This window comes from Undibacterium sp. WLX3042, from assembly GCF_049544825.1.
In the GTDB taxonomy this organism is placed as follows: domain Bacteria; phylum Pseudomonadota; class Gammaproteobacteria; order Burkholderiales; family Burkholderiaceae_D; genus Undibacterium.
Window position 1 is genome coordinate 3,111,941 of record NZ_CP186698.1, and the last position, 57,671, is coordinate 3,169,611.

Annotated in this window: 53 protein-coding genes and 1 CRISPR repeat array (1 of these 54 cut by a window edge); of the genes, 21 read left to right on the top strand and 32 right to left on the bottom strand. The window is 50.1% G+C overall.

Translation table 11 applies throughout. The features are described 5' to 3' along the window. Positions 1–16 precede the first annotated feature (16 nt). From ACPAOP_RS14060 to ACPAOP_RS14090, 7 genes are all read right to left on the bottom strand, one after another. A complete protein-coding gene (locus ACPAOP_RS14060) occupies positions 17–601 on the bottom strand; it encodes a transglutaminase-like domain-containing protein (protein ID WP_423708435.1) in 585 nt (194 codons plus the stop codon). 93 nt (positions 602–694) lie between these two features. Next, positions 695–943 (bottom strand): hypothetical protein, encoded by a 249-nt coding sequence (locus tag ACPAOP_RS14065; protein WP_423708436.1) that lies wholly within the window; start codon positions 941–943, stop codon positions 695–697. A 197-nt stretch (positions 944–1,140) separates the two neighbouring features. Continuing rightward, the gene (locus ACPAOP_RS14070) at positions 1,141–1,608 is read right to left on the bottom strand and encodes a hypothetical protein (protein WP_423708437.1); all 468 of its coding nucleotides are present in this window, start codon (positions 1,606–1,608) and stop codon (positions 1,141–1,143) included. A 298-nt stretch (positions 1,609–1,906) separates the two neighbouring features. Further along, positions 1,907–2,401 carry a GNAT family N-acetyltransferase gene (locus ACPAOP_RS14075; RefSeq protein ID WP_423708438.1) on the bottom strand — a complete coding sequence of 165 codons (495 nt, stop codon included), beginning with the start codon at positions 2,399–2,401 and terminating at the stop codon, positions 1,907–1,909. Positions 2,402–2,587: 186 nt separating this feature from the next. Further along, the gene (locus ACPAOP_RS14080) at positions 2,588–3,805 is read right to left on the bottom strand and encodes a YbfB/YjiJ family MFS transporter (RefSeq protein ID WP_423708439.1); all 1,218 of its coding nucleotides are present in this window, start codon (positions 3,803–3,805) and stop codon (positions 2,588–2,590) included. Between the two features lie 118 nt (positions 3,806–3,923). After that, positions 3,924–4,301 (bottom strand): DUF779 domain-containing protein, encoded by a 378-nt coding sequence (locus ACPAOP_RS14085; protein WP_423680502.1) that lies wholly within the window; start codon positions 4,299–4,301, stop codon positions 3,924–3,926. Positions 4,302–4,388: 87 nt separating this feature from the next. Beyond that, positions 4,389–5,909: an aldehyde dehydrogenase family protein gene (locus ACPAOP_RS14090; RefSeq protein ID WP_423708440.1), complete on the bottom strand. Its 1,521-nt coding sequence runs from the start codon at positions 5,907–5,909 to the stop codon at positions 4,389–4,391. Positions 5,910–6,253: 344 nt separating this feature from the next. On the opposite strand from ACPAOP_RS14090, the gene ACPAOP_RS14095 reads away from it, so the two are divergent. From ACPAOP_RS14095 to map, 5 genes are all read left to right on the top strand, one after another. Further along, positions 6,254–8,185: a sigma-54-dependent Fis family transcriptional regulator gene (locus tag ACPAOP_RS14095; RefSeq protein WP_423708441.1), complete on the top strand. Its 1,932-nt coding sequence runs from the start codon at positions 6,254–6,256 to the stop codon at positions 8,183–8,185. Positions 8,186–8,518: 333 nt separating this feature from the next. After that, complete coding sequence (locus ACPAOP_RS14100; RefSeq protein ID WP_423680499.1) at positions 8,519–8,806, top strand: metal/formaldehyde-sensitive transcriptional repressor; 288 nt, start codon at positions 8,519–8,521, stop codon at positions 8,804–8,806. Positions 8,807–8,816: 10 nt separating this feature from the next. Then, the gene (locus ACPAOP_RS14105) at positions 8,817–9,923 is read left to right on the top strand and encodes a nickel/cobalt efflux transporter (RefSeq protein ID WP_423680498.1); all 1,107 of its coding nucleotides are present in this window, start codon (positions 8,817–8,819) and stop codon (positions 9,921–9,923) included. Between the two features lie 366 nt (positions 9,924–10,289). Continuing rightward, the gene (locus ACPAOP_RS14110) at positions 10,290–10,448 is read left to right on the top strand and encodes a TA system antitoxin ParD family protein (RefSeq protein WP_423680497.1); all 159 of its coding nucleotides are present in this window, start codon (positions 10,290–10,292) and stop codon (positions 10,446–10,448) included. Next, positions 10,445–11,215 carry a type I methionyl aminopeptidase gene (map, locus tag ACPAOP_RS14115; protein WP_423708442.1) on the top strand — a complete coding sequence of 257 codons (771 nt, stop codon included), beginning with the start codon at positions 10,445–10,447 and terminating at the stop codon, positions 11,213–11,215. Before ACPAOP_RS14110 ends, map begins: the two co-directional genes overlap by 4 nt. A gap of 69 nt (positions 11,216–11,284) precedes the next feature. On the opposite strand, the gene ACPAOP_RS14120 is transcribed toward map, so the two are convergent. Continuing rightward, complete coding sequence (locus tag ACPAOP_RS14120; RefSeq protein ID WP_423680495.1) at positions 11,285–12,226, bottom strand: alpha/beta fold hydrolase; 942 nt, start codon at positions 12,224–12,226, stop codon at positions 11,285–11,287. Positions 12,227–12,340: 114 nt separating this feature from the next. Between ACPAOP_RS14120 and ACPAOP_RS14125 the strand changes: the two genes are divergently transcribed. After that, a complete protein-coding gene (locus ACPAOP_RS14125) occupies positions 12,341–13,174 on the top strand; it encodes a cupin domain-containing protein (RefSeq protein ID WP_423708443.1) in 834 nt (277 codons plus the stop codon). A 306-nt stretch (positions 13,175–13,480) separates the two neighbouring features. Here ACPAOP_RS14125 and glmS read toward each other — a convergent pair whose 3' ends face one another. Further along, complete coding sequence (glmS, locus tag ACPAOP_RS14130) at positions 13,481–15,298, bottom strand: glutamine--fructose-6-phosphate transaminase (isomerizing) (RefSeq protein WP_423708444.1); 1,818 nt, start codon at positions 15,296–15,298, stop codon at positions 13,481–13,483. A gap of 159 nt (positions 15,299–15,457) precedes the next feature. Here glmS and ACPAOP_RS14135 point away from each other — a divergent pair, with 159 nt between their 5' ends. After that, a complete protein-coding gene (locus ACPAOP_RS14135) occupies positions 15,458–15,919 on the top strand; it encodes an Lrp/AsnC family transcriptional regulator (protein WP_423708445.1) in 462 nt (153 codons plus the stop codon). Between the two features lie 17 nt (positions 15,920–15,936). Here the strand turns inward: ACPAOP_RS14135 and ACPAOP_RS14140 are convergent, their stop codons facing one another. After that, complete coding sequence (locus ACPAOP_RS14140) at positions 15,937–16,677, bottom strand: substrate-binding periplasmic protein (protein WP_423708446.1); 741 nt, start codon at positions 16,675–16,677, stop codon at positions 15,937–15,939. Positions 16,678–16,941: 264 nt separating this feature from the next. Beyond that, on the bottom strand, positions 16,942–17,631 hold the full coding sequence (locus tag ACPAOP_RS14145; protein WP_423708447.1) for a Crp/Fnr family transcriptional regulator: 690 nt from the start codon (positions 17,629–17,631) through the stop codon (positions 16,942–16,944). Positions 17,632–17,748: 117 nt separating this feature from the next. On the opposite strand from ACPAOP_RS14145, the gene ACPAOP_RS14150 reads away from it, so the two are divergent. From ACPAOP_RS14150 to ACPAOP_RS14160, 3 genes are read left to right on the top strand one after another with little or no spacing between them, the layout of a single operon-like run. Then, positions 17,749–18,330 (top strand): HD domain-containing protein, encoded by a 582-nt coding sequence (locus tag ACPAOP_RS14150; RefSeq protein ID WP_423708448.1) that lies wholly within the window; start codon positions 17,749–17,751, stop codon positions 18,328–18,330. Between the two features lie 45 nt (positions 18,331–18,375). Beyond that, positions 18,376–19,131, top strand: coding sequence for a class II aldolase/adducin family protein (locus ACPAOP_RS14155; protein WP_423680444.1), 756 nt, complete (start codon positions 18,376–18,378; stop codon positions 19,129–19,131). Then, entirely contained in the window at positions 19,128–19,949 is an 822-nt protein-coding gene (locus ACPAOP_RS14160; RefSeq protein ID WP_423708449.1) for an SDR family oxidoreductase, read from the top strand. Before ACPAOP_RS14155 ends, ACPAOP_RS14160 begins: the two co-directional genes overlap by 4 nt. 108 nt (positions 19,950–20,057) lie before the next feature. Here ACPAOP_RS14160 and ACPAOP_RS14165 read toward each other — a convergent pair whose 3' ends face one another. From ACPAOP_RS14165 to glmU, 3 genes are all read right to left on the bottom strand, one after another. Next, the gene (locus tag ACPAOP_RS14165; RefSeq protein WP_423708450.1) at positions 20,058–20,381 is read right to left on the bottom strand and encodes an AzlD domain-containing protein; all 324 of its coding nucleotides are present in this window, start codon (positions 20,379–20,381) and stop codon (positions 20,058–20,060) included. Beyond that, entirely contained in the window at positions 20,378–21,121 is a 744-nt protein-coding gene (locus tag ACPAOP_RS14170) for an AzlC family ABC transporter permease (RefSeq protein ID WP_423710027.1), read from the bottom strand. The genes ACPAOP_RS14165 and ACPAOP_RS14170 overlap by 4 nt, the downstream gene beginning before the upstream one ends. A 180-nt stretch (positions 21,122–21,301) precedes the next feature. Further along, a complete protein-coding gene (gene glmU / locus ACPAOP_RS14175; protein WP_423708451.1) occupies positions 21,302–22,660 on the bottom strand; it encodes a bifunctional UDP-N-acetylglucosamine diphosphorylase/glucosamine-1-phosphate N-acetyltransferase GlmU in 1,359 nt (452 codons plus the stop codon). Between the two features lie 198 nt (positions 22,661–22,858). Here glmU and ACPAOP_RS14180 point away from each other — a divergent pair, with 198 nt between their 5' ends. After that, positions 22,859–24,241, top strand: coding sequence for a tetratricopeptide repeat protein (locus tag ACPAOP_RS14180; protein WP_423708452.1), 1,383 nt, complete (start codon positions 22,859–22,861; stop codon positions 24,239–24,241). Between the two features lie 37 nt (positions 24,242–24,278). On the opposite strand, the gene ACPAOP_RS14185 is transcribed toward ACPAOP_RS14180, so the two are convergent. From ACPAOP_RS14185 to ACPAOP_RS14210, 6 genes are all read right to left on the bottom strand, one after another. Continuing rightward, the gene (locus ACPAOP_RS14185; protein WP_186883899.1) at positions 24,279–24,620 is read right to left on the bottom strand and encodes a zinc ribbon domain-containing protein YjdM; all 342 of its coding nucleotides are present in this window, start codon (positions 24,618–24,620) and stop codon (positions 24,279–24,281) included. Between the two features lie 64 nt (positions 24,621–24,684). Continuing rightward, positions 24,685–25,653, bottom strand: a complete 969-nt coding sequence (locus ACPAOP_RS14190; protein WP_423680438.1) for a hypothetical protein — start codon at positions 25,651–25,653, stop codon at positions 24,685–24,687. A gap of 80 nt (positions 25,654–25,733) precedes the next feature. Then, positions 25,734–26,606 (bottom strand): DUF4062 domain-containing protein, encoded by an 873-nt coding sequence (locus ACPAOP_RS14195; protein WP_423708453.1) that lies wholly within the window; start codon positions 26,604–26,606, stop codon positions 25,734–25,736. Between the two features lie 458 nt (positions 26,607–27,064). Then, on the bottom strand, positions 27,065–28,108 hold the full coding sequence (pstS, locus tag ACPAOP_RS14200; RefSeq protein WP_423708454.1) for a phosphate ABC transporter substrate-binding protein PstS: 1,044 nt from the start codon (positions 28,106–28,108) through the stop codon (positions 27,065–27,067). A 297-nt stretch (positions 28,109–28,405) separates the two neighbouring features. Continuing rightward, positions 28,406–28,639: a hypothetical protein gene (locus ACPAOP_RS14205; RefSeq protein WP_423680435.1), complete on the bottom strand. Its 234-nt coding sequence runs from the start codon at positions 28,637–28,639 to the stop codon at positions 28,406–28,408. A 54-nt stretch (positions 28,640–28,693) separates the two neighbouring features. After that, the gene (locus tag ACPAOP_RS14210) at positions 28,694–29,266 is read right to left on the bottom strand and encodes a DUF7010 family protein (protein WP_423708455.1); all 573 of its coding nucleotides are present in this window, start codon (positions 29,264–29,266) and stop codon (positions 28,694–28,696) included. A gap of 597 nt (positions 29,267–29,863) precedes the next feature. Here ACPAOP_RS14210 and ACPAOP_RS14215 point away from each other — a divergent pair. Continuing rightward, positions 29,864–30,460, top strand: a complete 597-nt coding sequence (locus ACPAOP_RS14215; RefSeq protein ID WP_423708456.1) for a hypothetical protein — start codon at positions 29,864–29,866, stop codon at positions 30,458–30,460. 221 nt (positions 30,461–30,681) lie between these two features. Here ACPAOP_RS14215 and ACPAOP_RS14220 read toward each other — a convergent pair whose 3' ends face one another. Next, positions 30,682–30,966: a type II toxin-antitoxin system RelE/ParE family toxin gene (locus ACPAOP_RS14220; RefSeq protein ID WP_423708457.1), complete on the bottom strand. Its 285-nt coding sequence runs from the start codon at positions 30,964–30,966 to the stop codon at positions 30,682–30,684. 6 nt (positions 30,967–30,972) lie between these two features. After that, positions 30,973–31,194, bottom strand: coding sequence for a TA system antitoxin ParD family protein (locus ACPAOP_RS14225; RefSeq protein WP_423708458.1), 222 nt, complete (start codon positions 31,192–31,194; stop codon positions 30,973–30,975). A gap of 525 nt (positions 31,195–31,719) precedes the next feature. Here ACPAOP_RS14225 and ACPAOP_RS14230 point away from each other — a divergent pair. After that, positions 31,720–32,058 (top strand): hypothetical protein, encoded by a 339-nt coding sequence (locus tag ACPAOP_RS14230; RefSeq protein WP_423681799.1) that lies wholly within the window; start codon positions 31,720–31,722, stop codon positions 32,056–32,058. Beyond that, positions 32,042–33,289 (top strand): type II toxin-antitoxin system HipA family toxin, encoded by a 1,248-nt coding sequence (locus ACPAOP_RS14235; RefSeq protein ID WP_423708459.1) that lies wholly within the window; start codon positions 32,042–32,044, stop codon positions 33,287–33,289. The genes ACPAOP_RS14230 and ACPAOP_RS14235 overlap by 17 nt, the downstream gene beginning before the upstream one ends. Positions 33,290–33,403: 114 nt before the next feature. On the opposite strand, the gene ACPAOP_RS14240 is transcribed toward ACPAOP_RS14235, so the two are convergent. The 9 genes from ACPAOP_RS14240 to cas3 all read right to left on the bottom strand — a co-directional run bounded on the left by ACPAOP_RS14240 (position 33,404) and on the right by cas3 (position 46,685). After that, positions 33,404–33,700 carry a recombinase family protein gene (locus tag ACPAOP_RS14240; protein WP_423681796.1) on the bottom strand — a complete coding sequence of 99 codons (297 nt, stop codon included), beginning with the start codon at positions 33,698–33,700 and terminating at the stop codon, positions 33,404–33,406. Between the two features lie 368 nt (positions 33,701–34,068). Beyond that, positions 34,069–37,700: direct repeats of the CRISPR family, unit length 29 nt; unit sequence CGGTTCATCCCCATGGGCATGGGGAACAC. A 100-nt stretch (positions 37,701–37,800) separates the two neighbouring features. Next, complete coding sequence (gene cas2e / locus ACPAOP_RS14245) at positions 37,801–38,103, bottom strand: type I-E CRISPR-associated endoribonuclease Cas2e (RefSeq protein WP_423681795.1); 303 nt, start codon at positions 38,101–38,103, stop codon at positions 37,801–37,803. Next, the gene (cas1e, locus tag ACPAOP_RS14250) at positions 38,084–38,995 is read right to left on the bottom strand and encodes a type I-E CRISPR-associated endonuclease Cas1e (protein WP_423681793.1); all 912 of its coding nucleotides are present in this window, start codon (positions 38,993–38,995) and stop codon (positions 38,084–38,086) included. Before cas1e ends, cas2e begins: the two co-directional genes overlap by 20 nt. Before the next feature lie 3 nt (positions 38,996–38,998). Beyond that, entirely contained in the window at positions 38,999–39,745 is a 747-nt protein-coding gene (gene cas6e, locus ACPAOP_RS14255; RefSeq protein WP_423708460.1) for a type I-E CRISPR-associated protein Cas6/Cse3/CasE, read from the bottom strand. A gap of 5 nt (positions 39,746–39,750) precedes the next feature. Continuing rightward, on the bottom strand, positions 39,751–40,512 hold the full coding sequence (gene cas5e, locus ACPAOP_RS14260) for a type I-E CRISPR-associated protein Cas5/CasD (protein WP_423708461.1): 762 nt from the start codon (positions 40,510–40,512) through the stop codon (positions 39,751–39,753). Between the two features lie 3 nt (positions 40,513–40,515). Continuing rightward, positions 40,516–41,571 carry a type I-E CRISPR-associated protein Cas7/Cse4/CasC gene (gene cas7e / locus ACPAOP_RS14265; protein ID WP_423708462.1) on the bottom strand — a complete coding sequence of 352 codons (1,056 nt, stop codon included), beginning with the start codon at positions 41,569–41,571 and terminating at the stop codon, positions 40,516–40,518. 46 nt (positions 41,572–41,617) lie between these two features. Continuing rightward, positions 41,618–42,127, bottom strand: a complete 510-nt coding sequence (gene casB, locus ACPAOP_RS14270; protein WP_423681788.1) for a type I-E CRISPR-associated protein Cse2/CasB — start codon at positions 42,125–42,127, stop codon at positions 41,618–41,620. A gap of 137 nt (positions 42,128–42,264) precedes the next feature. Then, the gene (gene casA, locus ACPAOP_RS14275) at positions 42,265–43,920 is read right to left on the bottom strand and encodes a type I-E CRISPR-associated protein Cse1/CasA (RefSeq protein WP_423681786.1); all 1,656 of its coding nucleotides are present in this window, start codon (positions 43,918–43,920) and stop codon (positions 42,265–42,267) included. Continuing rightward, positions 43,917–46,685: a CRISPR-associated helicase Cas3' gene (gene cas3, locus ACPAOP_RS14280; protein WP_423681785.1), complete on the bottom strand. Its 2,769-nt coding sequence runs from the start codon at positions 46,683–46,685 to the stop codon at positions 43,917–43,919. Before cas3 ends, casA begins: the two co-directional genes overlap by 4 nt. A 437-nt stretch (positions 46,686–47,122) precedes the next feature. On the opposite strand from cas3, the gene ACPAOP_RS14285 reads away from it, so the two are divergent. Next, complete coding sequence (locus tag ACPAOP_RS14285) at positions 47,123–47,395, top strand: DUF1778 domain-containing protein (RefSeq protein WP_423681784.1); 273 nt, start codon at positions 47,123–47,125, stop codon at positions 47,393–47,395. Positions 47,396–47,691: 296 nt separating this feature from the next. On the opposite strand, the gene ACPAOP_RS14290 is transcribed toward ACPAOP_RS14285, so the two are convergent. Next, the gene (locus ACPAOP_RS14290) at positions 47,692–49,200 is read right to left on the bottom strand and encodes a tyrosine-type recombinase/integrase (RefSeq protein ID WP_423681782.1); all 1,509 of its coding nucleotides are present in this window, start codon (positions 49,198–49,200) and stop codon (positions 47,692–47,694) included. A gap of 655 nt (positions 49,201–49,855) precedes the next feature. Here ACPAOP_RS14290 and ACPAOP_RS14295 point away from each other — a divergent pair. The 6 genes from ACPAOP_RS14295 to ACPAOP_RS14320 all read left to right on the top strand — a co-directional run. Further along, on the top strand, positions 49,856–50,278 hold the full coding sequence (locus tag ACPAOP_RS14295) for a hypothetical protein (protein ID WP_423708463.1): 423 nt from the start codon (positions 49,856–49,858) through the stop codon (positions 50,276–50,278). Between the two features lie 416 nt (positions 50,279–50,694). Then, entirely contained in the window at positions 50,695–51,363 is a 669-nt protein-coding gene (locus ACPAOP_RS14300; protein ID WP_423681779.1) for a response regulator transcription factor, read from the top strand. Between the two features lie 5 nt (positions 51,364–51,368). Next, positions 51,369–52,757 (top strand): sensor histidine kinase, encoded by a 1,389-nt coding sequence (locus tag ACPAOP_RS14305; RefSeq protein WP_423708464.1) that lies wholly within the window; start codon positions 51,369–51,371, stop codon positions 52,755–52,757. A gap of 106 nt (positions 52,758–52,863) precedes the next feature. After that, positions 52,864–54,246, top strand: a complete 1,383-nt coding sequence (locus tag ACPAOP_RS14310; RefSeq protein WP_423708465.1) for a TolC family protein — start codon at positions 52,864–52,866, stop codon at positions 54,244–54,246. Continuing rightward, positions 54,243–55,406 (top strand): efflux RND transporter periplasmic adaptor subunit, encoded by a 1,164-nt coding sequence (locus ACPAOP_RS14315; protein ID WP_423708466.1) that lies wholly within the window; start codon positions 54,243–54,245, stop codon positions 55,404–55,406. The genes ACPAOP_RS14310 and ACPAOP_RS14315 overlap by 4 nt, the downstream gene beginning before the upstream one ends. Beyond that, positions 55,396–57,671 carry the 5' portion of an efflux RND transporter permease subunit gene (locus tag ACPAOP_RS14320; RefSeq protein ID WP_423708467.1) on the top strand. 811 nt of this gene lie beyond the right edge of the window, so the window shows 2,276 of its 3,087 coding nt (coding positions 1–2,276); it begins with the start codon at positions 55,396–55,398; its stop codon lies beyond the right edge, outside the window. The genes ACPAOP_RS14315 and ACPAOP_RS14320 overlap by 11 nt, the downstream gene beginning before the upstream one ends.

A 57,671-nucleotide genomic window follows, 5' to 3' on the forward strand; every position in this document is an offset into this window, starting at 1 on the left:
TGCGCTTTGCGGCGGGTCAGGCGTATAGCTGAACATCGGGCAGATTTGCCAGCACCTGATCGTAAGTATCGTAGCTGCTCAGCGCGGTGACGATGACGGGTAAAGGCTCGCTCCAGACTTCGGGCAGATCGCGTTCATGCGGTGCGATGACGGGAAATGCGAGCGCTTCCTGCGGCGGATGAAACTCTGCTGCCACGCCGGGTTTGTTGCCGCGCGCATCGATCCGGTACCAGCCATGTTCCGGCAGATAAACGGCGTTGAGGCCGTGCAGGCAATACGGCGCGCCGTCGCCGGTGACGGATAAGCGTTGGTAGCACAGCCCGGTCGGAATGCCGTTCGCGCGCAGCAGCGCAGCGAGCAGGTGGCTTTTGGCGTAGCAGTAACCGGTGCCGTGCAGCAGCACGTCTGACGCTTTGCAAGTCACGGGGTTGAGCTTGTAATCGGAGCTGTGTTTGATCTGGTCACGCACAAAATGAAAGATGTGGCGTGTCAACTCGTGCGTGTTGGTCGCGTCAGCGGATGCCGCGAGTTCCTGCGCTTTTTGCCGGACGGCGGGATGGTCAAAATCGATGTATTCGCTTGCGCTTAAAAATTGCTTCATGAAAAATTCTGATGATAAATGAGAACCATGCCGCCTTGTTGGTATGCATCGCTGAAGATGTCCGCCTGACGGCACAAATACTGCACGAAAGTGTTAACGTTCACCCCAGCGCCAGCGCGGCGGCTCACCTTTGAGCAGACAAACTGCGATCAGCGCGGCGCAGATGATTCCGAGGTAGAGATTAAATATCAATTGCCCCTGCGCTGGCAGCAAAACGACAGCACCAGCGACGACCAGCAAAAGAAACACGAGCAACACCAGCCAGCCTTGCCACACGTTGGGAATACCCCAGCCCCAGCCGTAACGCTTTGCGGGAAACCAGTATTTCTTTTCGACGGACATGGCGCCTCCTTGTAAGTGTGTTGCGTACTGAAGTGTAGCATCCGGGCGGCGGCACTGATCTCGCACAAATGAGAAAACATACACGGCATCGTGATCGCTTCAACCTCAGATGCTGGATAGCCGGTTGCTGGCTTATTCCTGATGCCAGCAATATGGCTTAGCTTTTTGTACTCAGAGATGCGGCCTGACAGGAACGCTTAGCCAACATGGGATATCTCCCTGATTCGTACATTAACTCGCCAATAGAATATGAACGAAAAAAGTGCTCCGGTTGCGACCACGCCGACTGCGCCCGCCTTCTCGTTGAGATCAAGAAGATAGGTCGAGCCCACGATTGCCACCAAAGGAACACCGACGACAAAAATGAGCGCAAAGAACCGTAAGCCAATGGGCACATGTAGCGCAAGGAAACGTGCGACAAAGTCTCTGTTATCACCAGCAGCGTTGGATCGGAAGCACCAAATGATACCAAGCATCACAAACGAAACCTCAGTCACGACGGCAGCCCATGCTGGAAGGAAGGTCGGTTGCGTTGCATCGGAAGGCATAGCGGCACTCATCGCAGCAAGAGCCGATGAGAAAAGAAAATACTTGAGTTGCTCCAGCTCCGGCAATGGGCCACGTTTGAGGTCTTCGACAAGGGAGCGTGTATTCCATAGGTACATGATGTTGCCTTGCGTAATTTAATTTGACAGAAATGCAGCTTAATTCGAAGTGTTAAAAAAGACAATTTTTAACATACCATTAAAACAAACTGCAACAACCAAAAATTACCGCTTAAAAATCCTCATTTTTATAAAATGAGGGGAGTATGTGCCAAAAACACCTTATTCTCAGCATAAAACAAGGGGCTTTAAATATACACCCCCCAGTATATTTAGCCCTTCCACAGGCTAAAATTGAGCAGATTGGTACGCTCTGAGTGCGCCTGGCAACAGGTGTGATTTGTGTGAACCCGGCCTATCAGGCATGTTGCTCTGTCCACATGGCGTTGATGATCGCCCAGCGTTCATGGTCTTTCCACTCCAGCCCGCCGATTCTCAAATAGTTTTTAGAAAATCCTTCTTTCACAAAACCGGCGTTTGACACGAGGCGGATGGATGCCAGATTTTCGGGTTGTATGTTGGCTTCGAGCCGATGCAGATGTAATTCTTCGAACGCTTCTTTCAGGAGCAGTGTCATGCCCTTACGCATGTAGCCCTTCCCCTGATAAGGGTAAAAAACTTCGTAGCCTAAATACGCCGATTGAAAATAGCCACGCACGATGCCGGAGATATGGAAGGTGCCGAGAATATTGCCGTTCGTCGCTGAGCAAACAAAATACCGGTTCTCCTGGCTGATATAGGCTTCGTAATCACGCGGCGCATAAGTCCACGGCTGATGAAAAGAAGTGCTTTGTTCGTATAATTTTTTGACTTCAGCAATATCACTGAATTCTGGTTTTCTTAAAATGACCATTTTTTTCTCGTTGCGGTGATGTCTTCAGAGATGCGATGCGCAGCACCATCTGCATCAGTAAATGCGAATAAGTGGCGCGCGAATGTCGTTCGCAGTTTATTCGCTTTCATTCTAACTTTTACCTGCAAGTCGTCAGGAATTTTGCGGGGTCGAGCAATTTTCCAGTGTTATCGAACCGTATTACCGTCAAAGACGTTGTGCCGATTCAGCTCTGCGCCATAAGTAAATGGCGCTTGCCACCAGGCAGGCGGTTGCGAGTTGCAATGCGTAGCGGAGTGCGCTTGCGTGATCGGCGGCAAATGTATTCATCAAGGCCACGACGACGGGGCCGAGCAATTGACCAAACGCAAAGCTGGCGGTCATACGTGCCAGAACGGCGGTCGGGTTGGCGGTGGCGCGGGCGCGGGCTTCCTGCATTCCCAGCATGGTGATGACCATGAAATTGCCGCCGACGAACAAGGCGGCCAACACGATGCTGGTCATGGAAAGCCAAAGGCAGGGCAAGATCACGCCGACTGCCATCAGCGCATGGGACGTTGCCCACACATGCAGGCGATTGCATTTGCCAAGCACGCCTGCAACGATCAGGGTCGATGCGGCAGCCGCCATACCAAATACGGGCCATGCCCAGCCGAATACCTGCGGGTCATCCAGTAATTGTCTTGCCTGTGCGGGCAGATACGTCGCCGGCAAAATGTAGCCGAAACCAAACATGCCGTAGCAGATAATCAGCCCCATCACACCGGATGCTGAAGTTGATGTTGACGCTTGCGCGGGATTCACAGGTGCAGCGACGCTGTTTGCAACTGGCGGTAAAGGAAAATAAAAGCTGACGATCAGTGGCAATAGGGCAAGCAACACCGCCAGACAAGCTAAGACTATCCACATCATACGGGCGGGCATTGTTGCTGCCGCCCACAAACAAAAAATACCCGCCGCGACGATACCCAGCCCAACGCCTGCATAGATAAGACCCGCCAGGCTGGGCCTGGCCAGATTCGCCATCCAGCCCAGACCCCACGCGCTGGTCGCAATCAAAGCCCATGCACTGCACAGACCAGCCAGAAAACGCAAGATCAGCCAGATCCACTCAGACGAGGTAAGACCTATCGCTGCGGTGACGATCACGATACAAATCAGGCTGAGCGCCAACAATTTGGCGGGCGGCAAGCGCACCTGGCTGGCGCACAGCGCGCCGATCAGATAGCCCAGATAATTACTGGCGGCAAGCCACGCACCGGCATCGCTGCGCAACATACCATCCCGCAGCATCAAGGGAAACAGGGGCGTGAATGCAAAGCGACCGATACCCATCGCCAGTGCTAAAGACAGCATGGCGGCGATAGCAATGATCACTGCAAGGTGTTTTGGATGCTGAACAGGAAACAATGCGGAAGTATTCATGCGCTGATTAAAATGGAATTCCGCATTTCTGACAAATGAATTATTTGAAATCTGCTTCTTGAACACCCAAACATCAAGTCACGGCTGCCTGATCGCCTTAGAAAAAAGGCGCGCAAACTCAGGCCAGATCCTGAGCGACCTGGTCTGCGATCTGCGCCCATTCCTCGTCGGTGAATAAACGGGAACGGGTATGAAATGCCTTGCCGCTTGCGCCTTCGAGTGAAAAAGTACCGCCGTGGCCGTCGATCACATCCAGAATCAGCTGGGTGTGTTTCCAGTAATCGTATTGCAGCTTGCCGATATAAAACGGCACGCCGCCAACTTCACCTAGCTTGATGTCGTAAGGGCCTATCGTCAGATCGGTGGGCAGATAACAATTCGCAGCGCTGTTATCACAGCAGCCGCCGGACTGGTGAAACATAATGCTGCCGTGTTCTGCCTGCAACTGCTGTATGAGTTCCAGCGCTGCAGGTGTGGCGATGACGCGCTCTACCATGTGGGCCTCCTTGATATGTGACTCGTCCGCATAAAAAAGGGCAGATCATTCTGCCCCTTTTTATCTAGGTTACAGATACAGCGAGGATCAGAAGAAGCCGAGTTTATTTTCACTATAACTGACCAGCAGATTTTTGGTTTGCTGGTAATGATCAAGCATCATTTTGTGCGTTTCACGTCCGATACCGGATTCTTTATAACCACCGAACGCCGCATGTGCCGGATAAGCGTGGTAGCAGTTAGTCCAGACGCGGCCCGCTTTGATCGCGCGCCCCATGCGATAGGCGACGTTACCATTGCGGCTCCATACACCGGCGCCGAGTCCGTACAAGGTATCGTTAGCAATTGCGAGGGCTTCAGCTTCATCTTTGAAAGTGGTCACCGCCAGCACAGGACCAAAAATTTCTTCCTGGAAGATACGCATCTTGTTGTGGCCTTTAAACAGCGTCGGCTGCACATAGTAGCCGCCTTCCAGATCGCCACCCAGATGCGCCTGACCACCACCCGCCAGCACTTCGGCTCCTTCTTGTTTGCCGAGATCCAGATAAGAGAGGATTTTTGTCAGTTGTTCTTTGGAAGCCTGCGCGCCCATCATGCTGTCGGTATCCAGCGGATTTTTATGCTGGATCGCAGCGACACGTTTCAATACGCGTTCCATGAATTTATCGTAAATCGATTCCTGAATCAGCGCACGTGATGGGCAGGTGCAGACTTCACCCTGATTGAAGGCGAACAAGACCAGACCTTCGATGGCTTTATCGAGGAATTCGTCGTCTTTGTCCATGATGTCGGCAAAGAAGACGTTAGGCGATTTACCGCCCAGTTCCAGCGTGGCCGGAATCAGATTATTGGCGGCGGCCTGCGCAATCACGCGACCTGTGCTGGTGGAACCGGTGAATGCAATCTTGGCGATACGCTTACTGGTCGCCAGTGGCATACCGGCTTCGCGGCCGAAACCGTTGACGATATTGAGCACGCCGGGTGGTAACAGATCGGCAATCAGATCGACCAGAATCAGAATCGAGATTGGTGTGGATTCGGCTGGTTTCAGCACAACACAGTTACCTGCGCCCAGCGCCGGCGCCAGTTTCCATGCGGCCATCAGGATAGGGAAATTCCACGGAATGATTTGTCCGACGACGCCCAGCGGTTCCTGAATATGATAAGCGACGGTATTCTCATCGATGTTCGACAAAGCACCTTCCTGCGCCCGCACGCAACCGGCGAAATAGCGGAAATGATCGACGGTCAGCGGAATATCGGCATTCAGCGTCTCGCGGATCGCTTTACCGTTATCCACGGTTTCGGCATAGGCCAGCAATTCCAGGTTCGCCTCAACACGGTCAGCAATTTTCAGCAGGATATTCGAACGCGTCGCAGCATCGGTCTTACCCCATGCATCAGCTGCTGCATGAGCGGCATCCAGCGCCAGCTCAATATCTTCTGCGGTCGAGCGCGCTGCCTGTGTGTACACCTTGCCGGTAATCGGGGTGACGACATCAAAGTACTCGCCTTTCACCGGGGCAGTCCATTTGCCGCCGATAAAATTGTCGTAACGGGATTTGTATTGGATTTTGGCGCCTGCAGCACCAGGGGCTTCGTAGATCAAGGTTGTCTCCTTCGGTTATATATTATTTATCGACAGACACAAAGCTGTTTTGCGCTGGTCAGTCGTACTTTCTGCAAAAGCCATGCCAACCTCGGAACAGCAAATGAACCAGTCTGTATTTCCGTCTGAGATGGCAAATATCAGAGCAGCTGGCAACGCCGTACATGCACTTTTGCAGACAGAATCCTGCTAAGATAGTTGGCAACTGTCCGCAGATGTCTGTGACACCTGACACAAAATGAGACAGATTGACGCCATTGCTGAAAATAAAAAAATTAAACAAAGAACTCAGCAGGCAGATCAATAAAACGTAGGCAAATCCAAACGCCACAGGAGACAAGTTCATGCGTAACCACGCCATTCTGCCCTCATCACATCTGAAGCAGGCCCGCTTACAGCTGGTCGAATATGGCATAAGCCCAAGCCCTGGGATCAATGATCGTATTGCGCAATCTTGGCAGCGCAGCCTGTCGGCCGGACTCTCACCCGTTGGCAGGGTCGAATGTGAAGACAATCTCAGCAGCAGCAACTTACAACATGCGCGTCATTTCAATCATGAGCTGATCAGCCATTCAGAACCGGTGATCGAATATCTGTTTGAACAAGTGCGACATAGCCATAGCATGGTGATACTGGCGGATGCGCAAGGTGTACTGATGCATACGCTGGGTGATCTGGATTTTCTGGACAAAGCAGATCGTGTCGCATTGAAATGCGGTGCCACATGGGCGGAAAGCCAGCGCGGAACAAATGCAATAGGCACAGCCGTGGCGGAGGCAAACGAGATAGAGATACATGGTGCAGAACATTATCTCGAGCATCATGAATTTCTGACCTGTGCTGCCGCGCCTATCTTGTCCGCACAGGGTAAGCTGATGGGCATACTCGATATCTCCGGCGACCATCGCAGCCGTCATCCGCATACACTGGGGCTGGTATCCACTGCCGCACAAATCATAGAAAACAGCATGGTGCTGAGCGCCAGCCAGCATCAGATTATTGTGCAATTACATCCGCGTGCCGAAGGCCTGGGCTCAGTGGCACAAGGGGTACTGGTGTTCTCAGAAGACGGCTGGCTGACAGGCGCCAACCGCAAGGGCCTGGCACTAATGAAATTGCAGTACAGCGATATAGCTGCGACCTGCTGGTCAGATTTATTTGATAAAGAATTTCAGCACATACTGTCATTTCAGCAGCGCACAGTCATGCGACCTGACGTACTGCGAACCAGGGATGGCAGCGTTTTATTTGCACAGGTGCATAGTCATAGCCTGGCACGTCAGGCCCTGAGCGTACAGACGAAATCTGCCCCTGCAACGTTGACATCAGCAACAGCAAATGAAGACAGCCTGTGGCTGGCCGCCAGTGAGAGAGCGCGCAAGGTCATCGACAAGGCGATTCCTTTGCTGGTAACGGGTGAATCCGGCGTTGGTAAAGAATTATTTGCGCAGGCGACGCACCGCGCTTCCCTGCGCAGGAATAAGCCCTTCGTGGCGGTGAATTGTGCCGCAATTCCAGAACATCTGATCGAAGCAGAATTATTCGGTTACGTCGCCGGCGCTTTTACAGGTGCGTCTAAGCAAGGAGCGCAGGGACGTCTGCGCGAAGCCCACGGCGGCACCTTATTTCTGGATGAAATTGGCGATATGCCTTTAAGTTTACAAACAAGATTACTGCGGGTTTTGCAGGAACGTCAGGTTACGCCACTGGGCAGCAGCACGCCGGTTAACGTCGATTTCAATCTGATTTGCGCTACGCACCAGAATTTAAAAAACAGCATTGTTGCCGGCCGTTTCCGCGAAGATCTGTATTACCGCATCAATGGCTTGACCGTCTGCCTGCCTGCGTTACGGATGCGGACGGATTTCGCCTTTTTATGCGGACGACTATTGCAGGAATTTGCGCCGGACAGCGATCTTCACATTGAACCTGATCTGCTGGCAGCAATGAAAACTTATCACTGGCCCGGCAATCTGCGTCAACTCAGCCATGTACTACGTGCCGCGGTCGCTTTACGGGAAGATGATCAGCACTGTATCAGCTGGGAACACCTGGCAGACGATTTGGCCGCAGAGTTGCGATCTCAGACTGGTACTGAAACCATCACGACCTCAGCCGGCGGCGACACCGTAGAACCAAGAGAACGCAGTCTGCATGCGCGTTCTATGCAGGCGATACGGCAGGCACTCACCAACGCGAATGGCAACGTCTCTGCGGCGGCACGCGAATTAGGCATCAGCCGGCAAACCTTGTACCGCAAGTTGCAAGAGAACTGAATTGCACTGATGCCGCGATTGTTTGTTGACATCGTTTGTTCACCTTTAAACATCATTCCGCACCTCAGCAATTTTATTTCGCTTACCAGCGTTGATGATCATGTCCGGTGTCGCCGACTCCGATGTCTCTTCCTGCCGCGCTCACGCAGATACCGCTTTCCTGATTATCCGGAATCGTCAGTGCTTTCAGGATAAGTGCAGACCCGCCTGCGACACCCTTAATCCGCTGCCATTTGTGCAGCTGAAAAATAGTTCAAGTCAGAGGGAAAACGAAATTTCATCGCTATTTTCTTCTTGGTATATAGTATACCCCCCTACCCTATTTTATTTAATATGAGTCACACAATTAAAGATAAGCAAAAGTTGCTGAACCGGGTACGTCGTATCCGTGGCCAGCTCGACAGCATAGAGCGGGCGCTGGAGGACGAAAAAGGCTGCATGGACATACTGCACCAGATCACCAGTTGCCGCGGCGCGATGAATGGCCTGCTGGCGACGGTGCTGGAAGATCATATACGCACGCATCTGATCGACGCACCGCATGATGGTGCTGAACACGATGAAGACCACACCGATGCACGCGAACAGCTGATTGACGTGGTGAAAAGTTACTTAAAATAAAGCGCTTAATATGATTGAATTCTCAACTCTGCTGCAACAAGGCGCAACGAACGCGTGGCTGTTTATTCCCAGCGCCATCCTGCTTGGTGCTTTACACGGACTGGAACCCGGCCATTCAAAAACCATGATGGCGGCATTTATTATCGCCGTGCGCGGAACACTGACGCAGGCCGTCTTGCTGGGGCTGTCGGCGACCCTGTCGCATACCGTGATCGTCTGGATCATCGCACTGGCCGGTATGTATTTCGGTCAGCAATGGAATGCTGAAGCCAGTGAACCTTACTTACAGGTGGTGTCAGCAATTTTGATTATCAGTATCGCCATCTGGATGATGTGGCGTACCTGGCACGATCAGCATCATGCTCACCACCATCATCATGACGATATGCAAGAGATTGATACCGGGCATGGCATTGTGCGGCTGGAGATATTTGAAGACGGCGTACCACCACGGTTCCGGCTCTATCAAGACAATCAGGACAAACAGCACAATCACGTCTGGACAGCAGAACAGCTGACGCTGGAAACCGTACGCCATCAGAAAGAGCGCCAAACGTTCAGGTTTGTGCAACGGGATGGCTTCATAGAATCGGAACAGACGATTCCTGAGCCACACGAATTCTCTGCCCATTTGCTCTTAGGTCATGGTAGCCACTCGCATGAATATGTCGTGCATTTCACAGAGCATGAACATCATCATGCGGAGTCGGACAGCCTGAACGTGGCCGGTGACGAGTATCAGGATGCACATGAACTTGCCCATGCGAACGACATACGCCGTCGCTTCACCAACCGCGAAGTGACGACCGGACAAATTGTCATGTTCGGTTTAACCGGCGGCCTGATTCCCTGCCCGGCGTCGATCACGGTCTTGCTGCTCTGCCTGCAACTGAAAAAAATCGCACTGGGGGCGACACTGGTACTGAGTTTCAGCATTGGTCTGGCACTGACCATGGTCATGTCCGGCGTGTTGGCGGCATTGAGTATCAGACACATCTCGAAACGCTGGAGCGGCTTCGGCACATTTGCCCGCAAAGCACCGTATTTTTCCGGCATCCTGATTTTATTAGTCGGTTTCTATCTGGCTTACGAAGGCTTGCACAACTTACTGAAGTAAAAAAAAGGTCCGGTTTTCCAAGCTTTATATGCATCCACAACAAGCGTATTTCCGGTTATTCAAGCTGTCAATCTGCTCCCGAATTCTCCGCTGTATTAGTGCCTCCCGGACCAGAAACGTGACGTCGCCAACCAGCTGCACGCAGCTGAACTGAGCCAGCGTCAATCTCGCATGCAATGCAGCTCGCAGGCTTAAGCCCGCGGCTTCAGATCAGAGACATTTTGATCTTCCCTTGAGTTGTGATGTAAAAAATTACCGGGTGGCTCCGTATCAGGATTCCGGATTGACAATCTGGATCTGATCAAGTGTTGCTGCTTGAAAAAAATATTGATATGATTCGTATATTATTCATATACGAATCATATAATGATTATCGAAAATTTGAGTGACCACCTTCACGATCAACTTCGTCAGGCGAGCACAGTTCTACCTCACCTCATACATGCTCAGACAACGTTTTGGATCAAAGCTGGCATATTGTGTGAAACGGACATGAAACACAGTTTCAGCGAGATGGATACATGATCAAACGACCCGAGGAAATCGGCCTGATGTCGGAATCCGGCAAATTACTGGCCGCAGTATTTGCTCATCTGAATCAATTAAATCTCATCAACATGTCCACCATGCAAATTAACGATATGGTGGATAACTACATCGTTAATCACCTCAAGGCGCGACCGGCAAGTAAAGGACAGTATGGTTATTGCTATTCGCTGAACGCCTCACGAAACAACGTTGTATGTCACGGCGTTTCATCCAGCAATGAAATTTTACAGAGTGGCGATATCGTCAATTTTGATATCACCCTGGAGAAAAATGGTTATATGGCGGACTCTAGTAAAACCTACCTTGTCGGCGAGGTATCACCATTGGCAAAACGGCTTGTTCAAGTGGCTTATGAAGCGATGTGGAAGGGAATCAATGCTGTTCGCCCGGGCGCCCGGCTTGGTGATGTCGGTCATGCTATTGAGCGCCATGCAACTAGAAATGGTTATTCGGTTGTTAAAGAATATTGTGGCCATGGCATAGGCAGGGAAATGCATGAAGAGCCGCAAGTATTGCACTGGGGAAGGCCAAAAACCGGCATGGTTTTAAGAGAAGGCATGGTATTCACCATAGAGCCGATGATAAACCAAGGGCGATCTGCGGTTTTTACTGCACAAGATGGCTGGTCGGTGATGACGCAAGACGGCCAGTTATCGGCGCAATTTGAACATACCGTAGCAGTTACCCGAAATGGCGTTAAGGTCCTGACTCTGCGAGCGGAGGAAAAAGGTAAATGTGATTAAGAAGGGCAGTCATCATGACTGCCCTTTTTTTTCGTCAGATCCGGCACCAACCGGGTTCTGACAGTCATCTTATTGACTGATAAAGTCCAACAAATCCTGATTCAAGCGGTCTTTGTGCGTGTCTGTGATACCGTGAGGCGCACCTGGATACTCGATGAGTTTTGCGCCTTTGACTAATTTAACGGTCGCTCGTCCTGAGGTTTGAATCGGCACGATTTGGTCGTCGTCACCATGAATGACCAGGGTCGGCACATCAATGCGTTTCAAGTCTTCTACAAAATTGGTCTCGGAGAACGCCTTGATCGAGTCAAAAGTCCCTTTGTGTGAAGCGGTCATACCTTGCAGCCAGAACGCGTCGATCAAACCAGCGGAGGGACTCGCGCCAGGGCGATTGAAGCCGAAAAATGGACCACTGGCCACGTCTTTGTAGAGTTGTGAGCGGTTCGTGATCGATCCTTTACGCAGGCCATCAAACACCTCCAGCGGAACGCCATCGGGGTTCGTCTCAGTTTTCAGCATCAACGGCGTCACTGCGCTCACCAGAACAATTTTACTGACGCGCTTGCTGCCGTGGCGGCCGACATAGCGTGCCACCTCGCCGCCTCCAGTTGAGAAGCCCACCAGTGTCACGTCTTTCACATTTAAAGTCTCCAGTACGACGCCCAGGTCATCCGCATACTGGTCCATATTGTTACCATTCCATGATTGTCCCGAGCGACCATGGCCGCGGCGGTCATGTGCAATCACCCGGTAGCCTTTCTCTGCCAGGAACAGCATTTGGGCTTCCCAGCTATCAGAGTTCAGCGGCCATCCATGGCTGAAGACAACGACTTTGCCATCCTTCGGACCCCAGTCTTTGTAATACAGCGGCGTGCCGTCTTTGGCCGTAATGAACATGGAAGACGGCTGACTCACAGTTGGTGCCGCAATGGCGGTGTGAGGTGCGGATATTGCAGTCAGGCTGGCTGCTGCAATGCTTGAGGCGAGGAAAATATTTTTGAAGGCTTTCATGATGGTGACTTTCTAATCTGTAAGTTTGTTTGCCAATCGGCAGAACAAAGTTTGCCTGTGTTTAATGTATTATATGCACCAATAAGTACACATTATTTAGCAAATAGTTCAAATATGACAGATCGTCTGGCTTCACTACTCGCGCATTTCAGTATCAGCGCCAAAACCTTTCATGCCGGTGCCTTATGCGGCATCAACTCATTGACCGGTAGTGACGGGCTGGGCCAGTTGCACTTGATCCGGCAAGGTGAAGTCAAGGTCATGCATGGCACTGAACTCGTTGCCCACATCAATGAGCCCAGTCTGCTGCTGTATGCGCAACCGCTCACCCGACGTTTTTTGACCGATAAAGCAAAAGGGGCAGAGTTCGTCTGTGCTGACCTCAGTTTCGAAGGTGGGAAGGCCAATCCTGTAAGGGCCGCACTACCTGCTTTTGTCTGCTTGCCCTTATCAGGTTTGCGCGATAGTAAGCCCGTGCTGGATTTACTTTTTGCCGAAGCGGCAGGAACTAACTGTGGACGACAAAAGATGCTCGACAGCCTGTTTGAAGTGCTACTGATACAAATTCTCCGCGAACTCATGGAACACCACCTTGTTCAATCCGGCATGCTGGCCGGGATGGGGCATCCGCGTTTACGCCGGGCTTTGGTCGCTATGCATGACCAGCCAAAACGCGACTGGTCTTTGCCTGATTTAGCAGCCGAGGCCGGGATGTCAAGGACTTCGTTCGCCAATACTTTCCGCGATATCGTCGGCATAACGCCGGTACAATATCTGCAAAATTGGCGCGTCGGCCTGGTACAAAAACTACTGTCAGAGGGACATTCAATGCGTCAGATTGCCTACAACGTTGGCTACTCCAGCGAGGCAGCCTTATCACGCGCATTTCGTACACAAACGGGGAGTTCACCGAGTGAGTGGCGCAAGAATCATGAGGGCGCCGGATAGATATCTATCCAATGCAAGGCAATGCCGACAAGACCATTATTATGCTGCGTCAGTCCGCCCCCAAGAAATGCTCTGATCTTTATCAAAATTAAACAGCATCTGCCTATCCGGTGGCTTCAAACAGTTGGTGTCACAGCAGAAGGTCTGCGATAAATCAAGAGTCCCATCGTAGTCGAATTCAGATACAAAAATGCCCAAGCCTGATATTCCAGGTTTGGGCATTTTTTTGGATTTTTAGTTTATGACTTTAATAGCTAGTTTACGACTTTCATTGTCGGGAACAAGTCAAAAACCGCTGATTCATTTTTATTCGACTGTGACACTTTTTGCTAAATTTCTAGGCTTATCTACGTCGGTGCCGCGGGCAAGCGCCGTGTGGTAGGCGAGTAATTGCAGTGGTACAACGTGCAGAATGGCGGATAGCTGGCCGTAATGTTCAGGCAGGCGAATCACATGCACGCCTTCGCTGGAGGTGATGTGCGAATCGGCATCAGCGAATACAAACAGTTCGCCGCCACGGGCACGGACTTCCTGCAGATTAGATTTGAGTTTTTCAATCAGTGCATCGTTCGGTGCGACTGTTACCACCGGCATTTCTTTAGTCACCAGCGCCAGCGGACCGTGTTTCAGTTCACCGGCAGGATACGCTTCTGCATGAATATAAGAAATTTCCTTGAGCTTGAGTGCGCCTTCAAGCGCGATCGGATAATGCAAACCGCGACCGAGGAAAAGTGCGTTTTCTTTTCTGGCGAATTCTTCTGACCAGGCAATGATTTGCGGTTCCAGCGCGAGGACCGCACTGATTGCCAGCGGCAGGTGGCGCAGGGCTTTGATGTGTTCAGCTTCTTCGGCATCACTAAGGCGGCCTTTGCTTTGTGCGAGTGTCAGCGTCAGTAAAAAAAGCGCGACCAGTTGGGTAGTAAATGCTTTGGTCGATGCAACGCCGACCTCGATACCAGCACGGGTGATATACGACAAAACACACTCTCTGACCATCGCACTGGTGGAGACATTGCAGATCGTCAGCGTGTGCTGCATACCCAACGAACGGGCATGTTTTAACGCAGCCAGCGTGTCGGCAGTCTCACCGCTTTGCGAGATGGTAACGACCAGAGAATTCGGATTCGGCACGCTGTCGCGGTAACGGTATTCACTCGCGATTTCCACATTGACGGGGATTTTTGCAATCGACTCCAGCCAGTATTTGGCGGTGAGCCCCGCGTAATAACTGGTGCCGCAGGCGAGTATCAGTACCGAATCAATCTGCTTGAAAACACCGTAGGCTTTATCGCCGAATAATTCCGGCATGATGCTGGTGACGCCCTCTAGGGTGTCACCGATGGCGCGTGGCTGTTCAAAAATTTCTTTTTGCATGTAATGACGATACGGGCCGAGTTCAGCCGCACCGCTGTGGGCGTGAACGGTGCGCACTTCGCGTTCCACTGCTTTACCATGCACATCAACAATCCAGCAGCGTTGCAATTGCAGATCAACGACATCGCCTTCTTCGAGATAAATGATCTGGTCGGTAGTACCTGCCAGCGCCATCGCATCAGATGCGAGAAAATTCTCACCTTTGCCGACACCAACGATTAACGGCGACCCCTGACGTGCGCCGATCACACGATGCGGCTCGTCCCGGCAAAATACTGCAATCGCATAAGCGCCCGTCAGGCGTTTCACCGCTTGCTGCACTGTTTCAAATAAATCGCCCTGATATAAATGATCAACTAAATGAGCAATGACTTCGGTATCGGTCTGACTTTCAAAAACGTAGCCGAGCGCTTTTAATTCGGTACGCAATTCTTCGTGATTTTCGATAATGCCGTTATGCACGAGTGCGATCCGGTCGCGCGAAAAATGCGGATGTGCATTAGCCGAAGACGGAACGCCGTGGGTCGCCCAGCGCGTATGTGCGATACCGGTAAAGCCGGATAAGCCACTCTGCTCGACTTGTGCCTGCAATTCAGCAACACGGGAGGTACTGCGCGAACGCTGCAACTGACCATCGACATGCAAGGCGATACCGCAGGAGTCATAACCACGGTATTCAAGACGCTTGAGCCCTTCAAGCAGGATGGGCGTAATGTTACGCTGAGCAACTGCACCGACAATACCGCACATAATGACCTCGTCAATAAGAAAAGAGAATGTGGTTATGCTAATGTAGTTTGAATGATTATTTATTTCAAAATTTCGTGTAATATGAAATTTATATAAAAATTAATTTCATCTTGATTTTTTATTTCAAAAATAAATAAAAATTAGTAATTTATTTCATTCATGACGATATTAGATGAACTCGATAAACGCATCTTGCAGCAAATGCAGCAAGATGCGTCACTGACCAATCACGAACTGGCTCAGCGCGTACATGCGTCGGCGCCGACTTGCATGCGGCGGGTGAAACGTCTGATGGAGGAAGGTGTGATTGCGCGTCAAGTGGTGATTCTGTCACCTGAAAAAGTCGGCGCCGGGTTAACTGCTATTGTAGAAATCACGCTGGATCAGCAGGCGACGGAGAGACTGACGGAATTTGAACAGCGTATCGCCGCCGAGCCCGCAGTCCAACAGTGTTACCGGGTGTCTCCCGGACCGGATTTCGTGCTGATTATTCAGGTCGCGGATATGACGGCATATCATGCGCTCGCACACCGCCTGTTTGCGACTCAGAGCAATATCAGGAACGTCAGAAGTTTCTTTTCAATTCTGCGCAGCAAATTTGAAACCGGCATTGCGGTCTAGCCGCTTGTCTGCTCTGATCAGCGCGTCGTATCCCGCGGACGGATACTGTCTTTCAGGAATTCTTTTTTGTAGTAACGCTGAAAGCCTTTCCAGATCAGGCCGTCATTCGCCGCACGTTCAAAAATATCCTGCAAGACCTGCAAATCGGCAGCATTCAATGATTTCTTAGAAAAATAAACGCCACTCTCACCCCAGGTTAATTCTTGCAGCGGCTGATATTGCAATTTATCTTCAAGATCAGTAACGCGTTCATCAATCTGCACTGAGCCGGCAAAAATGGATGGTGCCATCAGGGTGTAATCAGCTGCTCCTGATTTCAATAAACGGGCGACTGATACAGGATCTGCTTCAAGGCGTAGCCGGTTCCGCTTTTGTAACTCTTTGAGAAACGCCTGATACTTTTCGCCATAATCAAAACCGCGTACCACGGCTATTTTTGTGTCTCTCTGCTCAAGCAAGTCTTTGAAATTTCTGACTGGAGTCGTTTTTTCCTGGACGGAAATCAACATCGCCCTGTTAGAAATCAGCGGGACAAAAAACCCCAGCCGGTCTCGTCGGGGTGTGCGGGTTGCTGGAATAAGAATATCTGCCTGACCGTTTTCAAACATCATTTCCAGTCGTGCGCGCGGCACGATGCTCAGCTCGAAACTGCATTTTTCTTTGGCGGATAAATCGCTCAGTATTTCAGGGTACACACCGGAAATAATCTCGCCGCTCACGATGACACTTAAGCCTGTCATCGCCAGTGGAACTTTCATGGAACGAGAACAGTTACCGTGAGCTGAAACAGCGCCGGCAAACATCGTCATTAAACAAAAGCACACTGTTTTGCGCAAAATTCGCATAGAGAGACCTGAGGAAAATCGGGATGGACAATCAATATAAAGCTATTTCCTGTAGTGGGTAAAACTATAGTGCTGGATTTTACAAAAGATAACAAGGAAAACAAAACAAGCGGAACAGGGTATCCATTGATACATGAACAAGTCCTTCACCGCATCGTCTGGCACTGCGGTCTGGCTTTAATCTTTCTCACACAAGGCCGCAAGTTTTTCCAGAGATAGTATTCTGACCGAGCGATACCCGAGCCGCAGTAATCCTGCTTGTTCGAAAAATTTCAACTCCTTGGAAAGGCTCTGGCGGCTCATCCCCAGCATCATCGCCAGCGACTCCTGCGATACAGGAATATCCAATTTTTCTGAACCAGCCTGCTCTTTCTCACTATCAACCAACAATACAAGGCGTCTGGCGACGCGCGCTCTCGCCGAACGCAAATGTGCGTCTTCAACGATCCCGTATAACAAACGAATACGCTTCGCCAGCATCTGCGCGACCGCCAGCGCAAAGTCTGCGCTTTGCATCAGATGATCAAAACATGCGGGAGTCATCATCAGCACTTCAGCACGCCCGATCGCCGTAGCATCGTGCGTTCTGGGTTCACCATCAATCAGGGAAATTTCACCGAACCAGGTACCAGGCTCGAGTATGGTCAGGATCGCCTCGCGCCCTTCTTCACTCAATGTCGACATTTTCAGTTTGCCGCTCAGCAAAGCATAAAACCCGGCTGGCGGATCGCCCTGCCGGAATAACATTTCACCTGGTTGCAGATATTGTTTTTCACTGCAATCCAGCATTTCCTTACGTGTCGCTGCTGGCAATGCCGCAAACCAGTCATCGCCGGCGAGCGAGTTGAGTACAGAAGATGGCGACATAAGCGGGGGTCGTGTTTGGTGATGACAAAATCGATACAGTCAATTGTAAAATATTTGACAGTTTGCTGCCGGGTGCGCCTGTATGGTGAGAGTACAAAAATTAAACAGGAGACAAAAATGCCTCATCGCGCCCATTTCCTGCGTATGGAAGACAGTACGCAACAAGACTGGCAACTGATCGGCGCTGAATTCATGCAATTCGCGCAAAAATTACCTGATCGCGTCATCCAGCATCTGCAGTTGCTCGAAGGAGATTACGGCGGCTTCCCGATTGATCGTTACGCGCACTCGTTACAAACCGCCACCCGCGCCATGCGCGATGGTCGTGACGAGGAGTATATCTGCTGCGCTTTGCTGCACGACATCGGCGACACGCTGGGCAGTTTTAATCATCCGGATATCGCAGCGGCAATTCTGAAACCGTTTGTCAGCGAAGAAAATCTGTGGATGGTGCAACATCACGGTATTTTTCAGGGACATTATTTCTTTCACCATCTGGGTATGGACAGAGATATGCGCGAACAATTCCGCGCTCATCCGCACTTTGAACGCACTGCTGAATTCTGCGCGCTGTATGACAATCCTTCGTTTGACCCGCACGCAGAAACTTTTCCATTGATAGAGTTTGAGCCCATGCTGAAGCGCTTATTATCTCAGCCAAAAAATACGATTTATAAAGCCGCCGTTACAGAAAAATAGAGAAACTCAAAACAACCATATCAATAACAGTGAACAGGAGACACCATGCAAATTCCTTCCCTCAAAGATAAAGTCAGCCCTGAAGAATGGCAGTTACGGGTGGATCTGGCGGCCTGTTACCGCCTCGTCGCCGCTTACGGCTGGAGCGATCTGGTGTTTACGCACATCAGCGCCCGCATTCCGGGACCGGAGCATCATTTTCTGATCAATCCGTATGGCCTGATGTTCGATGAAATCACTGCGTCCTCGCTGGTGAAAGTCGATCAGCAATGCAACAAGGTGATTGATTCGCCTTTCCCGGTAAATCCCGCCGGTTTTGTGATTCACAGCGCAGTGCATGCCGCGCGCGAAGATGTGCAATGCGTGCTGCATACCCACACCAAAGCAGGTGTTGCGGTTAGTGCCCAGCGTTGCGGCATTTTGCCGCTGTCGCAGCAATCAACATTCGTCCTCGCTTCGCTCGCGTATCATGATTACGAAGGCGTGGCTTTCCGCGATGATGAAAAGCCGCGTCTGCAAGCGGACATGGGGAACGCGAATTTCCTGGTACTGCGCAATCACGGCCTGCTCACTGTTGGTAAAAGTATTGCCGACGCATTTTTGTCGATGTACACGTTTGAAGCCACTTGCCAGATACAACTGGCGGCGCAGGCCGGTGGCGAACTGATTCATGTCAACCCGCAGATCGTGCAAGGTGTTGCGGAATCAATGCGGGTGCAGACCAGCGGCCTCGGCGGCGCATTCGTCTGGCCATCACTGATACGCAAGCTCAACCGCATGGATGAAAGTTATCAGTCATGAGCGGACAAAATAAAGTCATCATCATTACCGGTGCGTCTGACGGCATCGGCGCAGAAATCGCCCGGCAACTGGCAAAATCTGGCGGTCGTCAGACTTCGCTAGTACTGGCTGCACGTAATGAAGAAGCATTGAAAAAAGTCGCCGCAGAATGCCAGACCTATGGCAGCGTCTGCCTGGTCGTGAAAACCGATGTCTGTGTCGAAAGCGAGTGCCGCCAACTGATCACGAAGGCAGCGGAAAAGTTCGGCAGGATAGATGTGCTCATTAACAATGCCGGTAAATCTGCGCAAGCCTTATTCAGCGAGGTCGCGGATCTTGGCTGGTATCAGGAATTAATGCGGATTAATTTCTGGGGCAGTGTCTGGTGCACACATGCTGCGCTGCCTTACCTGAAACAAACCAGCGGGCACATCGTTGCGGTTTCATCGCTGGCCGGACTCATAGGCGTGCCGGGTCGTACTGCCTACAGTGCCAGTAAATTCGCGATGAATGGCTTCTTCGAAAGTCTGCGCAGCGAAGTCAAAGAAGCGGGCATCAGAATTACGCTTGCCTATCCCGGAGTGGTGGCCACCCGCATCCGCTATCACGGCTATAACGCGGCCGGAAACGCGGCAGGCAGCAGCGGTCTGAAAGAAGACGATGCGATGTCGATAGAAGAATGCGCACGCCTGATCATTCAGGGCATGGAACAAGGCAAACGTGAAGTCGTCATGACAGGTAAAGGAAAACTCGGTCGCTGGCTGAAACTGATCGCACCCGGTCTGGTGGAAAAGCTGGCTATGGCTGCGCTAAAAAAAGAAGTACGTCCGCCGCAATGAAATAGCTTTCAACCGTCTCGCAACACCATAAAAAATGCCGGACAATATTCCGGCATTTTTTATGTCTGATTTCTGCATCGGATTTCAACATCAATCAGGCAGCGCGAATTACATCGAAAATTGCCACTGCAAAAAGAAAAAACTCAGCAGACCAACGACGATCGTCAGTAACTGTCTGCGGCTCAGCACACAAACAATTACGGCAATCAGCGATGCCAGTAATTGCGGATTCCGCCAGTGTAGCTCCAGCCCGTTGCCATGCGGCGCCAGTATCATCGGCGTAATAATTGCCGTCAGCACTGTTACCGGTACAAAGCTCAGTGCCAGATTCAGCCACGGTGGAAAAACCAGCCTGTCACCAAGAATAAAAAACAGGGCTTTAATCAGCACCGTCACTACCGCCATACCTCCTATCATCAGCACGTAATTCATACTGACTCCTCTGACCGGACAGCTAAGCGCGTCAATGCCATGCCGACAGCGACACCGATCATGACCGCACTCAGCAAACCCAGCTTATACGGCAATCCCTGCAACAGATAAGCACAACTGCCGGCGGCCAGTGCAGCGGAAAATTGCGGAAACCGGTTCAGCTGCGGCACGATAATCGCAATGAAGGTTGCCACCATCGCATAGTCCAGCCCCAGGGTCTGTAAAGCAGGGAACAAAGTACCGAACAGCAAACCGACCAGCGTCCACAGCTGCCAGTTTGCATACATCGCCAGACCAGAGCCAAGAAAATACCAGTGCGAATAGCGGCGTTCTTCGCTACTCAATGCTTGCTGATGGTAACCAGCGACGACGGCAAATGTTTCGTCCGTCAGCAAAAATCCCAGACACCAGCGCCAGCGTGCCGACAAATGAGCAACATGCGGCAGCAGCGTCGCCGCATACAACATGTGACGCAGATTGACGATCAATGTCGTCAGCCAGATCACCAGCATACCGGTGTGACTGGCAACCAGCCCGGTCGCGATGAACTGGCTGGAACCGGCAAACACGGACATCGACATCAGTTGCCCATGCCACGGCAGCATAGGGCTGGTGGAAATCAGTGCGCCAAAAATCATGCCAAACGGTGCGGCACCGATCAGCATAGGTATCGTATCGCGCGCACCGCGTATCAGGCTGCGGCGCTTCTGGTCGCGTATATCGGGTACATCAAACTGCATATCAGACATCGTCATGCTTACTCCTTTTCGACGAAGTATACATGGCGAGTACAGGGTTCCGGTTTGAAATAAGGTGACGTGACATCCATGCGGATGAAATTCTGCCGATAAAAAAACCAGCCCTGCTAACAGGGCGGGCTGCATATTCAAGGCTTGTAACTCTTGCGGTGACAGCGCGGATTATTTCTTTTGCTTCACAGGCCGCTGCCAGTTGTCTATCGTGATTTGTTTCGCTCTTGAGACGGTCAGCTTTCCTTCCGGCGCATCTTTCGTCAGCGTGGTACCGGCGCCCAGCGTTGCGCCTTTGCCTACGCGCACCGGTGCCACTAATTGCGTATCGCTGCCGATGAAGGCATCGTCTTCAATCACTGTGCGGAATTTATTAGCACCATCGTAATTGCAGGTGATCGTACCGGCACCGATATTCACGCGGCTGCCAACGGTCGCATCACCAACATACGCCAGATGATTGGCTTTGCTATGCGCCGCGATCTGACTATTTTTGATTTCAACAAAATTCCCCACATGCACGTCTTCTGCCAGCTCAGTTCCGGGACGTAGACGCGCATACGGGCCGATCTGAGATTGCGCTCCGACTTTTGCTTCTTCGATATGGCAAAACGCCTTAATCGTTGCGCCAGCGCCGATATGCGCATCTTTGATCACGCAATTCGCAGCAATCGTCACGCCGTCTTCCAACGTGACATTACCCTCAAACACACAACCGACATCAATGCTGACGTCGCGCCCGCAGACCAGCTTGCCACGTACATCGATACGTGCCGGATCAAGCAGGGTTACACCTTGTTCCAGCAACTGCCGTGCGATATTCGCCTGATGTACACGCTCAAGTTCCGCCAGTTGCACTTTGCTGTTCACGCCCAGCGTTTCCCAGATCGCATCAGGCTGCGCCGATACTACCGGCACACCGTCTTCCACTGCACGCGCAACGATGTCGGTCAGATAGTATTCGCCCTGCGCATTGTTATTCGACAGAGTCGCGAGCCATTCCTTCAGCTTCACAGTCGGAACGATCATGATGCCGGTATTAATTTCAGTAATCTGGCGTTCTGCTTCGGTCGCATCTTTTTGTTCAACGATACGACGGATCGCGCCATTTTCACGGACAATACGCCCGAGACCAGTAGGATCGCTCATTTCTGCGGTCAGTATCGCCAGCTTATCGTTACCGGCAACGCTGATCAGACGTTGCAGGGTGGCCGCCGTCGTCAGCGGTACATCACCATACAGCACCAGCGTCGGCTGACTATCATCGAGCACAGGAATTGCCTGCGCCACCGCATGACCGGTGCCGAGTTGCGGCTCTTGTCTGGCAAAACGTAAATCGTCGGCAGCGACTGCTGTCAATACCTGATCACCACCGTGGCCGTATATAACGCAGATAGACGCCGCGTTCAGACTGCGCGCCGTATCAATCACATGCTTCAGCAGGGGCTTTCCGGCAACAGAGTGCAATACTTTAGGCAAGGACGATTGCATGCGTTTGCCCATACCGGCAGCGAGAATAACGACGTTCATAAGTAAGCGTGTTTGAAAAAAAGGTGAATGAAGAGTTCGCGCCAGGGACGCATTAAAGCGGCGAAATTTTAACATGCGTATGATCCTGCATTCGTTGAAAACGGGCGACACCGGCAAACAGACAGGCCGAGAATTCATCCGCAACAGACCGCGCGCAGCGCTATGATGTCGGTTATCGATGCTCATTACTCTGCACTTATGTCTGCTGACTATCTTTCCGCCGAACAGTATTTCGTGGCAGCCAATCAGGCGATGGCGGCCAGTGAGCTAACACTGGCAGAGCAGTTGTTTCAGCAAGCGTTGCAAGCCGATCCTGCTTGTGCCGAAGCGATGGCGAATCTCGCTTATCTGAAAACGCAGCTCCGACAATACGATCTCGCTGACCAATACTACCGACAGGCGCTCAGTTTATTGCCGGAGAATGTACAAATCCACCTGAACTATGGCGCTTTGCTGATGTTGCAGTATCGCCTTGATGAAGCCGAAACACATTACCGGCAAGCCTTACAAATCGCTCCGGCATCAGCGGCAGCCTGGTCAAATCTCGGCGTGCTCCTGGCCAGCACACAGCGTGAGGCCGAGGCCGAAGAATGTTATCGCAATGCATTACTCTGCGATCCGGCGTATCAGAAAGCCAGCTTTAACCTGAGTTATATCCTGCTGAAACAAGGACGTTATGAAGAAGGCTGGCAAAGGCAGGAAGCGCGTGCGCAGGATGCGGTGCTGAATGCCTATTTTCATTTTCCACGCTGGCAGGGAGAGGCGCTCAGTGGTAAGCGCATACTGATTGTCTATGAAGGCGGCTTTGGCGACATGATGCAATTCTGCCGCTATGCCAGTCTGCTCAAAGCAGCCGGTGCTGCCAGTGTCAGTCTGGTTTGCCACCCTCCGCTAACGCGCCTGATGCGCAGCCTGCACGATATCGATGAAATTTATTCGTATGAAGATGACGTGCCTCACAGCGGCTGGGATTATTGGGTGCTGCCCATGAGTCTGCCGTTTTTGTGTCAGACCCGTTTGCATAATATTCCCGCCAGTCTGCCGTATCTTTATGCCGATCCTACATGCTCAGTGTCATTACCCGGGCTTGCGACTGATGGTCGTTTGCGTGTGGGTCTGGTGTGGCAGGGAAATCATTTATTCGATAACGATGCGGCTCGCTCCATCGTCACGCCAGACATATTGCATCCACTGTCCGCGGTCGGCCATGTGCAATTTATCAGCCTGCAGAAAGGCGCAAGGGATGAGCAACTCCTCGCGTTGCAAGCGCAACTGCCTGTCGTTGATGCAGCACCTTTACTGCATGATTTTGCTGATACGGCATCACTGATACAGCAGCTTGATCTGGTCATCAGCGTCGATACGGCAGTGGCTCATCTGACTGCCGCAATGGCGAAACCCTGCTGGGTGCTGCTGCCTTATTATCAGCCGGACTGGCGCTGGCTCAGTCAACGCATTGACAGCCCTTGGTATCCGGGCGTGATGCGTTTATTTCGCCAGCCAGCGATGCATGACTGGGAATCGGTGATTGCGGAAGTAGTTACCGCGCTCAGGCACTTACAAAAACAAAACCCGGCGTGATGTGATCTGCGCCGGGTTGTTTTGCGTCTGAAAAAAATCAGACTTTTTTCAGATAACAGGCTTTTAGCATATAGCTGCCGCTGTCTGTTTTGCAATCGACTTCATGGTCGCCGCCAACGATGCGTATGCTCTTGATTTTGGTTCCCATTTTCAGTGTTGTGGAAGACCCCTTCACTTTCAGATCCTTGATCACGACGACGGCGTCGCCATCAGACAAGACATTACCGTTTGAATCTTTGACGATACGTTCATCATTATCATCGGCGCTGGCTGCGGCGACCATAGGCCATTCGTGACCGCAATCGGCGCACACATAGTTTTCGCCGTCAGGGTAGGTATTTTCCATGCCACATTGCGGGCAGGCGGGTAAGCTGGACATAATTTCTTTCAACAATTGCGGATAAGTACCGCGTATTATATCCGATCAACCCGTAAAATCGGCGTTATTGAGGTACAACAATCTCTCGCACCGACGGATAAGCAAAGTCCACATCATGAAAACCATCGGTGCGGAAGGTCGTTTCCCAACCGCCCCAGTTCACCAGTTTGCTGTACTGACCCGTGCGTTTTCCTTCCACATCAATGTATTCGCTGAATAAGCGCCAGTTGTTTTTGGGCAAGCCGGTGCTGAGATCGAAAGGGTCGGTATCGAGATACAAACGGTGTATCACGCGCTGAGTATCGTGCGGATCATTCCAGCTAATCAGCTTCATGCCTATCCAGACATTCTCCTGCAAGGCAGCGGTAAATTCAGGTTTGAGCGTCACGTAATCGTAGCGCGGATGCCGCAGCTCCTTACCGAAACGCGTCACGCTGCCGTGTCCCTCTGGTGATAATGTCAGCATGACACAGGAAGCTGCATCCGGATTTTTATCGCTATGTGCGCCGCCCCTGATTTTCAGCGAAATCTGCGCGCGTGCCGGATCAAGTATCTGATGCACCCGCATAAAAATTGTCATTTCCTGATTTTTCAGCTCCGCCGGATGACTCAGAAAACCGCGCTGGTTTTTCCAGTTAAATTTTTGCTGACCACCGCTGGCGTAAATGTGCAAACGGCTGCTCCAGCCATCTCCGCCACTCGCGTAACTCAGCGGGTGCGACGGCAGATTCCAGAATTCAAGCGCACCATCCTTGCCTGCGGTTGCTTTGGTTTTCTTTTCAATCACGAAACCGCGTGTACTGTTAGGATTCCGTTTACCCAGCCGGAATTGCGCGCCCGGTGCCGACGGATACAACATCAGCACATGGTCTTCATCAAATAATTCAGCAATCGACGGAACCTGCGCACCATCCGTTTTTTTATCTTCAGCCTGCACTGCCAGCGGCAAAGCGCAGGCTGCTGCCAGTAATAAAGACAAATAACGACGACGTTGCTGTTGTGATCGACGTTGCGGTTGATGCAGCAGAGACATGTCTTTTCCTTGTGTCGGTAATGCCCTTACGGCGGCAGAATAAACGGCAGCTGAAACGAAGGCGAACGTTGTAGCAGAACCTATTTAACAGCGCCGGTCTGCGCCTGATGGCGCTGTACCGTGTCGATAATCACGAGTTCGGTTTTCCTGACTTCTTCAATCGCATCTTCGAGTGAAATACCGGCACCACGGCGCAGCGCCGATGCGGCCGACATCGTGTTTCCGGCCAGCAGATATTCAATCACATCCTGCAGCACCGCGTCCGGCATTTCCCGGTCGAACAGATGAACAACTTTCTCTTTGAAAAAGGCAAACCGGGGTGGCGTCAGCGCATAACGTTTCGATGCTATCGTGCCTGCCAGTATCGTTGTACCAGATCCGGTACCCTGTACTGCCGCCGTCTCTGCCGCTGTGCTTTCAACAGCCGCCGCAGGCGTTGTGACGGCTGGCACTGACGCAGGTGTTGTCACAAGTGATGCTGGTTCCGGCAACGCAAAAATCCTTAATAAATCATTCTTCAGTCTGGCGACCAGATCGTCTGCCGACGCGTAAAAACGCACGGACTGGGTCTGGCTCAGATGTGATTTCAATTCACTCAAATGCAGTGCCGGTGCGCCCGTATCGACATGTTTAGGCAAGACCAGATGCTCATCCTCATCCATGATATAAATCAGTACCGGCAGACCGGCAGCCAGCGCCGCTTCGTATTCCAGCTGCACCAGCGACTTGCCACTGGCCATATCCACATTGCCATACACCATACCGAACACGCCCACATATGCAGACGCCTGACGCACCAGACGCAGTCGTTCAGTCAGTCCGGTTTCCGGTTCTGCCTGTACGACACTGAACTCGGGCAGACCTGGTTGCACCTGTGACAGTGCCTCCGCTATTTTATGTCTGTGCAACGCCAGATCGAAGGGCGTCGAGCTGATATACAGAGATGCGCGCATACAATTTCTCACCAAAAAATTAGCCATCACGAAGGCAGATCCGGGCTGATAAAAGTGGCGGCAACAGCCGGCAACAATCAGCGGTATCTGCGCCTGATACTAGCATGAAGGCTCAATTGAAAAAAGAACGCCGGCTTGAAATCCGCCTGCAACAACGTCGGTGCAAGCAACAGCCGGACAGACAGCCGCTCTGATAGCCGGAGCGGGACAACCGCGGAGGCGCCGCACGGTTAGCACAAATGAACTTCGGAATAGATAAATCGGGGGAGTATGCCGATTTTTACGCTGAAAGTCCTTATAAACAAAGGCTATTAAAAAATACTCCCCCCAGTATTTTTAAGCTTTAAAACCTGCCGGATCAGACTGACCGGAGCCGTCAGGCGACGATGACGGACGATGGAATAATGTATTCCTGTTAGCTGATCCGTCGGCTGCTGCAGGAAAACATCAGTCTGACATCAGGGAAAATTCATCCATTGCAGGGGCTTGCCGCTTGCATCCGTCACGGTCGTCATTTCTTTGAAAATTCTGGCCTGAATACTGTCCGGCAGACGAACCATATCCACCGTACGGACTAAATGATCACCGTTCATGAAACTCCAGGTGAAAAACTTCAGGACGGCGATCGATTTTTCTGCATTGGTAGCGGTTTTCTGGAGAATCACAAAAGTACCCATAGCGATAGGCCAGCTATTGGCGCCGAGTTTATCAGTCAGCATTTCTTCAAACCGGCCATTGGATTTCCAGCCACTGTTATTCATGCTGGCAGCGAAGGCTGCCGCAGACGGCAACACAAAACGGCCTTCACGATTTTTGAGAGTGACGTAGTCCAGATTATCCTGAAGCACATAGTTGTAATCAATAAAACTGATCGCATACGGCGTGCTTTTCACCGCAGCAGAAACGCCGCTGCTGCCCTTCACCTGCGTCAGTTCTGCGTGCCATTTGATGGTGAAATTTTTGCCGTATTGATTTTGCCAGTCGGCATTCACTTTGGACAGGTAATCCGTAAAATTATAAGTCGTTCCGGAACCTTCCTGACGCACGATCACCTCGATCGTTTTCTTCGGCAGTTTCAAATCCGGATTCAGAGCCGCGATAGCAGGATCATTCCATTGCGATATTTTTCGGGAAAAAATATCGGCCAGTAACTCACCGGTCAGCTTCAGTTTGCCGGTGGCGATCCCCGGCAGATTCACCACCGGCACGACACCGGAAATCGCAGATGGAAACTGGATCAGATCATCGCGTTTTAAATCAGCAACGCTCATCGCCACATCGCTGCCGGCAAAATCGACGGCCTTCGCTCTGATTTGCTTAATCCCAGCGGAAGAGCCGACTGGCTGATACGCCATGCCGATTTTTGTTTTTTTGTTATACGCATCGGCCCACTTTGCATATAAAGGCGCGGCGGCTGACGACCCGGCACCACTGATGGTATTTTGCGCGAGGGCTGACAACTGGAAAGAAAGAAGAAGGCACAACGATAAAAATTTAAACATGATGCTTAATTGAAAACGAAGTTGGGAATCTGGTGATGTCTGATCTGCAGCTGACAATGCCGGCCGCCAACGATAACCGAGTCACCACGCGGTCATGTGATGAGCACACAAGGTGCAGCCGGATATTCTGATCTTATGTTTTTTTCCAGCGCTCTCGGCGGGTGGCGAAGGCACACGCTGACTCTGGAATGAGTGATGAAGGGCGCCATTATAAAGCACTTCCTTCATCGGGGTTGGTCACTGCTCACTTCATCAGACAGGCATCAGATAAGCAACATGTATTGCCCGGAAAATTCCTCATTCAAAAAAATGGCGGATCAGGCGCTTGATCACACCGATGGCGACGACCATCATCCCCAGCATCATTCCCATCACCATCAGCAATCCCAGACCAACCGGATTACCATCAGCCGGCCCGAAAATAATATACAACTGCAGCGGCAGATAGCCCGCCACCGCAATAAGAATGCCGACGATCAGAAATTTCGATAAAGGCCAGCGTCCGTCATCGGTCGTTTTGTTGTCCCTCATTTCTGATCCTCACTAAGTCAGTTTATGGCAGACAGCCAATCTGCCTTTCGAGCATTACTGTCCGGCTACGGCATCTGGCTGCGCAGAAGAATGCAATAACAAAGCAGAAATAGCGCTTGCCCAAAGAATCAGACCCGCTCCCAGACAGCCGACAGGATCAGCAGCACCAGCCTGCGCGAACTGCGGATACGCCAGTGCCCAAACCATCATCGCAACACCAGTCACCGTATGTCGCCTGCTGTGAAACACTTTGGCCAGCGGGATAAAATGCGCACCGACAATAAAAATAAAGGCAGGTACAAACCATTCAGGGTGGCCGATATTATTCACAATATTCACCGCCAGAAAAATGGCCACGCCCTGACCAATATTGACGATATTGAAAATACGCTTCCCTTTTTTGCTTTCAGGCGTCTCAACAACAGCCGCATGCGCCTCACGATTGCGCCGGTACTGCCGGAAAGCCGTGATAAACAAAGCCAGCCCCAGGCCGCTAATCAAAGCACACATCCAAGCAGCCTGTGCAAAACTTCTGATAGCCCAGGCGAGCAGCCAGCCGGACCCGAAGACCGAAAAAATCATGGCACCGACAGCAGCGCCAGCGCGGGATGCAGATTGTTTTTCCATTATTTTTATCCTGTTAAAGAGACAGCGAATGCCGGCATGATTTCCTTCCGAAGTTTGCCACAATGCCATCTTTTATTAGTAGGATCAAGCCATACACGGTGCGCCATGCCCAACGCAATTTTCAGACATTGCTATTTTGAGTTCTTCGCATTTAGCCATAGGCTCGCAAGGCGCAGACGCGTGCATGCGGCACTTGCTGTGGCGCGACGTGGGGCTCGTTAACAGTTCAGGCCATGAAAATGGAAGAATAAAGACCGGACTTTACAAACGCTCGCAGTGTTGATGGCTCGACATCAACTTCTCCGAGAGTAAAGATGGGAATAATCAGGCATGCGGGTCCGTAGCAGATCAACTGCATTGCCGCTTCGACTATTGTTTCAGCTGTGACACTTAATGACACGCGTAGCCTGACTTTGAGGTGCCGGGATCGCCCACAACAAAAAATTAAGGACGTGTAAGAAATTCTGTGTGTGCGGGGCCGGGTTTTAGTTAATCGCGTTGGTGAAGCGTTCGCCAAACATGATGGCAAACTGATTGGCCGCCAGCTTCCAAGTGCGCTCAATTGGCGTATGGCCTTAAATCGTTTTATGATTGAGTTTGGTGATCGCATTCAAAAATACGATCACTGACTTGTTCCGTGGCATTTACACAGAAATTCTTACAGGCTCGAAATTTACCAACATCATCCAGTCTCCATTTATGCCCTTTACTCCCTTTCATTTAGGCGCAGGAATTCTCGCCAAATCAGTACTACGGAAGCGTTTTTCTCTGATGGTATTTACCCTATCTCAGGTGCTCATCGACATTGAGCCTGGATATAAAATGTTCATGCAGTCAAAAGAGGACTTGCACGAGTTAACTCACAATCTCCCCTCGGCAATCACCATTGCATTACTCTCTGTTGGACTATGGATTGCGTGGGAGCGTATTCGCCCTGCCAGATATACGCAGGCAGAGGTCAGTCTTCCAGTCTTATTGTTTTCCGCGTTTTTCGGCACACTATCTCACTTATTCCTTGATGGCATGTACCACCTCGATATGAGATTGCCGCAATCCCAATGGCAAATTGCACAGACAACTTACGGCGCATTGAGCGGTACTGAAGCTATATGTCTGATGATGACAGCGTCAGGCTTGATCATATTTAGCGTTACAACTCTCGCCAAGTCGCTGTCTATGAAAAAAATGATGTAGCTCTACACAGAATCAAGGTCAGAAACCACGTTGCACATGACGAAGTAATGTAGTTTTCCGTTTTCAACTTATTTTTTGTTGACAGCATCATTCTATTTACATAAATTTAACAACCTCTGCAAATGATTGCCTATGGTCGCTTCGGGCGTTAGCTGATACGACGTATTGACGGGCATGTCGGCGTCATGGTGCGTCATCTGCAGAGTTTCTGACTTCTTGAATTATTGCTTTAACTCCCGATAGAAATTCTCATGCGTACCAAGTAGAACCAACACAAGCACTTCCGGATTATCTCGACTTGGCTCTAACTTCTTATATACAAGCAAAACTTCTTGCTTGTTTATCTTAAACTTGTGAACCAGGATTTTTGATAAATCCCCCTTCTTCTGCGATCCGATATAAGGATTTTTCACAATATCGTTAATCGCATCATCAAGTGTCAGCTTATCCCGTTCGTGTAACTTCTTAATTGATCGAGTGAATGACGGCGTTACTTTAATTTCCATCGTCCATCACACCCGGAATTTATAATCAGTAAGCTGTCCGGCATTAGCTTCCGCTTCAGAAAGCATCACATCACGGATAAATGCAGCCGGAAGGTCTGGATTGTCCTCTGCGGCCTTTCCAAGTCTTGCCCAATGCTCTATTTGTTTCGGGATAGAGCGATGCCCAACAGTTGCGTATGGTTGTGCCAATAAAATTAACTCGTCAGATAGTTTTACGACAACACCCATGGTTTTCCCCTTTTATTTACGATAATCACATCATCATTTAAAAGGTTACCGATTACAACCATTGGCATCTTTTAACAACCCGATCATCAGAAAAAATCATACGTCAGTGTGTTGACGCTCACCGAATATTGACCACATAAGTGCAGCTACTGCCAAGGCGCATTGGATATGTAAGCTTAAGAGCTTTCAGCGGAATTGTGGATGAACGACTACAAAGGCCAATGCCCACACAATTCACTCAACTGGATGGCACCAACTGAATATTGATTATTTCATTATCTCAAAACGCAAATAATACGCGGCTCGATTTTATGGGAGGGTTACAGGAACCTCAGTCTTTATTGTATAGCCCGCCCTGAATGACGCGCTCAGTTCCGAAAACGAATGTGGCTATTCTTTTTGGTGCCCCTGTATACGAGGGGTTATCCTGCATTACCAGTCATTCGTAATTGTCGCCCACATCGAAAACCCCTCATAAAAATCATATTATGATCTACAATACACTTTTTATGAGGGGTTTTATATATGCCTAAAAAGCTCTTGAACACGGATACGGTGCCAACTTTGGTACGGGAACGCCTGAGTACTTGGGGGCGCTGTATCCATACGCAACGCTTGCGCCAGCGCATCACGGCTGCCGACTTGTGCGCGCGCATGAGCATTTCAGAGGCTACCTTACGCCGCATGGAACGAGGCGACCCAGGCACCGCTGCTGGCGCATACCTCTCTGCACTACTGATTCTGGGCGTGATGGACGAAACAACACCTGCGCTGGCATCAACCCTGTGGTCCGACACGCCACATCGTAGAGTAAAGCTGAGCCGACAAGAACAAGGAGGCGAAGAAGATGCTGAATACTTCTAAGCCTTTGTATATTTATTTGCAGCGTCCGGACAATGAAGAATGGGTCACGGTCGGACGCTACCTTGCAGGACCCGCGGCAGGTGCTGGTAGGTTCAAGTACGCCCCAAGTTATGTCGATGCAGGCCTCACTTGGGCGATTGACCCAGTCAACTTACCGTTTCGTCCGGAGGATGATCGGCCAGCGCCCCGCTACAATGGTCTGCACGATGTACTGCGAGACGCTTGTCCTGATTCCTGGGGCCAAGCGCTACTCAGGCAAGAACACAATCTATCAGAAGGCACGCCTCTGGAACGATATCTGATTCTGGCCAACAACGCTGACCGCTGGGGCGCACTCGCTGTAGGTACAAAACCCACTCCTTCGGTGGCGCAGTTGTCCCATCCGAAGTTACTCCAGCTACCGCTATTGGTGCAAGAATTGGCCGCCATGAGCGCGCAACGCCCGGCGGTCGACGCTCGACTTCGCCGACGTCTGGTACAAACTGCCAGCGTGGGCGGAGCCCGACCGAAGGCGACTGTGCAAGACGATGAGGGACAGTACTGGCTAGTCAAGCCTAGGATAGCCAGCGATATTGCTGATATTCCTTCCCTTGAGCATGTCGGCCAGCAATGGGGAGTGGCAAGCGGTTTGGATTTCGCAGCAACTGTTCTGCATCCTGCGACGGAGGGTCACAGTGCAGTGCGCGTACTTCGCTATGACCGAATCGGAAGCCGTCGCTTGATGTGTGTCAGTGCAGCCTCCCTGCTGCAGGCAGAGTATCCGGACAAGCTCACGCAAACCGCCCTCTGGAGCTATCCGCGCTTGGCGGAGGAGCTGCGCATCATAGGTGCTCCGGTTGAGGATAGGCGCGAGCTGTTTGGCCGCATGGTTTTCAACGCCGTGTGCGGAAATGACGATGACCATGTTCGAAATCATGCGGTTGTGTACAAACACGAGCAGCGGCGCTGGCGCTTGGCACCCGCTTTCGATGTCGTACCTAATCCGGTTGAGACACCACGCACGTTGACACTACAACTGTCAACCGGGCGTTTCGATATTTCCCGCTCAGCAGTGTTGGCCGATGCCCATCGTTTTGGTTTCGACAACAGTGACGAGGCTAGCGCCTATCTTGATGCGCTACTGATGCGCATCTTCAACGGTTTCGACCAAGTTGTACACTGGCTGGAGCCAGAGTGGCAAGAGTTGCTCCGTGCGCGTATGCGGGAGAATATTGCCATCCTAAAAGCATAAGATCGCTTCGCAAACCATCGAGAAAGGAAACAGGCAAGGCACTCGCAAGAAAACTACTTGGTTCAGTTTGCACCAAAATAAAGCCGCCGATAGTGCTAATCGAATTGGTCAGGATCAAGATAAAGCTCCTGTAATTCTCATTACGCTCGCTCGCGAAATACCGTAATTTCGCGCTAACGAGCTGATTGACGCTCCCTGCTTATGAAGACTAATTATTTGCTCTCGTTGTTCATCATTGGTTTTCGTTGGCCGACCAAGCACCTTACCCTCAGCTTTTGCACGTGCCAGCCCAGCTTGAGTGCGTTCAACTAATAAGTCCCGCTCCATTTCAGCAACGGCGGCCAACATATTCAGCATCAATTTTCCGGCTGGAGAAGTCAGGTCAAGTTTTCCAAGCTGAAGAACGATCACTGTTGGCGCGCACTCAATATTGCTCCATCAGAAAACACCGACCCCTATGTCTCTGTAGGGTTTCCACTTTCTGACGCTGTTCTTTTACCTGAATCTGGACCTATCCAAAGCGCAGATTTATCTATTCACCGTGAATATATAGCGCCACTCAATATTGAAGACGAGCCAGCTCAAGAAATTTATCAACTGGAATCAACTAAACAGGTGATTGATCTCATTTGCAGGCAACCTCAGTTATTGCAGATTCCAAATTTGCAGACCCTTTTTGCAAATGCCATTGCCGGTGAGATAGACGTGGTGAAAAACATACTTTCAGCCACACGTTACAGGGAACACATTAGCCCTGATTTGTGTACAGATCCGGATTGAGGTTCATCCCCATGGGCATGGGGAACACTGGACAGCAGCACAGCGTATCGAGTCCGTTTGCGGTTCATCCCCATGGGCATGGGGAACACGATACCTGAACGCCGACGAATGCGGATCGAGGCGGTTCATCCCCATGGGCATGGGGAACACGACATCGTAATGTGCGATTGGGCGACATTATGCGGTTCATCCCCATGGGCATGGGGAACACATCACTCACCTTCCTTTACTGGAAAAAAATCACGGTTCATCCCCATGGGCATGGGGAACACTAGGATGGACTCTGTTAGGCTGGGTGGGTTCTCGGTTCATCCCCATGGGCATGGGGAACACCTTAACTCCAATTTGACGCCCAATTAAATCGGCGGTTCATCCCCATGGGCATGGGGAACACCACGCCCGCCGTGTCCGAACGTACGACGACAACGGTTCATCCCCATGGGCATGGGGAACACATGCCACGGCGATCAATGAAACTCTCGCGCAGCGGTTCATCCCCATGGGCATGGGGAACACGGTTTCGCCTTTGCCGCTTCAGTAACGATGTCCGGTTCATCCCCATGGGCATGGGGAACACGGTTTCGCCTTTGCCGCTTCAGTAACGATGTCCGGTTCATCCCCATGGGCATGGGGAACACTCATGCTCAGGGGAATATCCTTGCCGTGCTGCCGGTTCATCCCCATGGGCATGGGGAACACTTTTGGGACTGTTACCGCGGAAAAACGGGACTCGGTTCATCCCCATGGGCATGGGGAACACTACATCCTGTTTTGTCGAATTTGTACTCACCCCGGTTCATCCCCATGGGCATGGGGAACACTATATTTCATGCGGTTTGCAGCGCAGTTTAGGCGGTTCATCCCCATGGGCATGGGGAACACTTTTCTGATCCCGATTCGTGACAGCCGAATGTCGGTTCATCCCCATGGGCATGGGGAACACTCGCCACACCCATCTACTCGCCGCATCAGGCGCGGTTCATCCCCATGGGCATGGGGAACACATGAGGGGCTGACGTCTGGCGCCTTGCCCTGACGGTTCATCCCCATGGGCATGGGGAACACCGTTACCGAAGCGGCAAAGGCGAAGCCGTTACCGGTTCATCCCCATGGGCATGGGGAACACTAGCTTTTCATAAAACTCCCGCAACCCTAATGCGGTTCATCCCCATGGGCATGGGGAACACGGCCTGATTGCCGACGCGCCGAAGGTTAAAGGCGGTTCATCCCCATGGGCATGGGGAACACCTGTACAAGTTGGAGGAAATTCATAATTAATGGCGGTTCATCCCCATGGGCATGGGGAACACGGAGACACTGCGTTCAAGACTGAATGAACAATCGGTTCATCCCCATGGGCATGGGGAACACTTTGTTTGATAGTCCTCTTTCGAGAGTTCAGGCGGTTCATCCCCATGGGCATGGGGAACACCCAGCATCAGAAAGAGATTTAGCAAAATCAAACGGTTCATCCCCATGGGCATGGGGAACACCATTGCCTGCTCTGGCGTAGTCCCTTCTGGGACGGTTCATCCCCATGGGCATGGGGAACACGTACTTTGGTGCCATTTTTGCGATGAGGATAGCGGTTCATCCCCATGGGCATGGGGAACACAGCAGGCAAACGGGAACCGGTTGCGCTCTCTGCGGTTCATCCCCATGGGCATGGGGAACACTCGCACCAATCGCTGCAAATCAAGGTGCAATGCGGTTCATCCCCATGGGCATGGGGAACACTTGACTGGAGAGAACGACTGATTGCGCAGATGCGGTTCATCCCCATGGGCATGGGGAACACATTGATGGCACTGAGAAAAATATCAGTTTCATCGGTTCATCCCCATGGGCATGGGGAACACTTGATGAGCTGAAAGACAAAATTGATGAGTGCCGGTTCATCCCCATGGGCATGGGGAACACCTCAGCAATTAATCTTCCCCCAGCTCGGCCACCGGTTCATCCCCATGGGCATGGGGAACACCGCTGCGAGTCGCCATGGAGACACCATATTGCCGGTTCATCCCCATGGGCATGGGGAACACTGAGTCATTAACCAGCGTGACAATCGCAAAGACGGTTCATCCCCATGGGCATGGGGAACACATAACAACGCAAACACGTTGTTACGCAGCATTGCGGTTCATCCCCATGGGCATGGGGAACACCTGATATGCGCCGGTTTGGGGATCGCTCCACACGGTTCATCCCCATGGGCATGGGGAACACGCTTACACGGTAGGCAATCCACTCAGGGGAGCCGGTTCATCCCCATGGGCATGGGGAACACTTATGGCATCGGAGTGGGACGAGGACGGGAATCGGTTCATCCCCATGGGCATGGGGAACACTGTGGTGCCCGATGGTGCGGCTTGCTGGTTGCCGGTTCATCCCCATGGGCATGGGGAACACAGCTGACTTCCAGAGAGAAAATCCATGTCCATCGGTTCATCCCCATGGGCATGGGGAACACGAAAGGAAATTGAAATGCGCCCACTGCAAACACGGTTCATCCCCATGGGCATGGGGAACACCTATCCAGAGTCAATTTCTGATCCTCGGTCAGCGGTTCATCCCCATGGGCATGGGGAACACTGGTTGGATTAGAACCTGGCGGCATGATTGAACGGTTCATCCCCATGGGCATGGGGAACACGCAGTTGACGTACAGGGCGGTAGCAATGCGTCCGGTTCATCCCCATGGGCATGGGGAACACTACGTTAGAGGATGTAAACATTGCCGGTGATACGGTTCATCCCCATGGGCATGGGGAACACACCGGTGAAGGCAGCATCTATCACTACTCCAACGGTTCATCCCCATGGGCATGGGGAACACTCCATGGTCGCGTGACAGAATCAGCCGTGCTGCGGTTCATCCCCATGGGCATGGGGAACACATCAGATGGGTTTCTGATGCAAATTGCCCATGTGGTTCATCCCCATGGGCATGGGGAACACAGCACAAGATACGTCATCGTCAAGCACATGGGCGGTTCATCCCCATGGGCATGGGGAACACTGCCTCTCTGGCCTGATCAGCCATTGCGACTGCGGTTCATCCCCATGGGCATGGGGAACACCTGGTAGAGCATCGGTCTCCAAAACCGAGGGTCGGTTCATCCCCATGGGCATGGGGAACACATGACTGCCTGTATCAATGTGATACGCGATGGCGGTTCATCCCCATGGGCATGGGGAACACATGTCGATGGTCGTATTGTTTTCTGCTTCTACCGGTTCATCCCCATGGGCATGGGGAACACTTCACGCAACTTCTCGTTCTCTTTGCGCAGGGCGGTTCATCCCCATGGGCATGGGGAACACGACGATCGCGCAAAAAGAAAAAAACATCATGGCGGTTCATCCCCATGGGCATGGGGAACACGTGTGATCAGATCCGCGACGGCATCCGTCAGCACGGTTCATCCCCATGGGCATGGGGAACACGGCATCGGCCCCGGCCAGTGACGTTCCCACGGCGGTTCATCCCCATGGGCATGGGGAACACCTGATAAGCATGGGTTCCCAAAGGTGGCAAGGCGGTTCATCCCCATGGGCATGGGGAACACTATCACTTTTGAATTTTGACACGGACAGTTCTGCGGTTCATCCCCATGGGCATGGGGAACACACCAAATATAATCGATTGATTATTAAGGACAAAAAAGAGCTCCGCAATTCTACCGAATTTTTTCTGCGTTTTTCTGAATTTTTAAAGATCGCTGACTTACTTAATTTTGACGATTTACGTCACTTAGTTCAGGTAAAAATGACACGAGTTTTGTACCATCCATTTCAACAGGGATTCGTCTATTGCTGCCTGTTGTGACAAAATCGAATCCTGCTTCATTGTTGGTGCGCCAAGCCATGACTGCATTCCCTTCTTCGATTCCTTCGGTGACCTGATCCCAGATGTGTTCGCGAAGACGTCGGGAATAATTGCCAATATAGACACCGGCACGAATTTCCAGCAACCAGATAGCAAGCCTGCCACGCAAACGTGGTGGCGCATTTTCAAGAACGATGACCAACATCGCCGATACTCTCTGGGTTAGGGATTGTAGGAGGAATGGATTCTTCGGGTAATTCTGGTGGAGTAAGCCCACCCGCAGAAAGAATGGTTTCTATATCAGGAATAATGCGTTCGAGCAGCCTGCTTTGTCGAAATGCGTCGCGGCAGCGTATCCTCACCTCACGCTCAAGATTCTGACTGGGCTTGGCAGCGACGCTAAATGCGATCGGAACTACCGTATCAAATTTATATAAGTCAGCAATATCGTAGACAAAAGAGAGTGGTTTTCCGCTATGGATAAAACCAATTGCCGGTGCATAACCGGCAGCAAGAACCGCTGCTTCTGTCACGCCATACAAACACGAAGTCGCAGCAGAAAGACAGCGATTGGGTATATCTGCCGCATCCCAATCCTGACGGTCATAATTGCGTGCTTTCCAATCTACCCCATACTGCTGGGCAAGCAGCTGATACGATGCCCTGACTCTGGCGCCTTCGATGCCACGCAGTTGTTCTACGCTGCGTCGTTGTGGGGGGGCTTCACCAAAACGTAATTTGTACATCGCTCTGACTACTTTCAGGCGCGCATCGTCATCGAGCGCTAATTTCGCCTGATACAGCAAACGATCGGCACGTGCACCACCCGGCTGCCCCGATGAATAGACCCTGACGCCCCCTTCCCCTATCCATACCAGCAAGGTGCCAACACGCGCAGCCAGCGCACAAGCTGAGTGGGAGACGCGGACACCAGGCTCCAGCATCAGGCAGGCAACGCCACCAACTGGAATGTGCATACGTACACCTGTAACGTCTACGGCAACAAAGGCTCCGTCGAGTACGTCGAGCTGACATTTTTCGACGTACAGTACAGATAGCCGCTCTTTAATCGGAATGGGCTTTAAAGGCGGAAGCATCAATCAGCTTTCAGATTTTTTCACGAGTAGCAAACCACAGCCAAATGCTTTGGCATGCCCTATACCGTGAAAAAGCGTGTGATGAAATAGTTCATGGTCAGTAACGATCAATTCCCCGGAAAAATCCACGGTGCTAAAAAGGATCTCTGGCTTATCCGCCCTGCGCTGCTTATGCTGCTTATCCGCCCTGTGCTGCTTATGCTGCTTATCCGCCCTGTGCTGCTGGTAGGCATCAACATTCGCCGCAACGATGCTAAAGCCAAGGCGATCTGAACGACTTTGCAACCAGTCGAGACAAGTCTGTTGTGTCAAATCGTAAAGCAGAGGTTTGTCGTCTCGCTTCCAATCCCGCCACGTCGCGTCTTCAGTCAGTCCGTGCTCAAGCAAAAGACGCTTCTTGGCGTCCATGACAACATCATGTCGCTGAGGTTTGCCTTTGTCGTTTGTTTTGGTGATAACAGGATTAGCACGCAATTGAAACGATAAATGCTGGCCATCTGATAATTGCGGAGCGTAAGGTCGGCTCTGTACCTGCCATACTTCACTAAACGCAACAGGCTCACGCTTTGAGACGATATAAAAGCGGGGCGTCACTTCCTGATCATAGCGACGAAAAATAAAATCGCGTTGCTGATCCTGACTGCTGGGAAAAAATTTCCATAGCCATTGATGTTCGGCGTAGGCGGCTGACTGCGCCATTTCATGCGCAGCCTGCCGCAAGTTCACCGGGGTAATTACGCTAAAATACATGGGGCTCATTCCTTCATTAAGGCGATGTGTTCGCTTCTGTCTGCAAATAGCCAACCCTGGCGGGTGATCAACTGATCTTTGCGGGTGATACTGAAATCACGCAACACCCCCATCGTCGCTAGATCATCCGTACCAAAATCATCTCCCCAGACAATTTTTTGGATAGTAATCTCATTGCCTGCAGGAGGTGCTACTGAGGTCTTCTGCCACAGTGCCATCAGTTGTTGCTGATAAGTAGATAAAGCAGCTACAACCGTTGACGCATCTAAAATACAAGGATGCAGAGGTGCGGCAATAGGGCAGGATTTGCGACCCAGATACAGAATAAATCTGGGCTTCTTCAATGCTTCCACCAACTGAACTAATGTGTAAGGGGCATCTGCATATGCCTGCACGGCAACCAGGACAGAAGCATCCTGACGATAATCGCGGGTGGACAGAATCGTGTTGAGATCTTGTTTGGGCAACGACAATTCATCACGACGCGTGGCATGTGGCCGCTTTTTCAGATCGGTGCGTCCAGGTACTTGCGCGGTATGGTAATCGCGCAATAATCGACCGGTACTCACTACACCAATCGCGATACGATAGCTGTTACACAAGGCCATGTGCGCAGCATGATCATCCCTGTCTATACCCAACGCGGCAGCCAGCAATCCATCAATAGCGGATTGACCTGGGTAATCAGCGCTGGGGCGATATTCGCCGACAGCCACTTCCCCCCAGGCCGCCATGGTACCTTGCAGTTGAAAAATCAAGGTCTCCATGATTTACTCAACAATAAATTCAGCGACTTCGCTCAGGCTGCCTGTTCCTGCTTCCACATTGAATTCCTGCACGGCATCAGCACAGTCGCCGTACACGGTATTAAAGTTTTTACGCTGCCGGTTCAATTCAGTCACCGCACGGTTTAAGGTATCTGGGTCTTTCACTGGCTTGAGAAAAGCCTGCGCCAGTGTGCGTGGCTGTTGATCGCCTTTTTCAGCGAGTACATACCCGGCATAAGCTCTTGAGGCAAAACTATTCTGTTTGCCAGTCGGTGATACTTTGGTGACTGCATGCAGCAACGCATTGAGTGCCTGCTGGGTTAATTCTGTATCGTCCCCCAGATTTTTCAATAGCAAGGCGCGGTCAATGCAGAGGTATAAATAGAACACCCCTGCGCCAAATCCGGTTTCACCGATATGCGCAGCGCCTTGATCTGTCTCGCCCTTATTCAGATCATCAACAGCCGTAAAATAATCATCATCAACAGCTGCTTTGTGTACGGTGATCGCATGAGCGACTTGCACTGCTGCCTCTGTATTAAATGCTGGCGAGGCAGCCAACATACGACCAAACATGGCGATATCAGCAGCGCTATGCTGTTTGCGCAATAATTTCAGATCTTCGTCGGTGGGCGCTTCCTGAGTTGCCACCAGTTTATCCACTAAGGTGGCTATCGCCTGTTCCTCCTCAGGATTGAAGTGCACCAGTTGCTCAACATGCAGATCCTCGCCACCTTCGTTCTTTTTGTCCGATTTTAATTTTCCGAATTGGCTGGCTATGGTTTTTGCCCATTCGCGCGCATTTTTTTCGCTGACACCCTGCTTTGCGAGCGTCTGATAGACATGCACACCCATTTCTTTGGTGCGGGTACCGATATGCCCTTTCAAGACAGACTCAAAAATATCCGAAGTACGCCAGGCACGCTTGAGGCTTTGCGAAGAAATGCGCAGGCGTACAGAATCTCCGACTACGGCTGTTTTTGGGCGACCGGTGTCATCACGGTTCAGATTTGATGGAGGGTAGCTGGTCAGGATATGTAATTGAATATAACGAGACATGTTTTTTCCTTGATATTGATATGTTGTTCGCAAATAACTTCGGGGATTAAGTATTTTGTTTGACAGGCCAGCGGTAGTCATATGCCCACCGTTTTTTTGTGATGTCATTCCACCAGTAGATATCGTGAGCCAACTGATAAACATTCACCTGATTTTTGATCAGCGGAAGCGTACGGCGCAAACTGACGAATAAATCATCCATATCGTCAATTTTCAACAAACCCCGGAAACGAAGTTCTGAAACCAAGGGTTTATCGCCTGCCAATACTGACATCCTTACCCCAACGGGGTCCTGATCATCTGTTATCACATGCGCCAATAAACTCGCAATAGCGGCTAATTTATCTTTTTGCGTGTTTGTCGATTCAGCAGGCCAGCGATGTGCGAGCATGAAACGATAAAAACGCTGATAAGCCGGATTCAGACTCACTTCATCTAATGTGGAACAACGACGCAACATGGCACGGCTGGCACGGTCATCTTTCAGATCAACCCACCATTGATGCAACGTCTGCCCTAAATGACTCTCAGGACTGAAACTGATTTTTTCTTGCATAGTTAATACTCCTGCGAACACGATTCCGTTTGTAAACTGGTCAATAATTCAGCACCGATCAAACCAAAGTACGTCACCGTCATTCACTTTCAATTGCTATAAACGGTGCTGCCTGACATTCACTATCTGCTTACCTGTTACGTCTTTGTTTTTGGATTTTTTTTCACGCTGCCTGATTTGCCCTGCTTGCCCGGGCCTTCTGTTTGATTCACTATTGGAATCTGCAGAATTGTTTTGATCGCTTTACCAGACAGGTTTCTTTCCAGACCTTTATAGGCTTCCGCAATTCGCCGCGGATTTTGTTGTGCGATGGAGCCAGCACCTACAATATCAACGTCAAATAAGTGCAAAGATTTTTTAGCTAACACGCTCAGCCACGCCTCGCCAAAACTGATGAGGAAATGACTGTCGTCCTCATTGATACCGGTTTCAGAATGTGCTTGCCGGATTAAACCTTCCAGACAGCGATAAAAATGTAGTTCAGTACCATCCCAAAAAGCTTTATCAACAAAACTTAAATCGCCCCGCAAATCACTATCCCCAAACCAGGCCTGCCTGACCGCCTGACGTAAGTAAAAAATAGCTTGCTCTGCTGATTCAATCAGGCGTTTGACTAAATCCTGAAAGTTCTTCTGGGTAGCGCGGTCACAATCCGTAAGCTGATATAAAGGAAACCGGGTTTCATACCAGCAGCGGGGTTTCATGTTATCCATGTCATAGCCAAACACCCATAAACGCAAGGCTCCCGCTTTATTCCGGCGCTGCCCTTCAACATAATTCACGATGCTTGCTGCCTGCACATTTTTTTTATTGTGCGAACTGCCCATCGCCCAGGACAACCAATGTTTATAGCTGAATCCATCGGGTTGCGGATGCACGGGCAACCAGCCTTCCTTCGTCTCGTAGTATGGGGAAAATGGATGGTGCCATGGCCCTTTGTAATTCAAGCCCTGCGGCCTGGTCAGATAACGATGTATCAATTGCGTCGATTCACGCTTACATATATCGCACTGCCCCGTCTGGACACTCGCAAAATCAAGGCGGATACGGCGAGGCATTGCCCAAAACACATGATGAGGATGGGTTTGCAGCGGCTGGGCCTCACCACCTGCGGTCTGAATTTTGGCAATATCAGCCAGCCATGGAAATGTGAAGTGGGCTGCTTTTTTCTCTGCATCGCCGCCCTGCTCCAGAAACAGGCGTTGCGGCTTTACGTTCAGCCACAGGTCGTGCCACAGGCTGCGCGAGGGCGTTGCCACCACCAGCGTGGTTAATGGACCACCACCGCGTAAGCTGGTACGGTTTCCCGCGCCACCTGCCGGAGCATTAGTTTGCAATGTCATCAAGGCAGTTGCGGCACAATGCGGGCACATCGCTTTAAAGATGTCACGCTTAACAAAGTGATCGGTATTTTTATCAATCGTCGAGCCACCCGCTGCATCAATCAACAGTGCGTCTATCGCACATTCGGTTCCCGCTGTCAGACTGAAGTCCTGCATAAAACGTGCACCGTCACCAGCCAGGATAAAGGCATCAGCAACGGGGGCAAACCATTTTTGCAGCAACTCAGTCGTTGGCGGCGAATCGATGCACTCCTCCCAATCTCCCTCAGTATTTACGGGCGAAGTTGTCTGCAGCAGGCCAACCATCATCTGAGCCAACGCACCATTAAAATCAGGCCGGTTAGCAGCAAAGGCAAGGATATCGTCCTCAACTATCTGACAAGGCGCAATCCAGTCAATGCGGCCAGTGTTGCGGCGAACTGGCAGCCATTTTTCTTCCAACAAATTCATTCGTCTATTTCTCCTTGTTGAGCTTTCTCCACCCGCAATCCAAAATTCTCGTCATACAACCAGGTCAGCAGCTCTGATTTTTTTCCCGATTTTTCATTTCCCGCCGTCCATGCTTGCCCTTGCCAGACACCATCTGCCCGTCGCGACAAAGGCAATAAGCCGCACCACTTTCCTTCACCCGGCAACGTTTTATGTAATCTGTCATAAGCTATGCGCGCAGCAGGTTCTGAAGGCGGATCAATCCGCGCCAATAAGCGTGTGGCCACCTTCACCATGCTGTAAGACCAGACGCCACTTGCCCACGGCTCCAGATTGTCGCCTGCCCATTTTGCCAACATGATCTCTGACGTTTCTTCGCCAAGACGGGAAGGTGTTTTCGCCTCGCTCCACCAATCACCGATATCTCCGCGCTGATAACCTGCTGCTATTTTCAGGGTATTTTGCTGGGCCAGACTGGCTTCGGACATATCCTGACCTTGCGCTTTCAGGGAGCTCACCGTCAGTGACGTGGGCAATACTGCATCTTTCGAAAACACCTGCTCGATCATCGTCCGCGCATCAGCTGGCATCGTAAAACAGCCTTTCTGTAACGCCTGTGCACTGAGCCACAATTGGCCATGGTTTTTGTATACGTATTGCCCGGTTTTAAATACGGCGCCATACCAGTCCGCTTTGGGCTGTACTGTCCATGCAGGTGCAAACACCCATAAGCATGCAGCGGGGCGAGCATCCTTTGCACCTGTCTCGCTGATGCGCTTACCCTGCGCATCACGTACATGACGTTGCAAGCGCCCGGCTCTTTGAAGTACACGGTCTATCGGCGCAAGGTCAGTGATGAGAACATCGAAATCCACGTCCAGCGACTGTTCTGCGACCTGAGTTGCAATCATCAGGCGACCTTGTCTGTCTTCAGGTGTACTTTTCCCGCCAAAAGAATGCAATACCTGAGCTTCTTTATTCAGCCGGTCCTGCAAGGAAAAACGGGCGTGGAATAAGGTGATTTTGTCTGCTGGAACACTGACTGAAAAGCGCTCGTAAGCTGCCATCGCATCAGCGACCGTATTACGAATCCATCCTACACATTGCCCTTGTTTTAAAGCAGCATCAATATGTGCGCAGACTGCATCAATATCTGATTCGTAATGTACCTGCACTGTCCGGGAGACATTCGCCCGCGAGGAAAGTGCAGTTTCACTGAGCCTCGTCTGACCGTCGTACCAACAGGTCGCTAATGGATAGTCGATGGAGTTGACAAGCGGGACACTTGTTTGATTACGCCCTCTGGTATAAGCGTTGATCAGGCTCTGCTTCATGTCTACCGGCAAAGTAGCGGAAAGCAAAATCACAGAACCATTCGTCCGCGCATGAAAATTCAGCAGCACTTCTAATACGCCTTGCATATAAGCATCGCAGGCGTGAACCTCGTCGATAATCAATACCTTGTTATATAAACCGAGTAACCGCAAAGACTGATGCTTGCTGTGGAGAACAGCAAGCAATGCCTGATCGATAGTACCAACACCTGCGGATGCGAGTAACGCCCGCTTGGTGTGATCCGCCAGCCATGCCGTGCAGCGGGTCGTCGCCGTTTCATCTGACTGAGCGGGATCATGCTCAGGTTCGTCGTCAGGTAAAATGGAAATAGCAAATTTATCGACCAGCGTTTTGAAGCCATGTGCCAGCGTTAAATTCGCATTCCCCTCAAAGAGCTTTCTGTAGACATCCGCTATCCGATGGTACATGGCATTCGCTGTTGCCATCGTCGGTAGTCCAATGAAAAATCCCTCTGCCGCGCCTTGCGCCATTAAGCGATAAGCCAGCATGAGCGCCGCCTCTGTTTTACCTGCACCAGTGACGTCTTCTAATAAATAAATCTGCGGAGACTGCGGGATGCCTACCGTTGCTGCCCAGTGCTGTAACGGCGATGGCTCATCGATATACGTGAAAAAGTCCCTGATCTGTTTCCCCGGCTTGACCGGCACAGGCAACACACCGGAATGTGCCAGTGCACGGTCTGCTTTTCTCTTTACTGCAGACCAGTATTCTTCTAAATCTTGCTCTTGCTGCTGGTAAGAAAAAAAATTCGTATTGGATCCCAGCCAATCAGCCAATACGGTCACGCCAGCAAACCACCATGACAGCATTTGACTATTCGTTTCAAAATCAGCCCCTGTCTGAAGCGGAATACGCCTGGATTCGTCGGTCAATAGTAAGCTTGCCATTGCCTGCACAAACTGACCGGCAGCCTGCTTATCACTCCTGAGAAAAAACGAATTGACCTGACCGTTAGCTTTCGGCGGCATACCATGATGCCCAGTGACTGCCTGCATCCAACTGCGCAATCCTCTCTGGGTGCGCGATGAATTGTCGATGCCAATTTTGAGTAAAATATCTTCCTCGACCAGATCGTCATCCCATAACCAAAAGCCCAATGAGTCATGGCGCTCCAAATATAACTTACTTGGATTAGGAAGCCGCTGCTGCAAGATCGATATCAGGTCTTCACGTTGTGACTGAAACGCTTCACTGAATTTACCAAGATCATGCAAGGCAAGGAGAAATGCTGTCCATTCTAAAAAAGCGGCCTCTGAACAGTTCAATAATTGACTAGCCGCCTGAAGAAAATTTTTGGAGTCCCTGAGGTAACTGACACCTACCGCCGCCACGTCCAATGAATGGAAAACTAATAAATGATACTCGTCGCCACACTCCCTTGAAGGCTTGGCTTTGCCCCAATATTGGTAGTGCGCGAATCTGCCTGTCATATATTGAAATTCTATCGAATTATGTTGAAACGCTCCTCTTAGTCTTTATCAAGTTTAGATAATTAAAATAACCAATTAGATATTACAAATATAATAACAAGTATAAAATATGTCAATATATATAATAACTATACGGTCGTCTTAGTTAATTGAAATTCATACATTATGAATTGCCACAAGTTTACACTCACCCGCTAGCCACTCAAAATACAGCTTTTCTCTATTCATCAGCGCTAGCTGTGAACCTCCCCCAATCAGTGCCACGCGCTACTATAGTTTTGAAGCAGAGACAATATTTATTTGGGTAAGGTCACACTCATTCGCACCCATTTTTGATGTCAACACCTACTTCGGTACTGACAAATGTCGTATTGACAACGGCTATACATGTGACTGTGATTCGTATATCTATTGCATATACAATCAAAGGGGAAACCATGCGCGATGCCGCCATCAATCTGCGGGCTTTGCCTGAGCAGCGAGACTTAATTGATCATGCTGCAACCCTGCTGGGCAAAAATCGTTCGGACTTCATGCTCGAAGCCGCATGCGACAAAGCACAGGCCGTGGTGCTTGATCAGGTTTTTTTCAACCTGAATACCGACAAGCTCCAACAGTTCAATGCAATGCTCAACGCCCTGCCCAGCAACAATCCTGGGCTTGAACGCCTCATGGCCGTGACGGCTCCTTGGAGCAAAGTCAAGGCATGAGTTTGCAAGCGGCGCACTTCAGCCAGTAGAGACTACCTACCTTTTGGATGGATTTGCGTACGGCGAAGCCATTTTCTAAAGATGGTAATCAACTCGGTGCACAAGGCATTAGGTTTGGTGCATCGGTACTCCAAAGCAGGATTACCACCAGCGTCAAGCTTCAACATTACCCAGCAATAAATGATTCTGTCTATAAAGACCTTGTGGCAAACATTTTCAATTGGAGATAGCCTGAGGAAGGGAGGACTGAATCATTGCGAATTTTAAATCAGGAAAGACAAAATATAGCAAAGTGTTCAGTCCTCGATTGTAGATGCATTGAATTCGTTGTTGAAAATTTCAGTCAGTTTTTTACCTAGCTCAACCCAAGCACTCTTCTTCTCATTTTTAAATGCGTGAAGCAGGTAATGTCGATCAACTTTACTCATTCCAGCAAAAACATGGTTTTGGCATTTATTAATTACATCATTTTGAATACCTAAGGCCTGCATCATTGAGGAGCCGGTTCGTCTAAGGTCGTGCGGGGTCCATGCGCCGTCCTTGCCGCCTCCAAGTACAAACGAGTTATCGTGGCGTCGATTCTTCATCGGCTTTCTTGGCTCACCATCATTGCCCTTTTTGAACATTGATTGCCGGTCCCCGACTTGTTTCGCCATAGACTTAATACACACGTGCTCGTTATGCTTATGCCTTGCTGGGAAACACCATTCCGTATCACCTGTCTCCTCAAATAGCAATCTGAACTGATTCAAGGCAAATGGAGAGAGATAAACCATCATCTCATTCACGTTGTCTTTGACGTTTTCTCGGGGTATGTACCACTCTCCCTTTTCGAAATCGACGTGCTCCCATCGCGCCATCAACATCTCTCCACTACGACAAATAGTCGAAAGTTGTATCCAAATAGCACATTGCAAAGCGATACTAATTGGACGTTCGCAGCTACGTCTGTTTGGGGCGTTATCAAATGCCAACTGCTTCTCCTTGAAGATATTGCTTAGCTCAAAGATCTCGCTTTCTGATAAGCGCCTGTTCCGCAGGTTGTCCATATCATAATCTGGACTAACGATATATTTAATTTCGATCAAGTCCATAGGATTTCCCTCTGCGAGCAGTTTACGCCACGGCTGGCGCTTTTCTGCCCAGGAAAACATCTGCGCCAGCGAGTTGCGCATGAGCACGGCTGTTCTATTCACCCCTCGTGCAACCATTTGGCGCAAAACAGACCGCAACTCATGCTCAGTGATGTCTTTGATAGGAATATGACCGATTAGGGGGAAAACATCTTTATTGAAGGTCCTATGAAGAACTTCGTTTCCATCCTTGCGCCTGACACCATCAACTATCCATGCATCAAACATATCTTTGACCGTCAAATTTTGACGCAAAAGCTCCTTAGCCTTCTGTTCTGCTTCCTTTTGCTGAGCCAGTTCCTCATCGATTAATCGTTGTCGCTCGATTGGAAGTCTATCTTTTTCAGTTTGGATGTATTCTTTGGGATCTAAACCCCTATCCCGCAAAGACTTAAAAAACAATGCTATTAAACGCGCATTTGCCAGGGATAATTTTGTGGCAGGCGGCATCTCAAAGATCTTTGCGTCAACGTCACTCAGGAATTCATTGTATTCGCCGATCGTAATGTAATTTGACTGTGTGCCAACACGGTAGGTGTACAACCAGTTCATGGAAACGACTCCTGACTGACTTTTCCTAAAGCGAACGGAAAGCCCATTGCCATCACTGAGCACCTCGGTGTTTTTGGTAGGTTTATATTTCTCGATTTTTGTTGTTGTTAATGCTGGCATATCAACCCTAGAAAATTCTTACCATTTGCTGCCCAGCGATGAGGCATTTATTTGGTAAGAACTTGGTAAGAAAAAATCCGTGGATTACAGTTTACAGCATTGGACATCACTGGACACTAAATTCACATAACTCATTGAATTAACACAGTAATTTTAATAACGTTGAATTTTATTGGATCTTATTGGACACTGAATTAAGTGCATGGGGTGCAAGGGGTAGTGTGTTCGAATCACACCGTCCCGACCAATAAAATCAAGGACTTACAAATTTCATATTTGTAAGTCCTTTTTATTTTGGGGCATTTGGTAAGAAAAAATCAGTAGCCCCCTTTAACACTGAGCCAAATTCCCTCCGCTGCTTTGCGTAACTTTTCACACTGTGATTGAACAAAAATAGCCACGCAGTCCGAAGTTCCCCCACATCATCAAAAGGACGTGAAGATTCATTTCCAAATGTATTGTTTGATTCAAATCAAATCAATAAAATTAATCAGACCTATCGTAAATCTTATCGGAGAAGGCTCACTGTGAACAAAGATGATGCTTCCGAGAAAAGTCATTGAAAAATTTTGGTTCCTGAAGGAGGTTTTGTCAGGCGAAATTTGCGGCTCATGATTCTGTCGTGTTACACCACTCTACCTAACAGGAGTAGCTCATGCATAAGTTTTTAAGCACCGTCATTTGTTGTGCGATATTTTCGCTTTCCGCGAATGTACAAGCCAGTGAACAGAATTTACCTGCCGAGAAAACAGAACATGGCGTTACCTATGTTTCTGGCGGCATAGGCTCGGATGAGTCAAATGCAATGAAACGGGCAGCTGCAAATTATCCGCTCGAGTGTATTTTCACTGTCAAATCGGCAGGTAAGGAAATTTATCTCGCTGACGTTCATGTGCGTCTCAGCGACAAACAGGGAAAAGTCTTGCTGGACACTGTTAGTGACGGGCCTTATTTATTCGCGAAGCTCGCAGACGGTTATTATCGGATTGAAGCCATCCGCGAGGGATCAACCAAAACACAGTCAATTGAAATCAAAAACGGAGCGCATAAAAAAGTAGTCTTTTCCTGGTTCGAGTAAATAGATTCAGTGATCTCTGCACAGATCACTTTTTCTGCATTCAAGCGGTCTTTCTCAGAAAAATTGATAAGGCTTTTTGAATTTCATCCCATCAGAAAAGTGATCGTTCTGCCTGCTCTTTTGCCACGGTGATTCAGGATGGTCATTCAATACACTGCTTAGCGTCTGAGTGCCAGTTCTCTGACGTTCAATTACCAGTTCTGATCATTAGTTCAGGATATCCGCAAAAGTATTTGCTGGCGACCTACGGCGACCGAGGTTTTTTTAGTCCATCCTGTACAGCAACGCGGATATGTCCGATCTCGTTGCGCGGCATGATCCGTGTTAAAGGACAACCGTCAGTCTGCGCTCATGCAATAATGTCAGCAACACAAAGAAACAGCGCCTTCAATTGCAGCTTATTTTCTCTATCACTTATGCATATTCTTTTAGTCGAAGACGATCCGGTTCTGGCAGAAGGCATCTCTCAGATGCTGCGTGAGCATGGTATGTTGGTAGATGTTGCCCATAATGGTAAAGATGCCTGTTTTATCGCTCAGGAACAAAAAATCTCTGTCATGATTCTCGATATCGGCTTGCCGGATATGGATGGGTTTGATGTCCTGCATCAGATACGGAAAATTCAGCGTAACAATTTTCCTGTTCTGATGCTGACAGCCAGAGATGCGATATCAGACAGGGTCAAAGGATTTGAACTGGGAGCAGATGATTATCTGGTCAAACCCTTTTCCACCCTGGAATTAGTCGCGCGTTTAAAAGCATTAGTCAGACGAAGTTCCCCAGCCTCTGTCGGAATCCGGCTTGGCTTATTGCATCTTGAGTCACAAACGAAACGAGCTTCCGTGGACGGCCAAAGCATTGAATTGTCTGCGCGTGAATGGACGATACTTGAATATCTGCTTAAAAATGAAAATCGGGTGGTATCCAAACAGCAAATTATCGATGCTATTTTGGCGCATGACGGCGATATTTCAGTCAATGCAATTGAAGTCTATGTTTCCCGGATACGCTTGAAATTGCAGAATGCAAGGGTAATGATCCGGACCATTCGTGGCTTTGGCTACATGCTGGAAGAGGAAAAGTGAGATTGATGAGTTCAGGGCAGCCAAGTATTCGCCGCAGTCTTTTAGGGTGGTTACTGATTCCTATCCTGATCGTGAATTTCATTGGCGGCGGGCTTGTGTACTGGCTTGCCTGGGAACCTGCACAGATTGCATTTGACCAAAGTCTGGCTGATACTTGCTGGGCGCTGGCGACCCGCTTGAATACGAACGGTGTTGGCATAAGCGTGGATCTGCCCTCTTCCGTAGAACAAGTTTTGAGGGTTGATCATATCAACACCATTTATTTTGCAATCCGCAATCAGAACAATCAGACACTGGCAGGAGATAAAGACTTCCCGCAACAAAGTGAACTGGAAAGTCTCGATGAACCTCATTTTTCGGACGACATGATGCGCGGAGAAGAAATCCGTATCGTCAGCATTAAATTCTCAGTTGGCGAACAGGTTGTCGTCATTCATGTAGGTGAAACTTTAAAGAAAAGGAATGCAATCCGTACCCGAATACTGACCGCATTAATTTTTATTGAAGGCACACTCACTTTTTTACTTCTTGGTGTGGTGTGGATTGCAGTAACCAAAGGTTTGTTACCACTGAAAAAAATACAGGCCGACCTGAATCAGCGAGATTTTGATGCACTGTCAGCGATTCCTGTGGAAGAAAATGCACTTGAGCTAGGCGCCGTCGTGACAGCCATTAACCGTTTGCTCAAAAAAATTGAAACCGGCTCGAATGCACAGCAAGAATTTCTGGCAAATATTGCGCATCAGTTACGTACGCCTCTTGCCGGATTAAAAGCGCAAATCGAATGGTTGCAGGATAAGTATGCCAGTGAGAGTACAACCGCCAGATCTGTTTCGCTGATGATGATTTCGACAGAGCGCATGATACGACAAACCAATCAGTTGCTATCGCTCGCGAGAGCAGAACCCAGCAAGTTTGAACGCAAAAGACTTGAACCGCTATCACTGGACATGATAGTGGCTGACTGTATTCCGAATTTTTTAAGTGCAGCGGATAAAAAAAATATTGATCTGGGTTTTGAGCTTTCTCCGGCACGCATTTCCGGCGATGCTTTTCTGCTGCGTGATCTGATAGAAAATCTGATAGATAACGCAATTACCTATACGCCGGAGGGCGGTATCGTCACGGTGAATACGCTCACCAAGGACAAAGAAGTTATTTTTTCAGTTGAGGATAACGGGCCGGGCATCCCGGAAGCTGAGAGAGAACTGATATTTCATCGTCACTATCGTATCTCCGAGGGTACTGGTGAGCGCGTTAATGGTAATGGTATCGGTCTTGCGATTGTTGCCGACATTGTGAAAGATCACAATGCGCAAATTACGATCAAGGATGCTGAAGCGGGCGGCACTATTTTTTCAGTGCACTTTCCGGCGATCCGTAGTGCGGAGTAAACAATAAATTTTTTGTTGTCAGGATTTTGTCAGCTTACTGTCATGTTATTGACAGTATAGGTTTGCATAATGGTTTCATGTATTAATCCCATTATGCAGAACAAAAATGACTAAACCTTGCTCTTCACTGGCAAAGTTTCATTGGGTAGTCGGGATAGCCATTGCAGCATACAGCTCTGCCCCCTCTTGCTATGCTCAGACGCTCATTGAACCGACTCAGAAACTGCCAGACCAAGCCTATAACAACAGCAGCATTTCCGGAAATCTGCCGGAAGCCGGCTTATCGCCTCTCAGTCTGGAGCGCGCGATGCAACTCGCGCTTCAGTATAACCACGACTTAAAGCTCGGGAAAACCAATGTCGACAATGCTGAAGCTGCCACCACGGTCGCAAGCGCAGCACCCAATCCCAACCTGACTATCCAGAGCAACGGAATCAATCCCAGACTAGGTATAGGTGCGGGTTCGCTGAGAAATAAAACGATCGACAGCACTCTCAGAATTGATCAGCTGATCGAACGCGGCGGTAAACGTGATTTACGGATAGAGACGGCGACGCATCTTGAAAAAGCCAGCCGGCTGGATTTCAACGATACCAGACGTCAACTCAAACAAATGGTCAGCGCTGCTTATTATGATCTCTTAGCGGCACAGCACAAACTACGTATCAGCCAGGAAAATTCAGACTCTTATCAAGCCACGCTGAATGCAGCGAATAAACGAAAAAAATCGGGAGATATTTCTGGTGCCGACGTTGCCCGGGTACGCATCGATGCTTTACGCGCTGAAAACGATCTGCTCCAGTCTGCCAACGAGCTAAAACGTGCACAAAGTGCCCTGGCTTTGCTAATGGGAATAAAAGAAAATTTCCAGTCTATACGTGTGGCTAACGACTGGCCTGCCACTGATAATTTTCCAGCAAGCTTGCCGCCTGATGAATTGATTCAGAAACGCTCCGACGTTGCAGCGGCGAAGGCGCGTCTGGAAGCGGCGCTCACAGCAAGAAAATTAGCCTTAGCGGCAAAAACCCGTGACATCACCGTTGGTCTGCAGTTTGAACACTATCCAACCAGTCCGGCAAATCAGCTTGGTTCAGGAAACAGCTACGGGATTTCTGTGCAAATCCCTTTATTTACCCGCTATGAATTTCAGGGCGAAATCCGGGCTGCCGAAGTTGCGGTTGATGCGGCACAAGAGAACTTAGCAAAAACAACGGATGCTGCACGCAGCGAATTAAACCTGCAAATTGAATCGCTGCAGACAACCAAAACACAGCTGGCTCGCGTTCAAAACGAATTGCTCCCTGCAGCCCGCAAATCAGCAGAAGCCACTGAATTTGCTTTTAAAAACGGCGCAGTACCAGTCATGGATGTGCTGGACGCACGACGGACATACCGGTCTATCGAACTGGATGCGATCTATACAAAAGCTGATCTGGCAAAAGCAGGCATGTCTCTGCGTATCAGTCTGGAAGAATTGGAACAAAAATGAAATTACGTCATTTATCTATTGTGATTATCACGCTTGCCTTAGCAGGTATTACTGTCATCTATTCCGGCAAGCGGGTCACCGCTGCTGAAACAAAATCAGAGACGCCTCCCATAGCGAAAGCAGAGATCGGAAAAATAAGCTACCCGGCAAATGCACCGCAGCTGGCTTCAATCAAATTAACAGCTATAAGTGAGGTTAGCTTACCGATTGCGGACACGATGAATGGCAAACTTGCTTATGATGAAAACGTCACCAGCCGTATCAGCTCGCCGGTCGCAGGACGTGTCATCCGCTCCACTGTTGAAATTGGCGATTACGTCAAGAAAGATACTCCCCTTCTGATACTGGATTCGCCGGATATGGCAACGGCAGACGCTGATTTTGCAAAAGCGAAAGCGGATCAGCAACGAAAAAAATTGAATCTGGACCGGGCGCAAAAGTTACTCGAGCAGGAAGTGATTGCGCGTAAGGATGTTGAATCTGCCGAAGCCGATTATCTGCAGGCTGCAGCAGAAACAAAACGTGCCGGTTTGCGCATGCGTAACCTGAATGCACATGGTAGCGAAAATGGGCAATTCGTACTGAAAGCCCCGATCAGCGGGCTGATCAGCGATAAACAAATTAATCCCGGGCTGGAAGTGCGTCCTGATGCCGCGGCTCCCTTGTTGACGATAACGGATTTAAACCGATTGTGGGTACTCATTGATGTGCCGGAACGGTATATCAGCAATATCAAGAACGGACAAAAGATACAGCTTGAATTTGACGCCTATCCCGATCAGATCTTTGATGCAATTGTTGATCGTGTTGGTTTAGCGCTCGATCCAACGACGCGGCGCATACAAATCAGGGGCGTCTTAAATAACAAAGACATGAAGCTGCGCCCCGAAATGTTTGCGCGTGTCTCCTTTTTGGCTGATAACGATAAGAAAGCGTTTCGGATACCCAATTCTGCTTTGATCGTTGAAGGTCTGTATAACTACGTCTTCCTGGAAAAACGCCCGGGTGAATTTCAAAAACAAAAAATCAATATTGTGCGCAAAGACCGTGATGTCAGTTATGCCGACGTTGCGTCGAACACTGAACTGAACAACAAACAACGCATCGTTGAAGAAGGCGCGCTGTTACTCAACGCTGAGGTTGCATCACATGCTCAATAAATTTGTTGATTTTGTCCTGACCCAGCGCGTTTTTGTTTTAGTTCTGACGGTCGCCTTAATTTTCTTCGGCTATCGCGCGATGAGCAATTTGCCGATTGAAGCGTTTCCTGACGTGCAGGATGTACAAGTGCAGATTGTCACGCAATACCAGGGACAGGCAGCCGAAGAAGTTGAACGTGCAGTGACATTGCCAATAGAACGCGAAATGAGCGGCGTTCCCGGGCAGACGCAATTACGCTCCGTTTCGATTACAGGATTGTCTGTGGTCACCATCACATTTAAAGATGGAACCGATGATTATTTCGCACGCCAGCAGGTGCTCGAAAGACTGCAAGGTGTCACACTGCCCACAGGTGTACAGGCGACAATTGCGCCGCTGACGACAGCCGTCGGTGAAATCTACCGCTATGTGCTGGAAGTTCCTAAGGAAATGTCCGAAAACGATGCGCGCAGTTTGCAAGACTGGACGATACGTCCGGAATTACGCATTGTTTCCGGTGTCGCCGACGTGGTCAGTTTTGGTGGTACGGTCAAAGAATATCAGGTGCAGGTTGATCCGAACGCTTTAAAACGTTATGGCGTCACGCTCGACCAGGTCAGTCAGGCATTAACCAACAACAGCAGCAATGTCGGCGGCGGCACGATACGCCGTGGCGATGAAGCGCTGGTCGTTCGTGGTCAGGGCTTATTCGAAAAGAAAGAAGACATCGGTCGCGTCATTATCAATGCAAAGAACGGAAAAACTGTGTTGGTATCCGATGTGGCGGACGTAGAAATCACACATCACCCCCGTTCCGGCATCGTCTCGTACAACCAGGGTGACAGCTACGTGCTGGGTATCGTGCAGATGACCAAAGGCGGTAATGCAGCGAAAATCATTGATGAGTTAAAGAAAAAAATAGACATCGTCAATGCCAAGTTACCACGGGGTGTCAAAATACGTCCGATCTATGATCGCACTGATTTACTGCATCATACGATCATGACTGTTTTTGAGAATCTGGTCGTCGGTGCTGTTCTGGTCGTCGCGATTCTGATTGTCTTCCTGCGTAACTGGCGCGCTGCCCTGATTGTCGTCACGGTGATTCCCTTATCGCTGATGTGCGCGTTCATTATGCTTGATCTGCGGGGGATTCCGGCCAATCTGATCTCGCTGGGTGCAGTGGATTTCGGCATCATTATCGACAGCGCTGTCGTATTGGTGGAAGCATTAATGGTGAGGCTGGCGCTGAAACATAACGAGGAACATGGCAATTTGTTCCTGTGGCGAAAACACATACTCAAAGATACCGTGGTCGAAATGGGCCCCCCTATTCTGTTTGCTAAAGCCATCATTATTCTGGCGTTTATTCCCATCTTCACGTTTCAACGGGTGGAAGGAAAAATATTCTCACCAGTCGCGCTGACCTTAAGTTTTGCCATGCTCGGCGCTCTGATTCTGACGATCACCCTGATTCCGACTTTGCTGACACTGACAATGAAAAAACACAGTCTCGCGGAGCGACACAGTCAGTGGTTGGAGAATGCACAACAGTTTTACCGGGAACTGCTCCATTCTGCAGTAAAGAAAAAACGTGGTGTGATTCTGATCTCGACATCTATTCTTGTTGTCACATTAGGTCTCGCTCCGCAATTGGGCAGTGAATTTTTACCAAAACTTGATGAAGGAAATATCTGGCTGACCATCAGCCTGCCACCATCTACGGCGTTGGAAAAAACTAAGGATATAGAACGTCAGGTACGATCGATTTTACTCAGCTATCCGGAAGTCAAATCCGTTGTGGCTCACGTCGGCCGACCAGATGATGGCACGGACCCGAAAGGTCCGAATAATATGGAAATTCTGGCCGAACTCAAACCGCACAGTGAATGGAAATTTAAAGATAAAGAAAGTCTGATCGCCAATATGACTGCCAAAATCGGCGTCTTACCCGGCGTTCCGACCAATTTTTCACAGGTCATTCAGGATAATGTTGAAGAGTCTCTGTCCGGCGTCAAAGGAGAAATTGCGATCAAAATCTTCGGTCCGGATCTGGACGTTCTGACGCAGAAAAGCGAACAGATTGCCAACATCTTACGTGGCATAGAAGGCGCGACGGACGTCGATGCCGTCAAAATCGGCGGGCAAACTGAACTCAACATCGTGATCGATCGCGAAAAAATTGCGCGCTTAGGTATTAACGTGGCAGACGTTAATACCGTGATTCAAACCGCGCTCGCCGATTATCCGGTGAATACTTTTTTTGAAGGTGACAAGCGGTTTGA

What these genes read in the sequence shown, in the direction of transcription:
- ACPAOP_RS14060 (WP_423708435.1), bottom strand. Translation starts at nt 601, where the DNA reads ATGAAGCAATTTTTAAGCGCAAGCGAATACATCGATTTTGACCATCCC.
- ACPAOP_RS14065 (WP_423708436.1), bottom strand. Translation starts at nt 943, where the DNA reads ATGTCCGTCGAAAAGAAATACTGGTTTCCCGCAAAGCGTTACGGCTGG.
- ACPAOP_RS14070 (WP_423708437.1), bottom strand. Translation starts at nt 1,608, where the DNA reads ATGTACCTATGGAATACACGCTCCCTTGTCGAAGACCTCAAACGTGGC.
- ACPAOP_RS14075 (WP_423708438.1), bottom strand. Translation starts at nt 2,401, where the DNA reads ATGGTCATTTTAAGAAAACCAGAATTCAGTGATATTGCTGAAGTCAAA.
- ACPAOP_RS14080 (WP_423708439.1), bottom strand. Translation starts at nt 3,805, where the DNA reads ATGAATACTTCCGCATTGTTTCCTGTTCAGCATCCAAAACACCTTGCA.
- ACPAOP_RS14085 (WP_423680502.1), bottom strand. Translation starts at nt 4,301, where the DNA reads ATGGTAGAGCGCGTCATCGCCACACCTGCAGCGCTGGAACTCATACAG.
- ACPAOP_RS14095 (WP_423708441.1), top strand. Translation starts at nt 6,254, where the DNA reads ATGCGTAACCACGCCATTCTGCCCTCATCACATCTGAAGCAGGCCCGC.
- ACPAOP_RS14100 (WP_423680499.1), top strand. Translation starts at nt 8,519, where the DNA reads ATGAGTCACACAATTAAAGATAAGCAAAAGTTGCTGAACCGGGTACGT.
- ACPAOP_RS14105 (WP_423680498.1), top strand. Translation starts at nt 8,817, where the DNA reads ATGATTGAATTCTCAACTCTGCTGCAACAAGGCGCAACGAACGCGTGG.
- ACPAOP_RS14110 (WP_423680497.1), top strand. Translation starts at nt 10,290, where the DNA reads ATGATTATCGAAAATTTGAGTGACCACCTTCACGATCAACTTCGTCAG.
- map (WP_423708442.1), top strand. Translation starts at nt 10,445, where the DNA reads ATGATCAAACGACCCGAGGAAATCGGCCTGATGTCGGAATCCGGCAAA.
- ACPAOP_RS14120 (WP_423680495.1), bottom strand. Translation starts at nt 12,226, where the DNA reads ATGAAAGCCTTCAAAAATATTTTCCTCGCCTCAAGCATTGCAGCAGCC.
- ACPAOP_RS14125 (WP_423708443.1), top strand. Translation starts at nt 12,341, where the DNA reads ATGACAGATCGTCTGGCTTCACTACTCGCGCATTTCAGTATCAGCGCC.
- glmS (WP_423708444.1), bottom strand. Translation starts at nt 15,298, where the DNA reads ATGTGCGGTATTGTCGGTGCAGTTGCTCAGCGTAACATTACGCCCATC.
- ACPAOP_RS14135 (WP_423708445.1), top strand. Translation starts at nt 15,458, where the DNA reads ATGACGATATTAGATGAACTCGATAAACGCATCTTGCAGCAAATGCAG.
- ACPAOP_RS14140 (WP_423708446.1), bottom strand. Translation starts at nt 16,677, where the DNA reads ATGAAAGTTCCACTGGCGATGACAGGCTTAAGTGTCATCGTGAGCGGC.
- ACPAOP_RS14145 (WP_423708447.1), bottom strand. Translation starts at nt 17,631, where the DNA reads ATGTCGCCATCTTCTGTACTCAACTCGCTCGCCGGCGATGACTGGTTT.
- ACPAOP_RS14150 (WP_423708448.1), top strand. Translation starts at nt 17,749, where the DNA reads ATGCCTCATCGCGCCCATTTCCTGCGTATGGAAGACAGTACGCAACAA.
- ACPAOP_RS14155 (WP_423680444.1), top strand. Translation starts at nt 18,376, where the DNA reads ATGCAAATTCCTTCCCTCAAAGATAAAGTCAGCCCTGAAGAATGGCAG.
- ACPAOP_RS14160 (WP_423708449.1), top strand. Translation starts at nt 19,128, where the DNA reads ATGAGCGGACAAAATAAAGTCATCATCATTACCGGTGCGTCTGACGGC.
- ACPAOP_RS14165 (WP_423708450.1), bottom strand. Translation starts at nt 20,381, where the DNA reads ATGAATTACGTGCTGATGATAGGAGGTATGGCGGTAGTGACGGTGCTG.
- ACPAOP_RS14170 (WP_423710027.1), bottom strand. Translation starts at nt 21,121, where the DNA reads ATGCAGTTTGATGTACCCGATATACGCGACCAGAAGCGCCGCAGCCTG.
- glmU (WP_423708451.1), bottom strand. Translation starts at nt 22,660, where the DNA reads ATGAACGTCGTTATTCTCGCTGCCGGTATGGGCAAACGCATGCAATCG.
- ACPAOP_RS14180 (WP_423708452.1), top strand. Translation starts at nt 22,859, where the DNA reads ATGTCTGCTGACTATCTTTCCGCCGAACAGTATTTCGTGGCAGCCAAT.
- ACPAOP_RS14185 (WP_186883899.1), bottom strand. Translation starts at nt 24,620, where the DNA reads ATGTCCAGCTTACCCGCCTGCCCGCAATGTGGCATGGAAAATACCTAC.
- ACPAOP_RS14190 (WP_423680438.1), bottom strand. Translation starts at nt 25,653, where the DNA reads ATGTCTCTGCTGCATCAACCGCAACGTCGATCACAACAGCAACGTCGT.
- ACPAOP_RS14195 (WP_423708453.1), bottom strand. Translation starts at nt 26,606, where the DNA reads ATGCGCGCATCTCTGTATATCAGCTCGACGCCCTTCGATCTGGCGTTG.
- pstS (WP_423708454.1), bottom strand. Translation starts at nt 28,108, where the DNA reads ATGTTTAAATTTTTATCGTTGTGCCTTCTTCTTTCTTTCCAGTTGTCA.
- ACPAOP_RS14205 (WP_423680435.1), bottom strand. Translation starts at nt 28,639, where the DNA reads ATGAGGGACAACAAAACGACCGATGACGGACGCTGGCCTTTATCGAAA.
- ACPAOP_RS14210 (WP_423708455.1), bottom strand. Translation starts at nt 29,266, where the DNA reads ATGGAAAAACAATCTGCATCCCGCGCTGGCGCTGCTGTCGGTGCCATG.
- ACPAOP_RS14220 (WP_423708457.1), bottom strand. Translation starts at nt 30,966, where the DNA reads ATGGAAATTAAAGTAACGCCGTCATTCACTCGATCAATTAAGAAGTTA.
- ACPAOP_RS14225 (WP_423708458.1), bottom strand. Translation starts at nt 31,194, where the DNA reads ATGGGTGTTGTCGTAAAACTATCTGACGAGTTAATTTTATTGGCACAA.
- ACPAOP_RS14230 (WP_423681799.1), top strand. Translation starts at nt 31,720, where the DNA reads ATGCCTAAAAAGCTCTTGAACACGGATACGGTGCCAACTTTGGTACGG.
- ACPAOP_RS14235 (WP_423708459.1), top strand. Translation starts at nt 32,042, where the DNA reads ATGCTGAATACTTCTAAGCCTTTGTATATTTATTTGCAGCGTCCGGAC.
- cas2e (WP_423681795.1), bottom strand. Translation starts at nt 38,103, where the DNA reads ATGTTGGTCATCGTTCTTGAAAATGCGCCACCACGTTTGCGTGGCAGG.
- cas1e (WP_423681793.1), bottom strand. Translation starts at nt 38,995, where the DNA reads ATGCTTCCGCCTTTAAAGCCCATTCCGATTAAAGAGCGGCTATCTGTA.
- cas6e (WP_423708460.1), bottom strand. Translation starts at nt 39,745, where the DNA reads ATGTATTTTAGCGTAATTACCCCGGTGAACTTGCGGCAGGCTGCGCAT.
- cas5e (WP_423708461.1), bottom strand. Translation starts at nt 40,512, where the DNA reads ATGGAGACCTTGATTTTTCAACTGCAAGGTACCATGGCGGCCTGGGGG.
- cas7e (WP_423708462.1), bottom strand. Translation starts at nt 41,571, where the DNA reads ATGTCTCGTTATATTCAATTACATATCCTGACCAGCTACCCTCCATCA.
- casB (WP_423681788.1), bottom strand. Translation starts at nt 42,127, where the DNA reads ATGCAAGAAAAAATCAGTTTCAGTCCTGAGAGTCATTTAGGGCAGACG.
- casA (WP_423681786.1), bottom strand. Translation starts at nt 43,920, where the DNA reads ATGAATTTGTTGGAAGAAAAATGGCTGCCAGTTCGCCGCAACACTGGC.
- cas3 (WP_423681785.1), bottom strand. Translation starts at nt 46,685, where the DNA reads ATGACAGGCAGATTCGCGCACTACCAATATTGGGGCAAAGCCAAGCCT.
- ACPAOP_RS14285 (WP_423681784.1), top strand. Translation starts at nt 47,123, where the DNA reads ATGCGCGATGCCGCCATCAATCTGCGGGCTTTGCCTGAGCAGCGAGAC.
- ACPAOP_RS14290 (WP_423681782.1), bottom strand. Translation starts at nt 49,200, where the DNA reads ATGCCAGCATTAACAACAACAAAAATCGAGAAATATAAACCTACCAAA.
- ACPAOP_RS14295 (WP_423708463.1), top strand. Translation starts at nt 49,856, where the DNA reads ATGCATAAGTTTTTAAGCACCGTCATTTGTTGTGCGATATTTTCGCTT.
- ACPAOP_RS14300 (WP_423681779.1), top strand. Translation starts at nt 50,695, where the DNA reads ATGCATATTCTTTTAGTCGAAGACGATCCGGTTCTGGCAGAAGGCATC.
- ACPAOP_RS14305 (WP_423708464.1), top strand. Translation starts at nt 51,369, where the DNA reads ATGAGTTCAGGGCAGCCAAGTATTCGCCGCAGTCTTTTAGGGTGGTTA.
- ACPAOP_RS14310 (WP_423708465.1), top strand. Translation starts at nt 52,864, where the DNA reads ATGACTAAACCTTGCTCTTCACTGGCAAAGTTTCATTGGGTAGTCGGG.
- ACPAOP_RS14315 (WP_423708466.1), top strand. Translation starts at nt 54,243, where the DNA reads ATGAAATTACGTCATTTATCTATTGTGATTATCACGCTTGCCTTAGCA.